This window comes from Candidatus Abyssobacteria bacterium SURF_5, assembly GCA_003598085.1.
GTDB lineage: Bacteria > Abyssobacteria > SURF-5 > SURF-5 > SURF-5 > SURF-5.
On record QZKU01000105.1, the window covers coordinates 1 to 46284 of the forward strand.

The 46284-nt window shown below is 55.7% G+C and carries 42 protein-coding genes, 1 other RNA gene and 1 pseudogene; 9 read left to right on the forward strand and 35 right to left on the reverse strand.

All coding sequences use genetic code 11. The features are described 5' to 3' along the window. Positions 1–566: 566 nt before the first annotated feature. Genes hflK (C4520_14815) through hflK (C4520_14825) form a run of 3 tightly spaced genes read left to right on the forward strand, consistent with a single transcriptional unit; the run spans position 567 to position 4383 of the window. Entirely contained in the window at positions 567–2486 is a 1920-nt protein-coding gene (gene hflK, locus C4520_14815) for an FtsH protease activity modulator HflK (GenBank protein RJP18119.1), read from the forward strand. Continuing rightward, positions 2483–3385: a protease modulator HflC gene (gene hflC / locus C4520_14820; protein ID RJP18120.1), complete on the forward strand. Its 903-nt coding sequence runs from the start codon at positions 2483–2485 to the stop codon at positions 3383–3385. The genes hflK (C4520_14815) and hflC overlap by 4 nt, the downstream gene beginning before the upstream one ends. Continuing rightward, a complete protein-coding gene (gene hflK / locus C4520_14825) occupies positions 3331–4383 on the forward strand; it encodes an FtsH protease activity modulator HflK (GenBank protein RJP18121.1) in 1053 nt (350 codons plus the stop codon). The genes hflC and hflK (C4520_14825) overlap by 55 nt, the downstream gene beginning before the upstream one ends. Positions 4384–4745: 362 nt before the next feature. Here the strand turns inward: hflK (C4520_14825) and C4520_14830 are convergent, their stop codons facing one another. The 3 genes from C4520_14830 to C4520_14840 form a co-directional block, all read right to left on the reverse strand. Beyond that, complete coding sequence (locus C4520_14830) at positions 4746–4955, reverse strand: hypothetical protein (protein RJP18122.1); 210 nt, start codon at positions 4953–4955, stop codon at positions 4746–4748. Between the two features lie 74 nt (positions 4956–5029). After that, positions 5030–5686, reverse strand: coding sequence for a TetR/AcrR family transcriptional regulator (locus tag C4520_14835; GenBank protein ID RJP18123.1), 657 nt, complete (start codon positions 5684–5686; stop codon positions 5030–5032). Between the two features lie 183 nt (positions 5687–5869). Beyond that, complete coding sequence (locus C4520_14840; protein ID RJP18124.1) at positions 5870–6130, reverse strand: hypothetical protein; 261 nt, start codon at positions 6128–6130, stop codon at positions 5870–5872. Positions 6131–6301: 171 nt separating this feature from the next. Between C4520_14840 and C4520_14845 the strand changes: the two genes are divergently transcribed. The 4 genes from C4520_14845 (at position 6302) to C4520_14860 (ending at position 9473) form a co-directional block, all read left to right on the forward strand. Then, on the forward strand, positions 6302–6805 hold the full coding sequence (locus C4520_14845; protein RJP18125.1) for a hypothetical protein: 504 nt from the start codon (positions 6302–6304) through the stop codon (positions 6803–6805). A 91-nt stretch (positions 6806–6896) separates the two neighbouring features. After that, positions 6897–7331 carry a hypothetical protein gene (locus C4520_14850; protein RJP18126.1) on the forward strand — a complete coding sequence of 145 codons (435 nt, stop codon included), beginning with the start codon at positions 6897–6899 and terminating at the stop codon, positions 7329–7331. A gap of 1 nt (position 7332) precedes the next feature. Then, positions 7333–8904: an AmmeMemoRadiSam system protein B gene (gene amrB, locus C4520_14855; protein RJP18127.1), complete on the forward strand. Its 1572-nt coding sequence runs from the start codon at positions 7333–7335 to the stop codon at positions 8902–8904. Positions 8905–9017: 113 nt separating this feature from the next. Further along, positions 9018–9473, forward strand: a complete 456-nt coding sequence (locus tag C4520_14860; protein RJP18128.1) for a response regulator — start codon at positions 9018–9020, stop codon at positions 9471–9473. Between the two features lie 18 nt (positions 9474–9491). On the opposite strand, the gene C4520_14865 is transcribed toward C4520_14860, so the two are convergent. From C4520_14865 to C4520_14955, 19 genes are all read right to left on the reverse strand, one after another. Beyond that, complete coding sequence (locus C4520_14865) at positions 9492–10148, reverse strand: hypothetical protein (GenBank protein RJP18129.1); 657 nt, start codon at positions 10146–10148, stop codon at positions 9492–9494. Further along, complete coding sequence (locus C4520_14870) at positions 10148–11959, reverse strand: FAD-binding protein (GenBank protein RJP18130.1); 1812 nt, start codon at positions 11957–11959, stop codon at positions 10148–10150. Before C4520_14870 ends, C4520_14865 begins: the two co-directional genes overlap by 1 nt. Positions 11960–12013: 54 nt before the next feature. Then, complete coding sequence (hypA, locus tag C4520_14875) at positions 12014–12565, reverse strand: hydrogenase maturation nickel metallochaperone HypA (protein RJP18131.1); 552 nt, start codon at positions 12563–12565, stop codon at positions 12014–12016. Beyond that, positions 12361–13455 carry a 4Fe-4S dicluster domain-containing protein gene (locus C4520_14880; GenBank protein RJP18132.1) on the reverse strand — a complete coding sequence of 365 codons (1095 nt, stop codon included), beginning with the start codon at positions 13453–13455 and terminating at the stop codon, positions 12361–12363. The genes hypA and C4520_14880 overlap by 205 nt, the downstream gene beginning before the upstream one ends. Before the next feature lie 4 nt (positions 13456–13459). Beyond that, positions 13460–14131 carry a hydrogenase accessory protein HypB gene (gene hypB, locus C4520_14885; GenBank protein ID RJP18133.1) on the reverse strand — a complete coding sequence of 224 codons (672 nt, stop codon included), beginning with the start codon at positions 14129–14131 and terminating at the stop codon, positions 13460–13462. 21 nt (positions 14132–14152) lie between these two features. Beyond that, positions 14153–15307, reverse strand: coding sequence for an acyl-CoA dehydrogenase (locus C4520_14890; protein ID RJP18134.1), 1155 nt, complete (start codon positions 15305–15307; stop codon positions 14153–14155). Then, entirely contained in the window at positions 15297–16103 is an 807-nt protein-coding gene (locus C4520_14895; protein RJP18135.1) for an epoxyqueuosine reductase, read from the reverse strand. The genes C4520_14890 and C4520_14895 overlap by 11 nt, the downstream gene beginning before the upstream one ends. A gap of 358 nt (positions 16104–16461) precedes the next feature. Next, positions 16462–17871 carry a VWA domain-containing protein gene (locus C4520_14900; GenBank protein ID RJP18136.1) on the reverse strand — a complete coding sequence of 470 codons (1410 nt, stop codon included), beginning with the start codon at positions 17869–17871 and terminating at the stop codon, positions 16462–16464. Between the two features lie 9 nt (positions 17872–17880). Beyond that, on the reverse strand, positions 17881–18807 hold the full coding sequence (locus tag C4520_14905) for a MoxR family ATPase (protein ID RJP18137.1): 927 nt from the start codon (positions 18805–18807) through the stop codon (positions 17881–17883). A 3-nt stretch (positions 18808–18810) separates the two neighbouring features. Continuing rightward, entirely contained in the window at positions 18811–19467 is a 657-nt protein-coding gene (locus C4520_14910) for a hypothetical protein (GenBank protein RJP18138.1), read from the reverse strand. A 343-nt stretch (positions 19468–19810) separates the two neighbouring features. Then, positions 19811–20539: a hypothetical protein gene (locus tag C4520_14915; GenBank protein ID RJP18139.1), complete on the reverse strand. Its 729-nt coding sequence runs from the start codon at positions 20537–20539 to the stop codon at positions 19811–19813. After that, positions 20520–20948: a hypothetical protein gene (locus C4520_14920; protein ID RJP18140.1), complete on the reverse strand. Its 429-nt coding sequence runs from the start codon at positions 20946–20948 to the stop codon at positions 20520–20522. Before C4520_14920 ends, C4520_14915 begins: the two co-directional genes overlap by 20 nt. Positions 20949–20958: 10 nt before the next feature. After that, positions 20959–21801: a TPM domain-containing protein gene (locus tag C4520_14925; GenBank protein RJP18141.1), complete on the reverse strand. Its 843-nt coding sequence runs from the start codon at positions 21799–21801 to the stop codon at positions 20959–20961. Further along, on the reverse strand, positions 21758–22207 hold the full coding sequence (locus C4520_14930) for a TPM domain-containing protein (protein ID RJP18142.1): 450 nt from the start codon (positions 22205–22207) through the stop codon (positions 21758–21760). Before C4520_14930 ends, C4520_14925 begins: the two co-directional genes overlap by 44 nt. Before the next feature lie 872 nt (positions 22208–23079). Then, entirely contained in the window at positions 23080–23937 is an 858-nt protein-coding gene (locus C4520_14935; protein ID RJP18143.1) for a M23 family metallopeptidase, read from the reverse strand. Positions 23938–24254: 317 nt separating this feature from the next. Beyond that, positions 24255–26456, reverse strand: a complete 2202-nt coding sequence (katG, locus tag C4520_14940) for a catalase/peroxidase HPI (GenBank protein RJP18144.1) — start codon at positions 26454–26456, stop codon at positions 24255–24257. An 80-nt stretch (positions 26457–26536) separates the two neighbouring features. Beyond that, the gene (locus tag C4520_14945; protein ID RJP18145.1) at positions 26537–26998 is read right to left on the reverse strand and encodes a transcriptional repressor; all 462 of its coding nucleotides are present in this window, start codon (positions 26996–26998) and stop codon (positions 26537–26539) included. Positions 26999–27253: 255 nt separating this feature from the next. Further along, on the reverse strand, positions 27254–28597 hold the full coding sequence (locus C4520_14950; protein ID RJP18146.1) for a divalent metal cation transporter: 1344 nt from the start codon (positions 28595–28597) through the stop codon (positions 27254–27256). Beyond that, positions 28555–30393 carry a hypothetical protein gene (locus C4520_14955; GenBank protein RJP18147.1) on the reverse strand — a complete coding sequence of 613 codons (1839 nt, stop codon included), beginning with the start codon at positions 30391–30393 and terminating at the stop codon, positions 28555–28557. Before C4520_14955 ends, C4520_14950 begins: the two co-directional genes overlap by 43 nt. 52 nt (positions 30394–30445) lie before the next feature. Here C4520_14955 and C4520_14960 point away from each other — a divergent pair, with 52 nt between their 5' ends. Then, positions 30446–30730 carry a hypothetical protein gene (locus C4520_14960; protein RJP18148.1) on the forward strand — a complete coding sequence of 95 codons (285 nt, stop codon included), beginning with the start codon at positions 30446–30448 and terminating at the stop codon, positions 30728–30730. A 38-nt stretch (positions 30731–30768) separates the two neighbouring features. Then, on the forward strand, positions 30769–31647 hold the full coding sequence (locus C4520_14965) for a BON domain-containing protein (GenBank protein ID RJP18149.1): 879 nt from the start codon (positions 30769–30771) through the stop codon (positions 31645–31647). Here C4520_14965 and lpxK read toward each other — a convergent pair. The 13 genes and pseudogenes from lpxK to ftsA all read right to left on the reverse strand — a co-directional run. Then, complete coding sequence (lpxK, locus tag C4520_14970) at positions 31626–32705, reverse strand: tetraacyldisaccharide 4'-kinase (protein RJP18150.1); 1080 nt, start codon at positions 32703–32705, stop codon at positions 31626–31628. The two genes, C4520_14965 and lpxK, sit on opposite strands and share 22 nt — an antisense overlap. A gap of 10 nt (positions 32706–32715) precedes the next feature. Next, entirely contained in the window at positions 32716–33852 is a 1137-nt protein-coding gene (gene dprA, locus C4520_14975; protein ID RJP18151.1) for a DNA-protecting protein DprA, read from the reverse strand. Further along, positions 33849–34916 carry a PilT/PilU family type 4a pilus ATPase gene (locus C4520_14980; GenBank protein RJP18152.1) on the reverse strand — a complete coding sequence of 356 codons (1068 nt, stop codon included), beginning with the start codon at positions 34914–34916 and terminating at the stop codon, positions 33849–33851. The genes dprA and C4520_14980 overlap by 4 nt, the downstream gene beginning before the upstream one ends. Positions 34917–34972: 56 nt before the next feature. Then, entirely contained in the window at positions 34973–35968 is a 996-nt protein-coding gene (gene dusB, locus C4520_14985) for a tRNA dihydrouridine synthase DusB (GenBank protein RJP18153.1), read from the reverse strand. Beyond that, positions 35944–38127, reverse strand: a pseudogene (gene tsaD, locus C4520_14990) (tRNA (adenosine(37)-N6)-threonylcarbamoyltransferase complex transferase subunit TsaD). Before tsaD ends, dusB begins: the two are co-directional and overlap by 25 nt. Before the next feature lie 225 nt (positions 38128–38352). Continuing rightward, positions 38353–39048: a hypothetical protein gene (locus C4520_14995; GenBank protein RJP18154.1), complete on the reverse strand. Its 696-nt coding sequence runs from the start codon at positions 39046–39048 to the stop codon at positions 38353–38355. Continuing rightward, positions 38958–40505 (reverse strand): hypothetical protein, encoded by a 1548-nt coding sequence (locus tag C4520_15000; protein RJP18155.1) that lies wholly within the window; start codon positions 40503–40505, stop codon positions 38958–38960. The genes C4520_14995 and C4520_15000 overlap by 91 nt, the downstream gene beginning before the upstream one ends. Before the next feature lie 62 nt (positions 40506–40567). Beyond that, positions 40568–40920: a transfer-messenger RNA gene (gene ssrA / locus C4520_15005) on the reverse strand. A 1-nt stretch (position 40921) separates the two neighbouring features. Beyond that, entirely contained in the window at positions 40922–41374 is a 453-nt protein-coding gene (gene smpB / locus C4520_15010; GenBank protein RJP18156.1) for an SsrA-binding protein SmpB, read from the reverse strand. 98 nt (positions 41375–41472) lie between these two features. Continuing rightward, a complete protein-coding gene (locus C4520_15015; protein ID RJP18157.1) occupies positions 41473–42282 on the reverse strand; it encodes a hypothetical protein in 810 nt (269 codons plus the stop codon). Beyond that, the gene (locus tag C4520_15020; protein ID RJP18158.1) at positions 42275–43918 is read right to left on the reverse strand and encodes a radical SAM protein; all 1644 of its coding nucleotides are present in this window, start codon (positions 43916–43918) and stop codon (positions 42275–42277) included. Before C4520_15020 ends, C4520_15015 begins: the two co-directional genes overlap by 8 nt. Positions 43919–43932: 14 nt before the next feature. Next, a complete protein-coding gene (gene ftsZ / locus C4520_15025; GenBank protein ID RJP18159.1) occupies positions 43933–45138 on the reverse strand; it encodes a cell division protein FtsZ in 1206 nt (401 codons plus the stop codon). 18 nt (positions 45139–45156) lie between these two features. Further along, positions 45157–46284 (reverse strand): cell division protein FtsA (gene ftsA / locus C4520_15030; GenBank protein RJP18160.1); only part of this gene is annotated, 1128 nt, incomplete at its 5' end.

Here is a 46284-nt window from a genome sequence, read left to right on the forward strand (position 1 = left end):
AATACCCTCTGCGACATTGCTCTATTCCTCTTTCACCATAAAAACCCTGTCTTTGTGCCCTTTCACTCACTTCCGAATGTCGGGTTGCGGAATCGCTGAACGGCACGGGTGTTTTTTGAGAAAGACGCCGCTCTCTGCTATAATTGTGTTTTGACAGGAACAAACGGTCAGCAAATGAGGAGCTTTATGCTCGACACAAGCAAGAGAGTGTTTGTTGCCCGCAGCGCGTTGGCAAATACAATCGCATTGGTTTTATTGGTAGCGTTTCTGTCAGCATCCTTCCTGGGAAGTTTTCATCTCGCCTTATGCCATTCCGACCACGCAGAAGAACTGTGTCCATATTGCAAGTACAGCCAATTGTCAGTGGATATCCCCGTTGCCGCCAATCTATGTGTCTTTGTCCCCGTGGCAGCGACATCGCCTCCGATCTGCTTCGCCGGCGGTGGATTCTTTGCCGTCCCTCCGTCAGAGCCTCGCGCCCCGCCGTCCGCCTGAATTTGACCGGGCGGTATCAGTCGTTTTTCTCTCATTGAAATATAAATCCGACGCCGGTCTCAGCCAATCCAATGAGACCGTCGGGCACTTCCTTAGAGGAACCCATGACAAAGCAGGAAAAAGCGGCGATAGTTTCCATAGCCGTTAACCTTGCGCTTACACTGATCAAATTTGTTCTCGCCTCTGTTACCGCCAGTATCGCACTTCTGGCCGAGTCATATCATTCCATGGCCGACATCCTGTCGTCTGTCATGGTCCTGCTGGCTGTTAGAGCTGACCGGTTAGATCACTCAAACTTCCTGGAGGCGCAAGAAGGGACGAAAGGCAAGCAGCCTCCGGCCAGGAACAAGCCTAAGATCTTCACCCCGGGTACATGGGGAAATAAAGCGGCAATGATAATAGGGGGTCTGCTCATCCTGGCCGCCGTCAACATTTTTGGCAGGGTCAGCCAGTCCGGAACTGCATCAGTTCGCTATCCGCTGAGCGCGGCGGCGATACTCGGTTTTCTTGCGCTGTGCTCCTATCTGCTTTACCGCTTCGAAAGCTCAGTGGGTGAAGACACCCGGTCAAACGCATTGATTGCTGATGGACGGCATGCGCAAACCGACATGCTGGCTTCGGTTCTTGTCGTGATTTCCCTGATTGCAGACAAGGTTGGATTGGGATTTGACAGAATCGCGGCGGGCATAATCGCCCTGTACATCCTCACGAGCGCCCTCTTTATCCTGGCCAAAGCCTTGCGTTCGTACGCCGCTACGTCCGGATTACAGGCTTTATCACGCGACGTCATCTATGAAGATATCCTTTTCCTCCTCGTCTATCGCGCTTATTCGAGAATTGACGAATCTCTGTGGGAAAGAGTGAGCCGGTTTCCAGGCCTGAAAGGTACAAATGAAACGGTAAAGAAGCGAGTCGCGTCCGTGTTGATTGTTCTGTTGTTCCTGATTGTATCGTGTGCCTACGCCGCGTCCGGAATTTACGTCCTGGGGCCGGGAGAAGAGGCGATCATAGAGCGGTTCGGAAAACCGCTGCATACAGACTCGCCGGTCGGCCCGGGACTCCATTATCATTGGCCATGGCCCGTCGAGCGCGTGAAGATGGCCGACGTAAAAAGCATCAGACGCTTGACGATCGGATATAAGACCGGCGATGAACAATTCCTGATATTGTGGACCAACAAGCATTATCTCCGTGAATATTCGTTAATCACGGGAGAGGGGCCTTTTCTCGATGTGGCGATGAATGTGCATTACCGAGTGCAGAATCTCTACAATTATCTGTTCAACAGCGCCGAACCGGACAGCGCCATCAAAAAGATTGGCTATAACGTCCTCCGAGAAACCCTTGGAATAAGGCCTTTCTTTTCCTCGATTACCGCAGACCGAGACGCGTTGGAGGATACCATTCTCGCTGAAATGCAGCGGCGGGTTGATGATCTGGGTCTCGGCCTTCTGGTACAGAACGTCTGTTTCCGAGATCTGCATCCTCCGACTCAGGTGGCATCGGCTTTCGAAGACGTGGTGAGCGCGCAGGAGGATTATGAGACATACATAGAAGAAGCCCATGGTTACCGCATGGACCTGTTACCGCGTGTCCGAGCTGCCGCCACAACAACACTCAACGATGCCGAGGCCTACCGCATTGCCCAGATAGCGCAGAGCCAAGGCAAAGCGCGCTTCTTCTTGCTGCAACAAGAGGTGTATCGGAACCGACAAGACGTTACCAAACTGCGGATGGTGCTCGAGACCATCGAGGAGGCTCTTTCCGGCACGCCCAAGTATGTCGTCAGCCGGAATGGGACCGGTGAAAATCCCGACTTGTGGTTCTCAGTGCCTCCGTTCGCCCAAATACCCCCTCTCAGCACTCAAACAGGAATGGAAGCACAGCCCAAGCAGATGAACGTCCAGAAGAAATTCGAAATCAATGGAGAAGAAGATTTGATTGATGCCATTACACGGTTTCATCAGGAAAGAGCGGGAGCAAAAAAATGAAGAGCATAATCGCCTTTGTATCAATTATTGTTGGCATCCTGATCGCCGCCACTTCCTTCTTCTTTACAGCGGACGAATCGGAATACGTGGTAATGACGCAGTTCGGGAATCCGATCAGAACGATCCGACAGGCCGGCCTGCACCGGAAGCTGCCCTGGCAATCCGTTAATCGGGTCGATCGCCGTATGCAGCTTTATGAAACACCCCTGATAGAATACCTCACCAGCGATAAGAAAAATGTCGTCCTTCAGGCGTTTGTCTGTTGGCATGTCGATGACCCACTCGAGTTTTTCCGCGCCATGAGGACGTTCGAGAGCGCGAATCAGAGGCTGGATGACCTGGTAACCGCTTCAATGGGAGCAAAGCTCGGTGATTACGAAATGTCCAATCTCATTTCAATCAACCCGGACGAGGTGAAGATTTCAGAAATGGAAAAGACCATCGCCTCGGAGATAAACGCAAAAACCAAGGCGGGATATGGCATTCACGTCAGCCGCGTCGGCGTTTCCAGACTCGCTCTGCCGGAGGATAATGCCCAGAGCGTTTACAAGAGAATGGAGGCCGAGCGCTCAGCCATCGCAAACGAGTATCGCGCTCTCGGACATGAGGAGGCGGATAAGATCAAGTCGGAGGCTGACAGAGAAAAAAGCGACATCATTGCCAAGGCCTATAGCGAAGCTCAGATAATTCGGGGTGAGGGAGACGCAAAGGCCGCCGAAATCTATGCAAAAGCATATTCACAGGCTCCCGACTTCTTCGAACTGATGAGAACTCTGGAGGTATACAAAAAAATCCTTAACAAAGAAACCATCATCGTCATGTCGGCCGACTCAGACCTCCTGAAATACCTGGACGGAACCCTGACTGCCGGAATGAAAGAAACTGGTGCAGCACAGTGAAATGGGCAGATAACAGATCGGAATTCTCTTCGGAGCTGCTGATCCTCAGGAGAATCAGCCGGCGTCTGCTCTTCTGGATTTTCATTCTCGCCGTCATTTGTTACCCCCTCAGCGGAATCTACATCGTCGGTGTAAACGAGACAGGTATCCTCAAGAAATTCGGCCGCGTCGTTAATCGCCGGGTTTCTTCCGGCCTGCATTACCGCATCCCATGGCCGGTGGACAAAGTGATAAAGGTCTCTACCAAAGAAATCCGCCGGTTCCAGGCCGGATTCGGAGCCGACCCCGAGGAAGTGAACCGGTATGAGCGCGATTTCGGGGCCTTGGACGGAAATCGGCTGGGATCGTTCGTTGTCCCCTACTGCATTACGGGCGACAAGAACATCATTCACATGAAAATAATCGCCCAATACCGCATTGATGATCCGAAGGCCTACTTGACCCGCTTCAAAGATGCCGAAGGCGTGGCTCTTCGTTGCATCCAGTCCGCAATCCTGAAAAGACTCAGCTATGCGGATGTCGATTCTGCGCTCACGGCAGGAAGGGTCGTGCTCCAGAAGGACATCCTTGCAGACGTCCAGAAACAGTTGTCCGATTTGAATACCGGCATAACTGTTTTCTCAGCAGAAATAAAGAACGCGCGGCCCCCCGCCAGCGTCGCCCAAGCTTTTAAAGATGTCATAAATGCCCGAGAAGAACTGCGGGCAATGGTCCATGACGCCCAGGCCTATCGAAATCAGATAATACCGGAAGGCAAAGCCGAAGCCGCACGAATCCTGAATGAGGCCCAAGCCTATAAAACCAAAAAGATAGCACATGCCCGGGGCGAGGCACAAAGATTTGAACTGCTGGCAAGTGAGTTTAACAAAGACAAGGAGCTCACTACCCGCCGCCTGCGCCTAGACACCCTCGCCGAGATACTCCCGTCAGTCCGAAAACTCATTGTCGGAACCGAGCAAGGTGAGGATATCGCAAACCTCAGATTCCTAACCAGGTAAAGCCCTCAGAATACCCGCATGATCGTCCCGTTTTCCTTGGCACGTTGTGATCCGCAGATTTGAACCAAACGCGGGTGTGCGCGATAGAGATTCGTCAAGCTGAACATTCAATAACAAGGAGAGAATTTTCCGGGGGATGCGGGTAGGGCATTGCCGGTGGGGGGGACTTGCCGGCAATGCCCTCTCTTTTATCTGGTTCGTGGCCGCACGACGGGCTTTACATCGTGCTCATACCCGCACGTCATATGGGCTCATCTGGGGAACCTTGGGGTCTTGAACTTTCTTTCCTCCCTCATTAGGCGTTCTAGGAGTCATCTATATTAACCCGCCTCTCGCTTCAAGCGATGCAAGCGGCGAAACACCTAAAGTTTTGGCCGTCCAAGAAAGAACTTCGATGAAGCTGCTCCGCCAAGTGTCTTCGCCTCATCAGAGCCGCTTTTCGAGCTCTTTTTCGCCGGGAACACGATTTCCTTTTTTAAACTGTCGATCAGCCGGTCCAATTCCTTAAGTTGATCAGTATCCAGCTTTATCGGTCGCAGCGCTTTTTCGTCTGCTTTTGTCTCTTTTGCCATTGCCTTACCTCTTCAAGCTTCCTGTTCAAGCGGTTGCCTCTAAACCGACCAGTCGGTATGTCATTATCAAATTTTTAAGAGGCCACTCCTTCAAGCACCAGCAACCGCAAATTCTTGAACAGCCACGATAGCTCGAGGCGGTCCGGGTCCAGATGCGCCATCATCGTCGTCCCCTGAAGCGCACCGATGATCAAAAGAGCCAAAGAATCCGGATTCACCCATTCCTTGAACAAACCCTCTTGCTTTCCCTGCTCGAGGATCTGGACAATGCTCTGCTTCCAATTCATGTAGATCTTCCGAAGGCGTTCGGAAAAATGCTGCTCGACCTCCATCATTTCCGCCGTCAGGACCGCCAGCAGGGCGCACCCATGGAAAACATTGCCCTCGTGCGTCTTGATCATGATATCAAACATCCGTTCAATCTTGGCGAGGGCCCCTTTTTCCCTGGCAACCTCATTCAGCACGTTTTTTACCCAAAAATCCTTCATATATTCAATAACTGCATCGCCAAGTTCTTCCTTGCTCTTGAAATGGAAGTAGAATCCGCCTTTGGTAATGCCCGAGGCGGTCAGTATCTGAGTCAACGAAGTGCTGTGGAAGCCGTTCTTTCTGAACAGTTCAGCCGCAACTTCCACGATCCGTTCGCGAGTGTGCTTCCCTTTTTCTAAGGTTGTAGTCATCATCATTCTCTTAAAAACCGACCAGTCGGTTTCTAACACAAATTTTACCACGCTCCCCCTGTCTTGTCAATACAAAATGACAAAAATTTCAAAATTTATTCCTTATCTTCGCGCATTTCAAGAGGCAGGTTGATCATGAAGTCGAAGTTTCCATGACCACAGCATGAGACAATCAGGGCTGGCCGAGACTGGGTGTGAGATTCGTATGTAACTGATTAATAATGAAGGATTTACTTAACCGATAATGTCAATCAGGTGGTCGGTATCGCCGGCAACGTTGGATGGCGCTTGAGACTCGTTTTCGGCTGTGGCGGCGGGCAACACTTCAAACTTTTTCAGCATCTGACCGGCGCTTCTTCTTACACCCTGATCCCGGATATCAACCGGCATCTTCCTGGCGGAACTTTGTTCCGGGACGTTTTTTTTAACCGCAGCCGCTTCTTGAATTTCGTTTAAATCAGGACGGCCCGGGTCAAGCGGAAATCGAACTCCCATCAGATTCCTCCATGCACCAAAAATTGTAGCATGTGCAAAACGTGGCGTCAATATAGGGAAGTTAGATGCTTTTGCCATAGTGTGGTATAATGCTGAAAAAATTCGGGCCGCCTGCATCGATTACGTAAGTTTTTCTGTTGAGGGATAAGAAGCTTGCTGGATCTCTGAACGATGGAATACAGACGAACACTTTTAAACTTCAGCTTCGTGGTGCCCGGGCTTTTAGCGGGGATGGCAAGGCCGGGAACGACCGGCTCGCTGGAGCAGGATTTGATTTTCCTTCAGATGCAGGGAATCAAGGCGCTGCTTTCGCTGTCGGAAGCGGAAGTGGATGAGCAGACGGTGCTTCAACGCGGCTTCGATTTTTTGCACATTCCAGTTGCCGATTTCACGGCTCCCACGCTCAAACAGGTGGAGCAAGCGATGGAATTCGTAGAGAGAAAGATCGATCTCGAAGGGAAACCGGTCGTCATCTTTTGCGGGGCCGGATGTGGAAGAACGGGGACGTTCCTTGCATGTTACTTCGTGAAAAAGGGAAAATTACCGGAAGAAGCGATCCACCATGTCCGCTCGATCAGGCCCTGCTCGATCGAGACAGGCAGCCAGCGCGAGTTGATATACAAGTATGCGGAACATTTGAGGGTCAGCGGCAGGGACGGCAAAGTGGAATCGTAGGCGAAGTCTACCTCCTATCCCTCACAGGTTTTTTCCTTTGAAAGATCTTTCCCGCGCACCTTCGACACGACCGGCTTTCCTTGCCGATGAGATGCTGGGCCGCCTTGCGAAATGGCTGAGGCTGCTGGGTTATGATACGGCATATGCAAAGAATGTCGACGACGCAGTCGTCCTCGATCTGGCAATACAAGAAGAGCGCATTATCCTGACGCGCGACACGCTGCTGATTCGCCGCAAGCGGTGTCGTAATTATATCTTCGTCAGAAGCGACCATTGGCGCGAGCAGTTGCAGCAAGTGTATGTCGAGGCGCATCTCTCGGTCGAATCGGCTCTCACTATTTGTCCGGTCTGCAATTATCCGCTCCGCCTTGAAAACAGGGAATCATTGCGGCCGGTGGTTCCACCGTACGTGTATCAGACACAGAAAACGTTTTCTCGCTGTGATCGTTGCGCCCGCATCTATTGGCAGGCATCTCATGTGCAGCGGATTATCGAGGAACTGAGGACATTGCCGAAGGAGTCCTAGTATGCGGAAATATTACATCGTCATCCTTTGGACAGCGATACTGCTTTTTGCTTTTTGCTGCGGGGAAAACCAGCCCCGCGCCGAAAATGCGCCGCTGCCGCAAGCGCTCGAAAAAATACCGCGAGAGGCATCCTCAATCATTCCTCCTTCAGTGGCGGGAGCCTTCTATCCCGCGGATGCGGCCCGGCTGAAGGCGGATATCGCTTCATGTGTCGAATCCGCGGAAATTCCGGAGATGGAGGGAGAGATCGTCGCCGCCATCGTGCCTCATGCCGGATACGCATATTCAGCGCCGGTCGCGGCATACGCTTACAAGGCAATCGCGGCCCGGCTGGAGCGGCAAAAATCTGAGAAACCGGAGGCCATCTTTATCCTCGCGTTCAGCCACAGGATTTCATATCCACATATCTCGGTTCTCCCCCGCGGCGCGATGGAAACTCCGCTCGGCCACGCTCAGGTCCACGAGACAAGCGCGGCGGAATTCATCAAGTCAAGCCCGCTCTTCTCTTTTGCGAAACAGCTTTTCATTGGAGAGCATTCGGCGGAAGTCCAGCTTCCCTTTCTGCAGGTGCTCCTGCCAGATGCTCCGATTGTTCCGGTTATTTTCGGTCAGCAAAGCGGTGCGAATATCCAAGCCGTCGTCGATGGACTCGAAAAGGCCGCCAAATCACATCGGATCCTGGTTATAGCCACTACCGATCTCTCTCACTACAATCCGTACGAAACCGCTAACGCGCTTGATAAAGAAACCATCGATGTCATGCTCGAAGGAAATCCGAGACGGGCGGCTGCATTTCTCAGTGAACACTACGACCGAATGTGCGGAAGAGCGCCCGTCGTGGCTGCACTTTCTTTTGCCGAGAGTCAGAATGCGGTTCCCGTTCTCCTGAAATACGCCAACTCGGGCGATACTGCGGGACGAAAAGACGCCGTCGTCGGATACGCAGCTCTTGTCTTTGTGAAAAAACACGATGCGCCGCCGGCCGCCGCCCCGGAAACAGCCGATCAAGTTTCCCATGATGAATATCTCACCGAGGACGAAAAGAACATCCTTCTGCGGATCGCAAGAAACTCCGTTGAGACATATGTCCGCGAGAAAAAACAATATTCCCTTGAAGTTCCTTCAAGTGAACGATTGCAGGAGAAAGGAGCGGCCTTCGTAACCCTTACCAAGAACGGTTCACTTCGCGGCTGCATCGGCCAGATGCAGGCCACTTTGCCCCTGTACCAAACGGTCGCTCAAATGGCGGTCGCCGCCGCCTCGCAGGATCCTCGCTTTCCTCCCGTTCGTCCCGATGAACTCGACAGCATCCATATCGAGATCTCAGTCAATACTCCGCTTGCGCCCGTCGCCGGCCCCGAGGAAATCATTCTGGGCAAACACGGAGTGGTCGTGGCGAAGGGATTGCGTCAGGGAGTGTTTTTACCGCAAGTGGCAACAGAGACGGGATGGACCAAAGAAGAATTCTTGCGGAACCTCTGCGTCCAGAAGGCCGGACTCTGGCCAGATTCCTACTTGAATGGAGCCCGCCTGTTCGTGTTTACCTCGATCGTATTCGAAGAGAAAAAATAGCATACGCTGTGCCAAATGCCCGCCTAAAAAAATTTTTTTTACCAGCTAAATTTTTTTGTTGACAAACCAAGATTTGGTGATATTATATCACTGCATCGGCGCTCTTTCCTCTGATGGCGGTCGGAGATTTCATGAAAGCAAGCTCAAAGAAGACCAAGCGTGTCTCGCATCCTTCCAAGCCGACAAAAACCAAAATACTTGTCATCGACGACGATTCCGCAGTCGCGGAAATGCTGAGGAACTATCTCGGCGGGAAAAGATGTTTTGTCGTCCTCTCGGCTTCGACCGGAGGCGAGGGAATTCAGCAGGCCATCGAGCAGATGCCGGACCTTATCCTGATTAATACCCGGCTCAGCGATATGAACGGACTCGATGTTCATGAGCACTTGAAGCAAAATTCGGGCACGCGAGCGATTCCCGTTATCTATATTTCGTCTTTCTCCTCACTCCGAATAATCGAACAGGCCACAAAGCAAGGTGCAAAAGGATTCTTCATGAAACCGTTTACCCTTTCGAATATCTACACCAAGATGGCCTCCGTCCTTCAAATGTCCCAGCCCGTCCACTAACAGTTCTAAGACACCCCGCTAACTCTCTTGCCCCAGCAACATCCCAATCGCATCCCTCCTGATCGCGATCCCCTTGACGCACCTGCACGCCGAGCAGCCGGCGCATTCATCCACCCCAAGCGCGCGCGCCTGCGCCCGCCTGTCTTCCTGGTCGCGAGGATCGAGATGCAGCAACGCGAGCCGCACAAAGACGTACGGGCCGCCGAAGCTTTCGTCTCTCCAGTCGAAGCGGGGACAGCTCGCCATACACCCATAGCATTCGAGACAGCCGATCAGCCGCCCGTATGCTTCCGGGACAGACAACTCCCCGAGCGCCGCCTGAATCGGTGGCATGACGTAAAGACGCTGCGACGAAATCCGGCGATCGACAGCAGAGCGATCAAAAATCAGATCGCGCAATGACGGAAGATTCTTTAAAGGGGAAAGCGTCATTCCGTCCCGCGCTCGCGTTGCGCACGCCAGCCGCGGCATCCCGTCCACCTGCAGCACGCATTGCCCGCACCTCGAGCCCCGGCAGCCATGCCGGAACGCCAGCGTAGAATCACGCTCTTCGTAAATGCGCAGAAGCGCCTGGAGAACGGTGTCATTTTCTTTCAGTTCGACCGAATATGTTTCGGTTCGACAGGCGCCGCTCTCCGGATCGTATCGTTCGATGTGCACGTTTGCGGTCTGCATCAGTCGCTGTCTCCGAGGTTCAGACGCGCGTTGAGTATCTTCTCCTGTGTCTTGCGCGGCAGGAGCCCGAGTATGATGAATTGGATGCGCTCGCGGATGGGGTTCGGACCTCCCTTTGTTTCAAGACCATATTTTTCAAGTTTGACGTCCTCCCTCTCGACCGAAAGAGAGTCTTCGCTTTTCTTCACAACAACGCTCTTCAGCCGGTTCTCATCGCGCCGCGGGAAATCCGTCCGGACGTGTCCGCCTCGTGTTTCGGTTCGCTCAAAAGCGCTCCGCGTGACCGCCTCGGCTGTCACAAGCATTTTCTCCAACTCGAGCGCGTCCAGCCATTCCGGATTGTAGTCTCTCCGGGCGGCAACTGAAACATCCTCACTCCGCAGCCGTATCTCTTCTATTTTTTTGAGAGCCGCCTCAAGACCGCTTGCGTTTCGCACCGGCCCGACGTTCTCCCACATCGCCGCTCCAAGCTCGCGCATCAACTGGACGGGGCGCACCGAACCCTTTTTATCCCGCCACCGCCCGGCCCGCTGCTGTACCTCGCGCGCGTGATCGAGATCTATCCGCGGGCGTTCCGTCTCATGAGCCGACTTCGCGGCGCACTCGCCCGCCAAAGAGCCGAAGATGAAAAGCTCGGCCAGCGACGTCGACCCGATGCGGTTCGCGCCGTACAGGCCGCCCATCACCTCGCCGGCCGCAAAAAGATTCGCCACCCCGCGCACGCGACACCGAGTATCCACCCGTACGCCGCCAAGTTGGTAATGCGCGGTCGGGAAAACATCCCACGGGATTTCCCCGCGCGCCGCCTCCTCGCCGTACGCATGCCGCACCGCATCGATCATCGAAGGAAACGTCCGCTTGATGAACGCGAACATCTTCTTTCCGATTGGCCGCCGCAGGTTTGGCGAAAGATCGAGCAGGAGCCCGCCGTGCCCGGTCGCTTCGCCGCGTTGTCTCGCGAGCGCCATCGCGGCCGAAATCTCGGCCCGCGTCTTTGTGCGGATTCCCTTGATTATCTCCTCGCCGCGCGCGTTCAGTAATCTCCCGTACGGTCCCGCTATTGCGGGCTCTCCGCAGACGATGCCCACACTCGATTCCGGATGCGTGATCGCGAACGGAATGAACTGCTGCTGCTCCATATCGACAAGCTCGGCGCCAGCGTCGAGCGCCAGCGCAAACCCGTCGCCCGTAACCGAGCTTGAGTTGCTCGTGTGCGGATAAAACAACCGGCACAAGCCGCCGGTCGCGAGGATCGTCTGCTTCGCTGAAATGCAAATGATTTCGCCGGTCGCCCACCGAAGACACACTGCGCCCGTAACTGATCCGTCTCTTTTCAGCAGGCTGAGGGCGAGGGTTTCATCGAGTACCGAGACGCCCGCTCCTGCCGCCGCAGCCCTGAGTGCAGTCCCGATCGGTATCCCCTCACAATAGCCGGTGAGCGTTCGCGGAAGGCTGTGGCCGCCCATTGCGGTGGGAAGAGGGGCCGGTTGACCCGATGAGTTGCGCGAGAAGATGATGCCGAATCGCTCCATCAGTTCCGCGGCGAGACCGGCGCGCTTGCAATATTCATGAACCAGCGCCTGATCGCTCAAGAACTCGCCGCCGACGATGATATCGCGCATCAAGGAATCGAGTGAGTCTTTCGGTGAGATGTTTGGCCGTAGCACCAACCCGCCGGAAATGCGGGTGTTGCCGCAGCCGTAAGGCATTTTCGAGATGACTATCGTTCGCGAGCCCGTCCCTGCGGCGGTCGCGGCGGCAACCAGGCCGGCGCCGCCGGCGCCAATGCACAGGACGTCGCATTCGAACATCGATGCAGGGTTTTCGCTTGTGATCGATTGCGTCTTTTCTTCCCCGTCTTTCCCCTATTCTATCTCGATCTCCTTCACCGCCAATTCCATTCCCTGTATCACGTCAACGTCTTTGGATTGGCACTGCGCGCAGACGAATTCGTAGTTCTGCACCATGAAGACATTCTCGCACGACTTGCATTTCCCCTTGATCGGAACGGTTTCGACCTCGAGGACCGCTCCTTCGGCGGGCGTATCTTTCGTGATGAATTGGAAGAAGAACGAAAGCTGGGTCGGCACAATCCCGCGCAGCTCGCCGGCCCGGATGCGAACCGTCTTCAGTTTTTTCGCGCCGTTCGTTTGCGCCGCGTTCAGCGCGATCTTCAATATGCTTTGCGCTATCGACATCTCGTGCATGATTATTACAGCTTCCCTTTTTCCTGCATGATGGTGAAGATCATCTCGCGCAGGTCGCGCGCCGGCTGGGTGATTTCCTCGCGCCTCTTCATCGAGAGCGATTCCGTCGGACACACCGTGTTGCACAGACCGCAGCCGAGACATTTCTCGGGATCGACCTCGGCGACCTCGTTCACCGTGATAGCGCCAAAATAGCATCTGTCGGCGCATGCCCCGCATGCGACGCAGGTCTCGGCGTCTATATTTAACGTGAAATGAGAAGTGGCGATCGCTTTGGGATTTTTAAGCCGCGTCACGCCGCCAAGCAACCCGCAGCAGCAACCGCAGCAGTTGCAGATGAAATTGATGCGCTTCTGGTTGTTGTCCGACAGGTGCACCAGGCCTTCCTCTTCGGATTTCTTAAGGGCCGCGTACGCCTCCTCTTTCGTTATCCGGCGCCCGAAACCGCGCTCGACGACGTAGCGCGCGAACGGCCCGAACTGCAGGCACACGTCTTTTGAGCGGCCGCACGATTTTCCGAGCAACTCCATCTCGTGCCGGCAATAACAGATTGCGAGCGCGAGATAATCGGCCTCGTCGATAAACTTGGACACGCACTCATAGGGGAATACCTCCACACCGCGCGGTATTTCCTGCTCGATCACGACCACGCGCGCCATCTGCGTCTTGGACGCGAACAAATCCTTCGCCCAGCCCGTCTCGTACAACTTGTGAAACATGCCAGCCAGTTTTTTCGTCCGCTCGTTCACTTCGCCCTTCATGAACTGCAGCTCAGCGATCCCCGGCATCAGCGGAAGCAGGCTGTAGTAGTCGATCCCCTCCTGCGTGCGATGGTACGCCAGCCCTTTGTCGGCCATCGACTCGAACAGCGGCCTGAGGTCGGCCGCGGAGCGACCGGCATCTTCGCAAATCGCCGGCAGCGGCGTCGGCAGGATCGGCATGATTACCGCCGCCCGCGCTTCGTCTTCCGTGAATAGTTCCTTCAATAGCTCGACAAAATTCTCCGTCCGCGGTGCGCCCGCAGGAAACTGGTTGAGCTTGTCGATGAGTTGATCGTAAACTGATTCAGCCATTTCGGCCTCCCGTGATTTCAACGGCAACTGCTTATCGCTTCTTTGCTTTCCGCTTCTTCTTCAGCTCCTTGCTCACCCATTCGACCCAGGCGCCCATTCCGTCCCCGGTCGTGCAGGAAAGCGGGAAAATCAGGAGTTTCGGGTTTATCTTGCTCGCGTTCGATTTCGCCTCCGTCATGTTGAAGTTCGTGTACTGCAGCAGGTCGATCTTGTTTATCAGCATCGCCGACGACTCGCGGAACATCAGCGGATACTTCAGCGGCTTTTCGTCGCCTTCGGTCACGCTCAGAAGCATCACCTTGTGGTCTTCGCCGATCTTGAATTCGGCCGGACAGACCAGATTGCCGACGTTCTCGACGAAGAGCACGTCGATCTTCGAGCAGTCGATGTTGTTGACCGCGTTGAGCGTCATATTTGCGTCGAGATGACACGCGCTGCCGGTATTGATCTGCACGATTGGAATGTTGAAGCGCCTGAGGCGATCCGCATCGCGCGTGGTTTCGATATCGCCCTCGATCACGCCGACCCTGATCTTTTTCGGCTGCAGCTTCTCGATGGTCCGCTCGAGCAAGGTCGTCTTGCCCGCTCCGGGCGAACTCATCAGATTGATCGCGAGCACCCGATGCTCGGCGAGGCGGCCGCGGATCTCGTCCGCGATAACGTCATTCGCTTCAAGGATGTTGTTGAGTACTTTGATCTTCATGTTCGTCAACTCCACGTTCAATCATGTAAACGCGCTGATATCGGTCGCATATCGTCCGATCAGCAATTTCAGTATCTGGCTCGTGCCTTCATACAGGCTGGCCACGCGCGCGTCGCGCATGTAGCGCTCGACCGGATACTCGTTCGAGTAGCCGTATCCGCCGAACACCTGGATCGCACGGTTCGAGCACCGAAGCGCCGCCTCCGAAGCATACAGCTTCGCAAGAGCCGTCTCGCGCGTGTTGCGGACGCCCTTGTTCTTCAGGTGGCCCGCCTGGAAAACGAGCAGGCGCGCCGCCTCGGTATCCACGACCATGTCGGCAATCAGTTCCTGGACAAGCTGGAATCCCGCAATCGGGCGGCCGAACGCCATTCGCTCCTGCGAGTATTTGACGCTCGCGTCGATGCAGGCCTGGCAGATGCCGACACAGCCGGCGGCCACGCTGTAGCGCCCGTTATCGAGCGCGCTCATCGCTATCTTAAAACCGTCTCCGACCTTGCCCAAAAGCGCGTCGTTGCTCACTTTCACGTCCTCGAGCGTGAGCGAGGAGGTATCGGCCGACTTCAGTCCCAGCTTCCCGTGAATCTGCCGCGAGGAAAACCCTTTTATATCGGTGTCCACGAGAAAGGCCGCCATTCCCTTATGCTTGAGGCTCTTGTCGGTCTGCGCGAAAATAATCGCCAGCTTCGACACGCCGCCATTCGAAATCCACATCTTATTGCCGTTCAGAATCCAACTATTGCCGTCCTCTTTCGCGGATGTCGAGATATTCGCCGCGTCGCTGCCGGCATCGGGTTCCGTCAATCCGAAGCACGCGATGATCTCGCCCGCGCACGTTTTCGGAAGATATTTCTTTTTCTGCTCCTCGGTTCCCCACTTCAAAATCGTGAGCGCGCACAGAGAACTGGTGACCGACAGAACGGTCCGCACCGATGAACACGCGCGGCCGATCTCCTCCGTGATCAGCGCGTAAGAAATGAAGTCCATGCCTGCGCCGCCGTATTCTTCCGGGATCGCCGCCCCGAGAAATCCGAGTTCGGCCATCTTCTGTACGATATCGGCGGGGAACTTCTGCTGTTCATCGTTCTCGCGGGCGACCGGTACGATCTCCTTTTCCGCAAACTCGCGCGCCGTTTGCCGGGCTGCCCGCTGCTCATCCGTCAACTCAAGATGCATAGCTCCTCCCTCTCTTTGGCTTTTCAGCGGCCCCGATCGGACAGGCCGCCTGGCATCTGAAACAAGTGTAATACATGCCAACCATGAAGTTCTGCCACAACTCGCGCAGCGAGCAGCTCTTCAGCAGTTCCATCTGCTCCGCTTGATTTGAGCCGGCCCAGCGAAGCCCGAACCGCATCAGCCCGCGCAGGCCGTGTTCGAAAACCACCTTCCCGCAGGCCGTCTTATCTGTTTTCCCCGGCTCATCCAGCGCGTGCACAGGACACGCCTCTACACAGGCGCGGCACTCAGTGCAGATTTTCTTCCTGGGACGCGGGTGGGCGGGTTTGATCTCGGCGGTCGTCAGAACCGTCGCGAGCCGCACGCGTGGCCCGAACTGTTCCGTTAGCAGAAGATTATTAAGCCCATACTCGCCGATGCCGGCGAGAACCGCCGCGCGCCGATGGTCCACTTCTCCGCGCATCCCTTTGAACTCGTCGCTCATGTCGATCGGCAAAAAACTCGGAACCGCGACCGCGTCGTGGCCGCCGTCCTCCAGAATGCGCACGAGCGCATGACTTACGGCATCAACCTGTGCGTATGCGTACGACGTGTCATGCTGCGCGATCTGGACCACATTCGAATTCAGCGCGGCAAAGCTCTGGCGCACGCCCAAAACAATGGCGCTTTTCGCGCCGTCGATCGGCTCGTTCAAGATAGCGCCTTCCTCCGCCAGTCGTTCCGCCCCGGCCACACCGGCAATATCCGCCCCCAGCCGCCTCGCGCGCGCAAGCAGTTTTCGTTTATCAACTCTCATTTCGGCAATAATTCTACCCTGTTTTCCGCCGAATGTCGACTCGCACCTACCGCTATATGTAGCATATGCGGTTGACTTATCGCCTCGCCTAATCTATCCACTCACCGGTAGGGCCGAATTCATTCGGCCAGCCCCCCGTGCGAATAAATTCGCACCTACCAAATGCTGATTGCCACGCATTTCTCCCCCTTTGAAAAAGGGGACTAAGGGGGATTCCCGCCAATCCACCAAGAAATATATTTAATTGATTCGGACTTTGTGCCTTGTGTCTTAGTGTCTTGGTGGTTCATTTCTTTCTTAACCTTGAATCTTGAATCCCGGATCAGAGTCCGGGGCATGCTTTGAATCTTGAACCTCTTCATTTGCTCACAATCTTGTCGATCACGCGCATGAGCTGGCGCGCATTCCGGCACTCGTGAGTTTCGTGGCAATACGGCATGTACTCATACATAACGCTGTCGCCCAGCCGCCAGCCGTTGCGCGACTCGGGATTCAGCCAGATCACGCGCTTCGCCTTCTCTGATATCTCCTTGAAGGTCCACACGCGCGGGTCGTTTCGATTGTTGCGTGCGTCACCCATCACGATGACCGTCGTCCGGGGTGTGACCGACTCAAGATACTCGTTGTGGAACCGGTGAAACGCATACCCGAAATTGCTGTGGCCGTTGTAATCCACGTAGCGTGAGCTGAGCGCCATGTTGATCGCGGTCTGGATTTCATGTTCGGAGAACAACTGCGTCACTTCCGCGATCTCGGTGACGAAGACGAACGTCCTCACCTTCGTGAACAATTCCTGCAGCGTGTACAGGAACTGCAGCATGAAACGCGAGGCGTACGCGACGGAATCGGAAATATCGCACAGCGCGAACACGTTCGGCCGCTCGCGGCGGCGATCCTTGAAATTCAGCTCGACCGGCACGCCGCCGTACTGCATGTTCTGCCGGATGACGCGCTTGACGTCGATCCGGCCGCGCTTCCTGTGCTTGGTGCGGATCACCAGCTTATCCTTCATCTTGCGCCCGAGCCGGGTCACCAGGTCGCGCATCATCTCCATCTCGCGCCGCGAAAGCTGATAAAAGCTCTTATCGAGAAGATCGTCTTCCCTCATCTTCTCCATCTCGAGCAGGTTCCTTCGCTCGAATTCGCGCCGAACAAACGCCTTGATCGTCTCGAACACCCGCTTCATGCGTCGCTCAATGAATTCCTTGAGTCTGCCGATCTCTTGAGGCGAATAGCCGGCGCCCGCAAGCTCTTCGGCCAATTTCTCAATCTCTTCCTGGAGCGCGTTCCAGCCGAGGCTGTCGCGGATTTTCTTCGAGAAGAAACCGACCTGCAGCGGATTGCTGATCTCGCCAAGTCCCATCTCGATGCCCTGCTGCATCATCACGATCTGGAAATCGCCATTGAGCTGCCAGCGAAGCAGTTGGACGAGCGCGGGAAACTGGTCGTCGTGCTCGTCAAGCAACTGATCGATGAATTCCTGCAGCGACATCGAGCCGAATGGGATATCATCGGTGGGTTCATCATCTTCATTGGTGGGCTGAAGCGGTTTCGCGAGCGACGTAAAATACCGCTCGAACAGTTTCTCGAACGTCGGCATATCGCTTCCGCGCTTGACGAGGGTCGAGCGGAGCACTGACTTGAACGTCTGCTTGTCCGCAAGGGAGAGAATGTCGAGCGCGCGGAAGCAGTCGATGCCTTCGGACAGCGTGATCTTGACTCGCGCCGCCCGCAGCGCCTCGATGAAGTCGAGTATCTTCTTCTCCATGACGCCGCCTCAGTTCATTTTTCCTTCGCCCGTCGTGATCAGCGTGTGCAGGTTCGCGCGCACCTTCTTGATGTCGCCCTCGTATTTGAGGAACAGGTTGAGCGTCGACTTGAGCAGGTCCTGATCGAGACTGTCCGCGTTCAGGATCGTGAGCGCGCGCGCCCAATCGAGCGTCTCGCTGATGCTCGGCAGTTTCTTCAGGTCGATCTTACGGACCTTCTGGATCACGTCGACGACCTGGCGCGCCAGCTTTTCGTCAATGTCCGGCACCTTCAGTCTCACGATCTCCATCTCCTGCTCGGACGGCGGAAAATCGATAAACAGGTGCAGGCACCGCCGCTTGAGCGCGTCGCTCATCTCGCGGCTGTTGTTGCTGGTGAGAACGACATTGGGAACATGTTTTGCCCGAAGCGTGCCCAGTTCCGGCACGCTCACCTGGAAATCGCTGAGCACCTCGAGCAAAAACGCCTCGAACTCGGGATCGGCCTTGTCGACCTCATCGATGAGCAGAACGACCTTCTTGTCCGACAGGATCGCGCGCAGCAGCGGGCGCGGCAGAATGAATTCCTTCGAAAAGAAAATGTCCTCGTGCCGGTTGATCCGGTCCACCGCCTCCCTGAGCCCGCGGCAATCGCTGATGACCTCGTTGATCTTTTCCTTCAATATCTGCGTGTACAGGAGCTGCTTTGCATACTCCCATTCATAGAGCGCCTTGCCCTCGTCGAGTCCCTCATAACACTGCATCCGGATCAGTTCCAGTCCAGCCGCCTCCGCCCATACGCCCGCCAGGCTCGTCTTGCCGACGCCGGCCGGACCCTCCACCAGCACCGGCTTCTGCATCTGTTCGGAAAGATAGACAACAGTCGATATCTCCGGCCCGCAAATGTATTTCTGTTTTCTGAAATTGTCGATGACGTCCTGCCGCGACAAAAACATGAATCAGCCCTTCCTCCGTGGCCGCCGCGAACGAGAGGCGACCGGTTGCATGAACTGCGCCGGCTCGTGTATCTCCGGCCCGACTTTCTTTTTGCGCGAAGCCTTCTCCCGAAGCTGCAGCTCGAGCAGATCGCGAATCCAGCGGATTTTGAGTTGCTGAAGCTCGATCCCGAAATCAACGATCTTGATCTTGTAGGCGCTCAGCCCGCGCTCGAGCATTTCCTCGCGCATCATTCGATACTCGGCTATCTTCTGTTCGAGGTTCTCGATCTGCCGCTTCAGTTTCGCCGCCTTCTCGCGCTTCGGGAGATGTTCGAAGAATATGCATTTGACCAGAAACGCGTACTGCATGAAAAAATCGCACCGGACCGGATCGAGTTCGTCGTCCGGCCCGCTCAGCCACTCGAAAAACTCGTCGCTTCCCTTCCGGGTGATATGGTACAGGTTCTTGTTCGGCGACTTCTGCTGGCGCACGATCTCCTTGCGCACCAGCTTTTCCTTCTCGAGCTGGTTGAGGATCGGATACAACTGGCCGTCGTTGATACCGTCCTTCGCGATGAACGGCGCAAACAGTTTCTTGATGCGATACCCATGTGCCGGCCCCTGCATCAGCACGCCGAGGATCGCATTCCGTATATTCAGCTTCGCTCTGCTCTTCATGGTCTGCCTATAAATGAGATACCTTAATTTTAGGTAATAGCATATCAAAAGAGAAACAGAAAAGCAAGAAGTCTCGATTCTGTCCCGATTCTGTCCCTCTAGCCTCCGGGCGAGATTGAGAAAGGCGTCTGGAGTCGGGAGTCCAGATGTTCGAGCGAAACCTAAACACCCCGAAGAGAATGAAAATTGGAGGAGCAAGAAACTAATGGTTTATGCTATCACCGATAAAATCTAATTACGGCTGTCAGTTGTTTGGGCTCATCCAATTCTTACAGATCGAGCATGAACGGTGAATGGGTGTTAGCGGAGGATTGCTTTTTTAAGATGGAGAGCGGAAGCCGGGCTAATCCAGCTCGGTCAGTATCTCTGCAGTCTTGTCTGCAAATTCCTCCTCGGTTATCAGTCCGATTTTCAGTTGTTCCTTTAATTCGGCTATGCGCAAAGACTGGTCCTGGCTCAGGGGCTTTATCACCTTACGATTTCTTCGCGCTCGCACACGGGCTTCTCTTCGCTTTCTCGATGGACTCATGAACATGCGTGCGAAACCGTCGATGGCCGCGGTTCGCGCTTTCTGTTTTTCCAGACTCTGGAGCCTTTCGCCGTAGCCCGATACGTCGGAGACCAGTTGCTTCACATAGCTCCGATGTTCGGCCTCATTCAAGAAATACTCCCGAATAAGCAAGAGCTCGCCCGCATCGAGAAAAAAACCTCCGCACGAGGCGCATTCATCGACATACACCTCTGGCGCCCGTTTGTACCTGTGAACATACATGGGGATGCCGCACTTGGGACAATTCAGTTTGCCCCTGCGCGTATCGTCGCTTCTAGGAGGCGCAGCCAGCGCCTCTTCCAGCAGATCTCCGAATCCTTCGGAATGCTCGTCGAGTTTGCCGAGTTCCGCCCAGTCGAACCACATGCTCTTGCAGCCGCTCTTGCATACGTCAACACGCACACGGCCGAAATCTTCCTCCACCATAGATGCGTGACAGGCAGGACAAATCATATCGCGCCTCCTTGTCGAGTGGAAATGAACTGCTGTAGCGGCCCGGCTCTTACCAGATTTCCAATTCATCAATCGCGGCGTCAATGAAGCGGAGCAGTCCCCCCTTGACCCCGCCGGGCAAAGCGTATTCTTCGAGCTTCCCGCGTTTTTCGAGGGATTTCCGAATCGTCTTGATTTCGGTAAATTCGCCGCCGTCAAGCCAGAGGCCGCGGCACTCTTTGCACATATCGACCCGTACCAGTGTTTGCGGATACTCGAAATGGAAGAGGCGAGAGAGACAGCGAGGACAGGAGAGCGTTTCCGATTCGCGCGCTTTCGAGGGGATATCGAGTTCCTTGGACGCGACGTCCATCACCGCCTCCAATTCCTGCGCGTCGAACCACACTCCCTTGCACCGCGGACAATGGTCGATCGTTGCGCCTGCGCTCCTGACTCTCACCTCTCGCAAATTCGTATCTCTGCATTTCGGACATCTCATGAAAAATTCCTCACCAACCGCCGGTTGCGCCGCCGCCGCCGGAGAAGCCGCCGCCGAAGCTGCCCAGTCCGCCGCTTCTCCTCGGCATGTGTCTCAGCGTCTGGCGGAGAATCCAGATGAGCGCAAGTATGAGCACGATCAACAGGCCGACGCTGATCCAGCCCCAGCCGCGTTTGCCATTGCGGAACAGACTGACAGCGATCAGACCAACCACCGGAATGGACAGAGCCACCCCGATGAGCGGCCAGTTGGGCCCGACGCGCAGCCCGCCAAACTCGCGTAGTATTCCCTTCACTCCATTCCGAATGCCGGCGGCATAGTCTTCCTGCCGGAAGGCCGGCAGGATGTCCTCATCCATTATCCGCTGGGCGTCGCGATTCCGTGCGTGGCCGTAACCGGCGCCAAGCTCTATCCGGGCCTTCCTGTCTTTGACGGCCACCAGCAAGAGCACACCATCATTCGCCGGCATGTTGCCGATGCCGTAGGTGTTAAAAAGCCCCCGCGCGAATATCTCGATCGAGGATGAGGGCGCGCCCGGATAATCCCTGATGGAACCGATGGTAACGACAACGACCTCCAGACCTGCCTTCTCCTCCGCCTGCCACAGCCACCGCTCGATCCGCTCTTCCTCTTCCCGCGTGAGCAGGTCCGCATTGTCGCTCACATAGCCGAGATCGGGTGCGGGGAAGGGGGTATAATCTTTCGTCTGATTTTCACTCGACTCCGCGGGAGCGCGCTCGGCGGAGAAACTCTCCTGCGCCCGCGACGTCGGCATCCACAGGGACACAGCGAGCAATGCAATGAACAGCCTATTCATGATGTGCAATGTGGTTCGATATCTCATCGGTGTCATCCGCCAGAGGGGGAAAGAACTGGGCGAGCTTCTCGCCGATAAGGCGGACTCCCTCGGCCAGACCGTCGCCGAACCGATCCTCTTTGAAGCAAACACTCATCCGGTCACGCACGTCGTCCCAGAATTCCTGCCCTACCCTTTCGTGGATTCCCTGATCGCCGTGGATATGAAACTCATGGTTGGTAAGCACCAGCAAAATCATGACGCAGTTGCGATGGCGGGTTCGGTCAAGATTAAGCTTATTGAACAGGCGCGACGCCTTGGACTCGATACTGATCCAGCAATGTCGGGCCAGCGTCACCTTGATTTCGCCGGAGGTAAACTTCTCGGCCTGTTCGACTGCCGCCGTAACCTGCCGCGATTCTGCCGGGGTGAGGAATTTGCTGGGATTTGTCGACCTTCTCATGGATCCCCCGCGTGTGTGTCCATGCAAAGCGGCATTTCCTCTGCAGGTGATTTCAGCTTCTTTTATCACGTTTTCGATGAGTTGTCAACGCAAAGCGCCATCACGCAAAGCGCCATCTGACGGTTGCTTGAGCCGTCCATTCCAACCAAGAGCAGCTGCGAGAACAAGATATTGGCTTGGGGCCTCGCTTTCAGGATAAGGAATAAAAATGAAGATTTGATAACGGAAATTTGATTTTCAATCGCTGATCAAGAAAAGGACGTTTTGGGCCGCGAATTCGAACGAACTAGGCGAATCAGAGAAGCGGACCACAGTCCATAATCCCAAAGTTCATGGAAAGACTCTTCATATCCGCAGACGCCGTCCTGGACTCGATCCGCATGGGAACCACAAGTGCCCACGGATGCACGCTGATTTTTCATGAGCCTGCGCCGGACCCCGATCCGGGGTCATTTCTGCGAAAGCAGGAATCCAGGATACGCGGCGCCAGCCGCGTCATATGAACCTTCCTCTTCACGTTGAGCGTAAGCGAAATACAGTTTCTTAACCCTGCTTCAGCAGGGCGCCTCGCGGGATGACTGTGGACTGTAGACTGTTACCTGCCTTTTTCTGTTCCAACCTTGAACTGTTCCTCAGACTCGCCGCTGAGGGTTGTTTCGGGAAAGCTCGGCAACAGCCGATTTATTCTGTTTGCCCTGGGCAACTGCGCGTGATTCGCGGGAACGTGCTCGAAATACAGCCGAAAAGAAAAAACGATCTTCACGGGAGCCAACAAACGAAACGGAGAATGCCTTCTTCTAACCTGAATTTGGATACTGAAACTTTTGAACCTGAAGCAGCAATTGATTGAAACTGATACGGATCATCACCGATTATCGTGAAACGGTGTATTCTTTGCCTTGTTCAAGTGCAATGCCGGCGCCTTCGCCGGTCTTAAATCGTATAGGAATCGATTCCGTCTCCAATCCGTCTTTCGGCTTGTATACATTGAAATGCAGGTGCGGCACGGTGGAAAAGCCCGTGTTGCCGGAGTATCCGATCAGACCGCCCTCGAGTATTCTCTCGCCAACACGCACGGCCACCCCGTCTTTCTCCAAATGCAGGTATTGCCCAAGAGTGCCGTCTTCATGCAATACGATGACGTAATTCGCCTTTTCTTTGAATTCAGGAGTCGGTCCGCCTTCCGAGTGCTGCGATTCCACCGCAACGACGGTTCCTTCCCTTGATGCATGTATGGGAGTACCCTCCGGCACCCTCCAGTCAATGGAATACCTTGATCCGCCGTGGTGACTGAATTTACCGCCAAATCCCTGCGTTACCACGACCCTTTTGCCTTCCTCGAAAGGCAATCTGTATATGAACGCGTCATCATGTCGCGCAGTCATATTTCCCAGCTTGTACCGCCATTCGAAGGAGTAGCGCCACGGCATGTTCCGGATTCTACTCGTGATCCGACAAACGCGAACCAGCTCGTTTGGTCGAACGACAAACGCGGCACAGTCTTGATCCACCTCTGCATTCTCCCATGTGAACTTGAAGCTGATGGTCACATCGACCGGGCGTCCGTTCCGAACGTATAATGTGGCTTCTCGCGCGTTCTCCTCCTTCACTACATGTACGAGTTCCTCAGCCGTTGCAAGAGCCGGCAAAGAGAGAACGGCAGAAAGGCAAAAAGCAAGTATCCATTTTCCTTTCATGACATGAATTCTATCATAGTCTTCCCTGCCCACAAAACTCTTCCCACCAAGAGTCGCAGACGCCAAGAATGATTTGGAACACGAAGTAAACGAATTTGACGAATTACGCGAACGCCTCTCCCCGAGCGGAGCGCCTAAGCTGACGCGGCGCCTCGCGGAATCGCTGTGGGTTGTAGACTGTAACCTGCCTTTTTCTCTTCCAACCCGGAACAATGAAACCTCGAACCTGAAACTTATCCTCGCCACGAGGATTAAGGAAGCACGGAGGAAGAAGAGAAGATCGGAAAGGACACTAACCTTTCTTGTCCCACAGACAATGGGAGTCGAGCGCCGGCACGAGTTCCTTGTTTTTACGCGTTCTTCTCTAAACAGGCGATGTCGAACCGGTCAAGGTTCATCACTTTGTTCCAAGCGGCTACAAAATCGTGCACGAACTTCTCCCGGGAGTCTTCGCACCCGTAAACTTCCGCCAACGCCCGGAGTTGGGAGTTCGAACCGAAGATGAGATCGACACGGGCGCCGGTCCACTTGAGCTCGCCCGTCGCGCGATCACGACCCTCGAACACGTCTTCATCTTCCGAGGTCGGCTTCCACATCGTGCTCATGTCGAGCAGATTCACGAAGAAATCATTGGTGAGCGTCTCCGGCCGCTTGGTGAAGACGCCGTGCCGGGACTGTCCGAAGTTGGCGTTCAAGACGCGCATGCCGCCAATAAGAACCGTCATCTCAGGAGCGGTCAGCGTCAGCAGTTGCGCTCGATCAACCAGCAGTTCCTCTGCCGATACGGCATACTTCGCTTTGAGGTAGTTGCGGAACCCGTCCGCAACCGGTTCGAGAACGGCGAATGCCTCCACGTCTGTTTGCTCCTGCGACGCATCCGTGCGTCCCGGCGTGAAGGGAACGGTCACATCGTAACCGGCATTCTTTGCAGCCTGCTCAACAGCGGCACATCCACCAAGGATGATCAAGTCGGCGAGAGAAATCTTTTTCTCGCCCGCCTGCTCGCTGTTGAACTTCTTTTGGATTCCCTCAAGGGTCTGCAGCACATTCTTCAGTTGGGCCGGCTGGTTGACTTGCCAATCCATTTGCGGCGCAAGGCGAATCCGTGCCCCATTGGCGCCGCCGCGCTTGTCGGAGCCGCGGAACGTGGATGCCGACGCCCAGGCGGTTGAAACCAGCTCCGAGATCGACAGGCCCGAGGCCAGAATTTTCTTCTTGAGGTCTGCGATGTCCCGCGCGTCGATCAGCTCATGATCGGCTGCGGGCACCGGGTCTTGCCAGATCAGTTCCTCTGCCGGGACCTCGGGACCGAGATAGCGCGAGCGTGGCCCCATGTCACGATGGGTCAGTTTGAACCACGCCCTGGCGAAGGCGTCCGCGAATTCCTCAGGGTTCTGCAGGTAGCGCCGCGCGATTGGCTCGTAGACCGGGTCGAAGCGCAGCGAGAGGTCCGCCGTGGTCATCATGGGCCGGTGCTTCTTCGACCGGTCGTGCGCGTTAACCACCATGTCCTCTTCGGCCACGTCCTTGGCCAGCCACTGATGCGCGCCTGCCGGGCTTTTGACCAATTCCCAGTCATATTTGAACAACATGTTCAGATAGCCCATGTCCCATTTGATCGGGTTCGGCTTCCACGCGCCCTCAATGCCGCTACCGATCGTATCGCCGCCCTTGCCACTGCCGAAACGGCTCTTCCAGCCGAGTCCCTGTTCCTCGATGGGAGCGGCTTCAGGTTCGGGACCGACAAGCGCCGCATCGCCGGCGCCGTGGCATTTGCCGAAGGTATGTCCTCCGGCGACGAGTGCGACGGTCTCTTCGTCATTCATGGCCATGCGTGCGAACGTCTCTCGAACATCACGGCCGGAGGCAACCGGGTCAGGATTGCCGCTGGGACCTTCCGGGTTCACGTAGATCAGGCCCATCTGCACGGCGGCGAGAGGATTCTCGAGTTCCCGATCACCGGAATAGCGCTTGTCACCAAGCCACTCGCTCTCGGTTCCCCAGTAGATGTCCTCTTCCGGCTCCCATATATCTTCGCGCCCGCCGCCGAAGCCGAAGGTTTTGAATCCCATAGACTCAAGCGCGCAGTTGCCGGCGAGAATCATCAGGTCCGCCCAGGAGATTTTCCTGCCGTATTTCCGCTTGATCGGCCAGAGCAGCCGGCGCGCCTTGTCGAGGTTCACGTTGTCGGGCCAACTGTTGAGGGGCGCAAAGCGCTGGCCGCCGGATCCTGCGCCCCCGCGGCCGTCGCCCATGCGGTATGTGCCTGCGCTGTGCCATGCCATCCGGATGAGGAGCGGCCCGTAATGACCATAATCGGCCGGCCACCAGTCCTGCGAGTCGGTCATCAGCGCATAGAGATCCTTCTTCACGGCCTGCAGATCGAGTTTCTTGAATTCCTCAGCGTAGTTGAACTCTTCGCCCATTGGATTGGACTTTGGAGAATGCTGGCGCAGAATGTTAAGATTCAACTGATTCGGCCACCAGTCCCGGGGCGACCTGCCACCGCGGCCAATGGGTTCCGTCACCCGACGCTTGCTATTTTTGTTCATCTCCGTTCTCCTTTTCTCTCTGGTTTACGCCGAGGCCACGCCGCCGGCGCTTCGTCTTTAACCTGATCTGAGGGGGATGTCTAACTGCTGTTCTTCACAAGGGATCGGCAGCCGGTGCACACGCCCCTTACCTCCACGTGCAGTGACACAGGTTCGCCAAATGCTTCTGCCTCTTCCGGACATGCAATGTTTTCCAGATGCCGAGAGTGGAAGTCGCGAATCAGCCCACACCGTACACAGACAAAATGGTGGTGCGGCTTGAGGTTGGCGTCAAACCGAACTCTCTCGTGAGATGCTCCGAGGCTGGTTACCAATCCCAGATCAAGAAGCACCCATAAGGTGCGGTAGACAGTATCCAGCGATATGGTTGGCACCCTCTCGCGTACTCCATTGAATACGGTTTCGGCGTCAGGATGTATGCCGGATTTTGCCACCTCGCGAAAGATCTCCAGCCGCTGATGTGTCGATTTCAGGCCGGACCGCTTCAGCCCGTCTTTTAGACGACTCATTCGTTCCTGCAGTTCTTTCGAGTCAATCTCCATGCCGTCTGATTCCTATTTCGGTTTCATTCTTATTTAAAAATATGCCATCAATGAGGACTTTTGGCAAGCGGGTCCCAGACGGCCACCTGACTGACAAGCTTCCATGATCATCCGCTGAGAAATTGAAAGAATTGTATGCGATTCGGCATCAGGGAAGAGAAGGGGTCGCGTCTATTCTTGACAAGTTGTAAAAATGAGGTCGCATTCTTGATTGCGCTGTCTAATCCATGAAGTCGGTGGCTTCCAAAAGACCTCTTAATTCCAAAGGCCGAAGACGCGGACCAGGAGGAGCAGCGTTACGCCGACAAGCGAATACGCGACTCCGCAGCAGGCGAGGGCGAGGTTGAGGCGCGACGGGCGGAACTCCGGCGGCACGAGTTTCGTGACGGCGTAGATGTTCATGAGATAGATCATCGGGTAAGCGATCAGGCCGGCGGAAACTGCCAGGATCACCAGGAAGACCGGGCGCTGGGCGAGAACGGCAAGAAGCAATCCGCCCCCCATTAACATAGCGGTGTAGACCATCCTGAGCGGACTCAGCTCCGCCGTCTGATTCTTTTTTTTTGCCGAGTTATACAGCGACTCGAACATGCGGGGAACACCGTCGGCATTGGTGTAGTAGCTGCCCCACAACGCGATGAAGGCGACGCCGATGAAGAGTGGGAACGTCCAGGCGCCCACCGATTCGGTGTAAATCCGCGACAGCTTGATTGCGACATCGACCCCCTCAAGGCTTATTCCGCGCGGGCGCAGGACCGTTGCCCCGAGCGACAGGAAAATGAAGGCGATCATCAGAGAGAAGACAAAGCCGACGCGCAGATCGAGCAGGCTCTTGCGCAACCCGGCCTGCAGGCCGTCGCCGCGAATCCACTCGTCCCGCTTCTTGACGGCCCAAACGGAATGCATGATCGAGGTCGCCGGATCGGTCGGCATGCGGATCAATGCGACAAGAGTCACCAGCGAGCCGGCCGGAATCGCCGGCAGCAGTCCGCCCGCCAGGAACTCCTGCGGCTGTGGAAACCGCAGGAAAAAGGCGAGCAGAGTTGTGACAACGAGCACGCCGGACATCGCGATACAGGTAATCTCGAGCCCCTTATAGCGTCCGGCGAAGATGAGGGCGGCGGTGGCAACGGTAATGATAACGCACCACGCGTTGAACGAGAGCTGTGGAAACGCCGCGAAGAGGACCGACGCGCTCACGCTGAGCAGCGACGCGACTCCGAGGAACGGGATCGTCAGCAGCAGCATTCCGAAGAAGACCATCATGAACATTCGCATTCGCCGGAACTGCATATACGCGCCGAGGAGAGAGTCGCCGGTCGCGACGGCGTAGCGCGGGCCGTACTCGAATACGGGATACGTGAACAGGTGCGCGAGCATGATCACCCACAGCAGCGAGAACCCGAATCGCGCTCCGGCATACGTTGAGAGGATGACGTGCGTTTGCCCGATGGCGACCATCGCCCAGATCAGGCCCGGCCCGAACTGCGCGAGAAACCGCCTCAGCCGGTTGGGTCTTTTTTCAGCAACGGATGGTTTTGTCAATGTCGCATTCATCAATCCTGCTCCTGTGATCGTGGCCGCTGGCCGGACTGCCATATCTGGCGCACGACGTGAGCGGCCAGCTTCGGCCTGCGGTCGCGCGTGAACAGCCCTTTCCGGTTGAAGACGGTTCGCGTGTAATTCTGCGGCGTCTTGAAGTCGGCGAAATTCCAGATGTGCTCGCCGGCGGTGAAGTTCTTGGAGCGGATCACGTCGATATAGGTCCGCAGCAGCGCCGCCTGATATTCTTCGGTGTAAACTTCGGGCGGGTCCGAATGGAGTCCGGCAATCGAGTCGGCGCCGAATTCGGACACGATGATCGGTTTCCTGTGTTTCGCATGGATCGCGTCAAGCTCGTCGCTGAGTTTTTGCGCGGCGACGTCGAGCCGGCCCGGCTCGGTGTACCAGCCATAGTAGCGATTGATGGAGATCACATCGACCACGTCAAACGTGTAGTCTTGCGGGCTGTGCACGGCGGCCAGCGTGACCGGCCGCGAAGGGTCGAGCCGTTTCGCGTGTGCGCGCAATTTTCCAAAGAACTCGCCCGCGCTCTCGGTGAAAGGATCGGGCTCATTGGCGATGCTCCACATGATGACGCTCGGGTGGTTGCAATCGCGCTCGATCAGCTCGGTCAGAATGCCGGTGCACTTGCTGAGGATAGCATCATTATACATGCCGTAATTCAGGCCGACAGCGGGCATCTCGTCGATCACGAGGAATCCCATGCGGTCCGCCAGCATGAGCTGTTCTTCGGCGTATGGATAATGCGAGGTCCTGAACGAATTGGCGCCCATCCATTTCATGAGCGAGAAATCTTTCACCATCACCGGCTCACTGACAGCCTTGCCCAATATGGGGAAATCCTCATGCTTGCAGGCGCCGTTCAGGTAGACGGGCTTGCCGTTGAGCAGAATCCGGTTTTCGGTCACCTCAATCGAGCGGATGCCGATCTCGGTGTGGTACTCATCGACGGCTTTCGTGCTTTTCAGCAGATCGAGGCTTAGCCGGTAAAGGTGAGGGCCGTCGGGATGCCAGAGGTCGGGGCGCGGAACGGTAAATTCGAGTGTCGCGCGGCCGTCCTTCAGAGCGGCTTCCGCTGTTAAAGATTTGTTTCCGCGGCTGAGCGATCCGCGGATGGAGGTTGCGCGTCCGGCCGTCTCTACTTCGCATGAGACAGTCGCCTTCGCACGCTTCAATTGTGTGCGCACCCGTATCCGTTCGATGCGGTCCTTAGACGTCGCATAGAGCTTGACCGGCCGATGGATACCGGCGAATGGCAGGAAATCGAACGGCACGTCCGGGTACTGGCGTCTCATCTCGAGCAGCAGCGGGAGCATTTGGATTTCGGGCACGATCAAGGCGAAGTTGGAGATGGCTTCGGTCATGAAGTCGGGCGCCTCGCCGCCCGAGACGTGCTCGATGCCGCCGGGCGGGATCGACTGCGAGCCAAGCCGGTTGTTGATCTTGACAACAAGCTTGTGCCGCGCGCCCGGCTTGGCCAGCGTGCTCAGGTCAAATTCGAATGGGAGCGAATTCCCCTCATGTTCTCCGAGTGTAACTCCATCGAGCCAGACGTCCGTTTTGTAGCCGGCCGCTCCGAACCGCAGCCGCACCAGGCGCCCGCGCCATTCTGCGGGAATATGGAAATCGGTCTGGTACCAGGCGCTGCCGTTGTAGAACATGGTATCCTCATACTGCTCGTTCCAACTGCCGGGCACCCCGATGGGCCTGCTCGACGGCAGTCCTTCGAACCAGCATTTTTCTTCTCCCTGTTCATCCCTATCGAGCGAGAACTGCCAGAGCCCGTCGAGCGCCACGAGATTTCTGTGGGCGTTCACCTGAGGATATAACATGCGCGCCTCCGTTTTGGGTGGTGCCGGTTAATGGACAGGTTTCGATTATATCATGCTCCGGGGACAGGCACCATTCTATGCCGGGAGGCGCGGGCTGTATGACGAGAAGCGGGCGGCCACGTGGGACCACCCCTACGGTTCAGGGGTGAGGGAAGAGAGAAAATCCCCCGTAGTCCCCCTTTTTCAAAGGAGGAATGCTTCGGTGGATTTAGTAATGGACAGTCGAAGGTTTAAAGGCTCAGGTTGGGCAGGCATCATCGCGGGGCCGAATGAATTCGGCCCTACCGGCGGTGGACACGATTTGGGTGTGGAGATTAGGAAATTCGAGAAGACATGAATTCCGTAAATGGAGCCAGTCCGCTACGGTTTCCGTGAATGGTGTCAGTCCCTTTGCCGTTGACTTTTTTCCGGTTGATGCGTTATGTTTGTCTTGTGAATGCGATGGTTCTGGTTGTTCCGGCGATCCGTATGATTCTTGGCGCCTCAAGAACAGGCGCAAGATTCAGGGCTTTCCTCTGCATTTGCTTTGTCTTCATCTGTTGCTCAACCGCGCTTGCAGACGACCCTCCTGCGGCATCGTCTTCATCGGCGTCGCCAGAGGAAACCATTATCACTCAGCAGCATGTGATCGAGTTGAAGGCGGGCGAGAAGAAGCGCGTCCGGGCGGAAGCGAATGTGCTCGAAGTGGCGGTGACGCGGCCGGAAATCGTCGAAGGCTTCCTTTCGGGGACACAGCATCTCGTTCTGGTCGCGAATTCTCCCGGCATCGGCAAAATCATTCTGCGGCTGGACAATGAAAAGACGGTCGCCTATACGGTTCAGGTTTACGTCAGCGATCCGGAAAAATTTGCGGCCGAATTGAGGGAACAGCTCAAGGATGTCCAGAACCTGAATATCGAGGTGGTGAAAGAGAAGATACTTGTCGAGGGGCGGGTATTGTATTTGAAGGATATGGATGCGATCGAGCGCGCGGTCGGCAACAACCCTTCGATCATCAACCTCACATCGCTCAGTTCGCGGAACGCGCGGATTCTGGCGCGCGAGATCGAGCGGGAATTGAGGGAGTCGGGCATCTATGGGGTCGAAGTCGAGGTAAGAAAAAACAAGGTGACGCTGGTGGGAACGCTGGCATCCGAGGTGCTGATAAAGAAAGCCAGGCAAATAGCTTCATCCTACACCCCCAATTACGACAGTCTCCTGACGACCGGGAAGCCAAAAGAAAAGGAGAAGCTTCAGGCCGCTCCGCCGGGATAACTCCCGATAATCTCCAACTCGATTCCCAGCAGAAAGATGTTGGCCGGCTTATCCACGAGCAGGTTGAGGCGAACGGCGTCTTTCTCGGTAGTGATAATCAGTTCCGCGCCGCATTTTTCCGCCGCCTTGCGGATCCGCTCCGCATCGGCAGCGACATACCAATGATGATCGGGGAAGCTGAGCGAGCCGACGACTTCCGCCTCGAGTCTTTTCAGAGTTCGCCCGAACGACTTCGGATTCCCGATGCTCGAAAGCGCGAGCGCTTTTTTCCTCTTGAGAAAATCAAGCGGAAACGGCTCGTTCTTCGAAAAAGAGACCAAGCTCGAGGGGTGGTGCCGGCTCAGGATCAGTTCCGCCGGCGGATTCAATCCCTTAAGCTTCTCGACGACATCGGCGTGTTTTCGTTCGTCCACTCGCGTCAACAGAAAACACGTCGCCCGTTTCAACGCGCTCATCGGCTCGCGCAGCAAGCCGCGCGGCAGCAGATGGCCGTACCCGAACGGCTCGCTGCAGTCGATAACCACGATGTCTTCGTCGCGCGCGATCGCGCGATGCTGGAATCCGTCATCAAGCAGAATGACATCGGGAGAGAAACGCTCGATCGCGAGCCGCGCCGCCCTGATCCTGTCTCCACAGACGATGACCGGCGTCCCAGGCAGTTTTTTTGCGAGCAGGTACGGCTCGTCGCCGGAGACGCAGGGCGTGACGAGGATTTTTCCTCCTGCATCGGACACAACGACAGGCTCGTCCGTTTGCGACAGGCGGCCGTAGCCGCGGCTGATAACGGCGACTCGTTTTCCTTCGCCGGTGAATCGCCTGGCGTAGTAGATGACGGCGGGGGGTTTACCGGCGCCGCCTGCCACTATGTTTCCGATGCTGACGACGCGGGCGCCGACTTTGCGAATCGGAAGAATGCCGAGACGATATCCCGCCTCACGCGCCGCCCATACCGAGTAGTAGAGGAGGGAGGCGCCGGCGAGAACGGCTCGAGATATGGCGGGAACAATTCCTTTGGCCTCACCGGAAATTACCCGCATATACCATTCGAGATTCGTCACGTGAATCGGTTTACATCCTTCGGATAAACATTTTGCCCGAGAGCTGCTGCGCCAATCCTTTGATCTCGAGCACCATGAGGGCGGCCGCCGTCTGAGAGGCGCTCAAGCCGCACTCTTCGCCGATCATGTCGATGTGGGCCGGCACCATGGACAGGAAATTGAATATCTTCTTCTCGTCAGGTTTAAGGGGAATCTCTTTCGGCGTCGCCGGCTCCTGATCGGGCGGCGCGTTTCCCTCGATGTTTCGCTCGACCTCAGCGATGATATCATACACGTTTTCCACGAGTTTCGCGCCGTCCTTCAGCAGTTTATGGCAACCTTCATTGTAAGGAGAGAAGATGCTGCCGGGCACGGCAAACACCTCTCGCCCGTGTTCGAGCGCGTACCGCGCGGTGATGAGGGCGCCGCTCTTTAAGGGAGCTTCAATAACGAGCGTGCCAAGCGAGATTCCGCTTACGATGCGGTTGCGCATGGGGAAGAATCCGGGATCGGGCTGAGTGCCCATCGGGAGCTCCGATATAACGGCGCCGGAGGCGGGAATCTGCTCGTACAATTTTTCATTGGAGCGTGGATAAACGACATCCACGCCGCATCCGAGAACCGCAAGTGTGCGTCCGCCGGCATCGAGTGCGCCTTTATGCGCGGCCGCATCTATTCCGTACGCAAGACCGCTTATTATGGTCACGCCGAGACGCGCCAGGTCGCCGGCAAGTTTTACGGCGGCCGTCTTGCCGTAATGGGTGGCGCGGCGGGTGCCGACGATGCTGATCGAATTCAGGTCTTCGGGCGCCAGACCCCCTTTCACGTAAAGGAGCGGCGGCGGATCGCAGATGTGGCGGAGCCGGTCGGGATAGGCCGGGTCGTTGAAGCACAGGAGTGAAACATTATGCTGTTCGATGGATTTGAGGGCTCGATCGAGGGGATCTTTTGCGCCTGCTCGAAGCGCACGGACGGCGTGGGCGGGCAGGTCCGGGATGTTTCTCAAGGCCGATTCAGACGCATCGAGCGCCTTCCGGGCACTCCCGAAAAAGTCGATCAGTTTGAAAAAAGACTTGGGCCCTATGCCTGGGACCAGACTCAGTTCCAGCCAATCGTGAACGTCTTCTGTTTTCGCAGGAGCTCCCGTAGCCTCTCTCCAAAGGGTCAGATCAGGCCGCGCAGTCTGAGCGAGAGGTCTTTTGGACTGGTGGCATACGCCAGCGCCGTCTCTTCAGATATCTCTTCAGCCTCCCAGAGTTCGTACAGATGTTGGTCAAACGTCTGCATTCCGTAGGTCTCCCGCCCTTCGCACATCAGGGAGATGATTTGCGAGGCGTCGGCCTGGATGCGGATTCTCTCTTTCACCAGTTGGGTCCCGATCAGGATTTCGACGGCAGCGATGCGGCCGGTGCCGGTTTTTCGGGGAACGAGTCTCTGCGAGACGATGGCTCGCAGACATATGGAAAATTGGTTTCTCACCTGCTGGTGCTGTTCGGCCGGGAAGAAATCGGTGATTCGGTTCACGGTATCAATCGCATCAGGCGTATGCAGAGTCGAGAGCACCAGGTGGCCGGTTTCAGCGGCCTGCATGGCGGAGAACACGGTTTCCGCGTCTCGCATTTCTCCCAGCATGATCACGTCGGGGTCCTGGCGAACGACTGCTCTCATCGATTGCACAAAGGAGTCTGTGTCAATGCCTACCTGTCGCTGGGTCACCATTCCCTGCCGGTCGGTGTGAACAAACTCGATAGGGTCTTCAATCGTGACGATGTGCCGCGGATAATTGGCATTGATATGCGATATCATAGCAGCTAACGTGGTCGATTTTCCACTTCCGGTCGGCCCGGTTACCAGAACCAGCCCGCGCGGGGTCTTGCAAATCTCCTCGAGGACGAGCGGGAGTTTCAGTTCCCGGATGGCTGGGATTTCGAAGGGAATCAATCGGAAGACGAGCCTGACGCTTCCCATTTCGCGGCAGATGTTCACGCGGAACCGGGACAGCTCCGAGACCGCATAGGAAACGTCGAGGTCGCGGCGTTCGCGAAACAATTCGAGTTCTTCTTCGGTCAGGATTTGATGCAGGACATCGTCAATGTCTTTCCTGCTCAAAGGCGAGTAATCGAGTCTCACCAAGCGGCCATCATAGCGAATAACAGGGGGATTTCCCGCTTTGAAATGGATGTCTGAGCCGCACTGTCCGACGACAGTGTGAAGCAAGGCGTGTAGATTCATAAAATGTCTCCTCGTGCTGCGTCCGCTTATCCAAAAACGGATAATTGGTCCGGACTTCAGGGGGAGCAAGACTCATGCCACTGATGCTCTAAGTCGCGACATATCAAGATGATCTCGCCGGTCGTCTGCGCTTTGTTTATCCGTTCTCGGGCACTTGCGGCGTTCTGGAGGCCTTTGATGTACCAGCCGGCATGTTTTCGCATTTTCAAGGCGGCGGTGCGCTCGCCCTCGTATTGCGCCAAAATTGTACAATGCCTGATCAGAGTTTGTACCCTCACATGGGGAGAGGGTTGCGGCAGTGTCTTTCCTTCTTGCAGGAAATAATTTCCTCTCTGAAATATCCAGGGATTGCCGCGGGCGGCGCGGGCGACCATTACCAGATCGCAGCCGGTTTGCTCGAGCATCCGTTTTGCATCTTCGGGCGAGGAAACGTCTCCGTTGCCGACAACGGGTATCCGGACCGCCTGTTTGACTTGCCGAATGATGTTCCAGTTCGCACGGCCGGTAAACCGCTGGGCTTTGGTTCTTGGATGAACGACAATCGCCGAAGCGCCCGCCTCCTGGAGCATCAGCGCAATTTCGACGGCGTTGGTCGAACGCTCGTCCCAGCCGGACCGGATTTTAGCGGTCACGGGTTTGCCCGCCGCCTGAACAGCGGCCCGGACGATCTCGGCGGCGAGACCGGGATCGCGCAGAAGCGAGGAGCCGCCCGCGTGACCGGCCACTTTGGGAGCGGGACATCCCATATTGATATCGACCAGATCAAAAGGATAGGGCTTCAGAATCTCGACTGCCCTGCCGATGACATCGGGCTCGCCGCCGAAGAGCTGTACAGCGACGGGTTTCTCGGCCGGGTCTGTCTCGAGAAGTTCAAACGTTTTGCGGCTGCCCAGGACGAGGGCCTTCGCGCTGACGAGGGGCACGTATCCGAGAGAACATCCGAAAGATTTTGAGACAAGGCGAAAGGCCAAGTCGGTGATTCCCGACATCGGCCCCAGCACGAGCTTTCCGATTATCCCGACGTTCCCTATGCGTGTTGCAGTTCCTTCCATAGATTCGAGTGAAGTCGCAGATTCGGCTCGGCATTGAGCGTCATATCTGCGCGGTAACCGGCGCGGAATCTCGCATAGCCGGCCGCAGCCGTCATTGCGCCGTTGTCGATGCACAAGTGCCGCGGCGGGACGAAGACTTCGCCCTCGACGCGCGAGAGCAGCATCTCCCTCACGCAGGTATTCGCGATGACTCCGCCGCCGAGCGCGAGCCGTTGCAGGCCGGTCTCGGTCAGTGCGCGGCGGCTTTTTTCCGCCAGCACCTCCGCAACCGCCAGTTGAAAGCTCGCCGCGATGTCCGGAGTTTTCTCCGCAACCGTCCCGGATTTTTTTAAATCATCCACCGTGTACAGAACCGCCGTCTTCAAGCCGCTGAAGCTGAAGTCGAAGCCGGCGTCGGCCAGCATGGGCCGCGGAAAAGGGAACGCGTGGGGATTTGCGGGGGCGGCCGAACGCTCGATGGCGGGTCCGCCCGGATATCCGAGCTCGAGCATTTTGGCCACTTTATCGAAGGCCTCGCCGGCGGCATCATCGCGCGTGCGTCCGAGAATCTTATACTGAAGCGGGGCGCGGCATTCGATCAGGTCGGTGTGTCCGCCTGATGCTATAAGGGCGACGAAGGGAAATTGGAGGTTGGCGCCCGCTGCGATATTCGCGAAAATATGACCTTCGAGGTGATGGACCGGCACGAGCGGTTTTTGTTTGACGTACGCCAATGATTTGGCGAAGCTGATGCCCACGAGCAACGAACCGACGAGGCCGGGGCCGGCGGTCACGGCGATGGCATCGATTTCGTCCAGAGAACACGCTGCGCTTTTGAGCGCCTCATGGAAGAGCGGGACAATCACTTTGAGGTGTTCGCGCGAGGCCAATTCCGGAACGACTCCCCCGAAGCGGCCATGGAGTTCGGTTTGGGATGCGACCTCGTTGGAAAGAATCCGGTTCCCGTCTTGGACGACGGCAATTGCGGTCTCGTCGCAGGAAGTTTCGATTCCCAGGATCAGCATCTTAAGTTACCTTACTATCTCCGAGACGTAGACGAGCTTAAAGCCCCGCTTTTCAATGAGGGGGAGCATTTCCCGAAGGACTTTCACGGTCACCGGATGAACGTGACAAATGCCGATAGCTTCTCCGTTTTCCTCGGCTTTTTCCATCAGAAGCTCGAAGCGCTCTTTTATATAATCGACGTCTTTTTCGTTATCCAGGAAGACGTCATTTTCCGCCGCTTTGAGGCCAAGCTGTTTCGCCACCTCGAAAGCAACGGATTCGCTCGTCGTGCGGCTGTCGACGAAGTACAGGTCCTTACGCCGGAGGTAGTCCATGACAAGCTCCATTGCTGCTTCGTCTCTTGTCATCTTCGAACCCTGGTGGTTATTGACTCCGCTAACATGCGGAATCGACTTGAGGTCGGTCTCCAACATCCATTGAAGCTGGTCGCGGTCCATATCCTGCAAGATAAGACCAGGGTTCCGTTTCCAGTTTTCGTCGGGCTCCATGGGGAGATGCATCATGATCTCGTGCCCCATCTTGTGGGCGGACTCCGCAATATGTCGAGAATACAATAGCTGAGGGAATATGGAAAAAGTCAAAGGCCGCCGCAGGTTGATAATTTCCATCGCCCGTTCTAGATCATATCCGATGTCGTCGACGATCAGAGCGATTTTGGGCATCTCATCTTCCTGCTCATCCACCGCAGCCGGCGCCGCCGCCATGGTGGACTCGACTGGGGGAACCTCCTGTTGAAACAGGACCTGATACAAGAGCAGTTCATGAAAAAATACCGACAGGTGCGATTTCCTGTAATCTTTGGACGAATTTTCGACTTTTTGAAGAGAGACACCCGGCAGGAGCAAAGCTTTCTTCAGTTCATCCTGAATGTGGCTCAGAGAATCCGTCTCCGTCAGTTGAACCACCAGTTCCACCTGATCCCAGGCTGCATCGTTCTTTTCCTTTCTCACGACATTTCTTTTTACGGACGATTGCGGGACCTGCGCTTCCGTCAAAACTTCGATGACGGTCTTGTCTATGGTGCTCGACAGAAAGAGGATGGTTTTATGGTCGTCAAAGAGCAGACGCGAGAAGACGTAGGCTCCTCCAAACAGCATGATAAGCGCCGAAAGGAGAATGACGACTTTAACTTTAATTTTTGATTTTGTACGCATCTTTTCTAGTATACATTATTGCCGCGAACGCGCCGGTTGGCTTGCGCGCGGGCGGATTGGAAATCCGCCCCTGCAGAGGTGGTGTCGACGAATTAACAATTCCTTCTTTTCGTTTAATTTTTCTGCTGCCTGGATAGTAACACAAATCTCGCCACAACAACTCATGATTCTGGAACCGAAGCGGCCCGGGGGCACGGTTATCTGGTTGCCGATGTAAGAGATCTTTCAAGATGTGGAATTGGTTCGCGGCAGCTTTTTCATCCATTTGACATCGGGGTGAAGCGGCCGGGAGAGATCGAGATGCCCCGCCAGGGTCTCTATTTCAAGCCCCTCGACCAGGATTTGGACCTTTTTGACGCCACGCAGATTTTCCGTCATCGAATTCACGATCGAGTAAATGGTTGTCAGTTCGCCCGCCGAGCCTCCCGTATGATTTTTCTGCAGTTCCTGCGAGAAATCAAGGACAAGCGTATCGCCGATGAAATATGCATTGATCAGGCGTGTGTCCGGCGGAATAGTGGGAGAGAGGTTTTCGAGCTGCGGCCCTCGAATGAGCTCGTTGGCGATGCCGGCTGCATCGGACTGGATGCCGGCGCCGAGACTGATCGACCTTTTTTCTTGCAGGAGCGAACTGGCATCGGCGTCGGAAAAATAGAGAATGACTTCTCGTTTTTCGGGTTTTGGGGGAGGCTGAATCACTGCGGGAGGGGCGGCCGCCTGCTCGGGAGTCGAAACGAAATCCTGCAATAATTTAATGGCAAAGCCGAGAAGCGTGATGACCAGCAAGGCCCATACAGACGCGAGCAGGATTTTGATCGTTCGCTTGCTGGTCAATGCTTCGCATCCTTCTTTAAGAGGCCGAGTCTGACATCGTGGCGCTCTTTGAAATTCAGCACGGCCGCCGAGACGGCTTCGGCGCATCTCTCTTTAAAATCGGGCGTTTTCATTTTCGCTTCTTCGACCCGATTTGAGATGAAGCCGACTTCTATGAGAACCGAGGGCATGGCCACACCTGAGAGAACAATAAACCGCGCCTGTCTCACGCCGCGGTTCCGCGTATTCAACCGGTTTGCCAGTTGCTCCTGCGCAATAAAGGCGAGTTCGCTGCTCTGAGAGATGAACTCCATGAATTGCAGGTCCCAGAGGATAGGAACGAGAGAATCGGGCGCCGGACCCTTTCCCTGTTTCTCGAAGGCAACAACGGCGTTTTCGAGCGCCGCCGTCGCCTCAGCGCCGGGATCAACTGCATCGGAGATGTAATAGGCTTCAAACCCGCCGATCTTCGGGCTCTTGTGCGAGTTGGTGTGAATACTGATAAAGAGATCAGCCGGAGCGCCCTCCTTGGCGCTGTTTGCGATCATCGTCCTTTCTTCGAGCGAAACAAAATAGTCGCTGTTCCGGGTAAGAACCACCTTCATTCCATCCTTCTGTTCGATAAGTTTTTTCAGGCGCAGTGCGATATCGAGGACGACCTCCTTTTCCATTAGCCCGCCGGCGCCGCGGGCGCCGACGTCCTTTCCGCCGTGCCCCGGGTCGATGACGACTGTAGTCAAGAGCAATCGCTCGCGTTGCGGCTCGGGCTCGATCTCAGTCAGTCCATTGGGCTGCGGCAATACGGTTCTCTGTCCGAGAGTCGTGACCAAAGGTTCATCCGGCAACACATCGACCACAATTCTTGGAGGATCGTTATATCGCTGCATCTCATAGGTTCTTCTCTTCGCTTGAGTCTTGATGAGCAATTTGCTCGAATGGTCCGCCTGCAAAAATTCGAGGCGCGCGATTACTCCATCGTTAATGTCAACCGGTGGTTCAAGTCGAGAAAAACGAGCATCGGAAAAGATAACCGACAGATCATGTTCATCCACACACTGAACCTTCACGGTCTCGACATCCGGCGCCCCTCGCAGATTTATGATGAAACGCGTGAACTCCGGATAAGAGATATAGTGCACGTCTTCGATAGTTATCCCCCGCCTCGCGGTCTCAGGCTGTGCCGCCAGCCCTGCGGCGAGGAGTTCCGACGCCGTTACTTCGCGCTGGAGCAAGCGGGAAAAGAGAGCCGCCGCGTCTTGAACCCCCACGCGCACCAGCCCGTCGCTGATATGAACGGGAGCGGATATGGTGAGGACGTAATCGCCGATAAGGATGCGGTTGCTTCCCAGCAGAATCTGCGCCTCGCTGCCGTTGAAAGCGAGGACGATTTTTCCCTCGGCCGGTTTCCAGGAGACGGTCGCTCCAAAAAAACGAGCCGCCTCGGATAGCGTGATGACGTCACCTCGAGGAACGGCTTCAATACGTTGTTCGGCGGGACTGTTTAGAGACAAGGCCAGGATGGCCAGGACTGCGAGGAATAATGCGCTGCTTCTTGATGCACCCAATGGACACTCCCGTCTTCTTCCCGCGCGCCTTCCCCTAAAATAAGGCCTTTCCCTTTGGTTCGTGGTGGAGGCGGGGGGAATTGAACCCCCGTCCAAAGATATCGCTCGTTGAGCGTCTACATGCTTATCTCATGTTTTGATCTTGCCGATAGCGCCTCCCATGAGAAGGATGCGCCACTGGCCAGCCCGTAAATTTCGCGCCGATAGGCCGGGCCGTTTACCGGCGCCATCCTGCTAATCGACGGCTCTTCCCGATCCGCAGGCTGATCGAGGGAGCCGGGCCACTTTGTTAAGCAGCCATTGCAAATTCGTGATCTGCAGTTACATTTTGTTTCCCGACCGTTTAACGAGTGGTACGGGGTGCTCGGCATGCAACCCAAGAAGCAGCTATCCCTGTCGAACCCTTTTCGCCCCCGTTATTGCTTGCTCTTCAGTTCTCTCCTGATTTCTCTTTCAGTGTCCCTTCTCTTTATTTGCTCCCGCTTGTCGTACTGTTTTCGACCGCGGGCAAGACCGAGTTCCACCTTGGCTTTTCCTCGGAGAAAGTATACTTTTAGAGGGATGAGCGTAAGCCCTTTTTCCTCGGTTTTTCCGGTTAATCGCTTTATTTCAGCTTTGTGCAGGAGCAGTTTCCTTTCCCGGAGCGGGTCGTGATTTTGAATGTTTCCGTGTGAATACGGGCTGATATGCGCATTCACAAGAAACACTTCTCCTTCCTGGACTTTGGCGAAACTGTCCTTTAGATTCATGCGGCCCTCACGAAGCGATTTCACCTCGGTCCCTTTGAGAGACATACCGGCCTCAAGAGATTCAAGAATTTCGTAATCGCTTCGTGCCTTGCGATTTATCGTCACAATTTTCTCACTCATAACTACATTATCATAGCATAAAAAGAAGGAGAACTCAAGGGTTACCGCGCGGGATAACAGCCGCACAAGTTATTGATATTAAAGTGTTTATCATAAATCTATCTGACAGAAAATATCTGGACTCCGTTTTCGGCGGGCCAGTTTACCAATGAGATAGCCTTTTTATTCAATTCTACATTCTGCGATTCGATCGTCACGACAAGAGAGCCGCTCCGGCCGATGGTCATCTGGTTGAGCACGCGTTTTTGACTGGCTAATATCTGAGCCAATTGGCTAGCCGCACCAGGATTTTTGCACCGGAAATAGAAAGCTACCAGCTTTGAATGGCCAGCGAGAAAATCCTGTGAAAGCGCCGCTTCGATAAGAGTCGATGCTGACAGTGAATTTTGAAGGCCGGCAAGTTCATTTTCTAGAAATATCCACTCCTGTTTCAGGCCCCAGTTTTGCGGAAGGCTGTTGAATTTCAGTTTCAGGAGAAACACAGGATCTGGATGAAGGGATTGCAGGATTTCGCGCTCCAGCTCTTTAGAAGGAGTGGCAATCTGCAGCAAGACGGAGTCGATGACGGAAATGCAACTCCTGTTTCCATCGATCTCAACAAGGTTGGAATACCCCTCGGCAAGCCATGCGGCATTCATAGTCAGAACGTAGTTGACCTGCGCCTGTTCGTTTTCAGTAGTGACGACTTGATTCAATAAAGCAGTGACAGGAATGCCCAAGCGCAGGCGCAGCCGGTTAAGTTGATCGGCCGAGCCCCAGACCTCTTTGACTATTCGAGCGTTTTTTGGAAGCGCATTCTCGTGGAGTTTCACTTTGGAAATCGACTCGACATCTTGCTGTCCGAGCGCACGGCGGACGGGCAAAACCATTAAGAACAACAGAGCGATCAGAAGAATCTTCTTATTCAATTGAAACCTTCCTTGCCGGCTTTTTTTGCGTGGAGGGCGGTGCGATCACGTGCCACGGGCACATAGCGTCCTCCGGTTGTGCGCCTGCGAACTCCTCAATTATCTTACCATAATCTCGTGACAGTTGGGCGACTGAGCGATCGCCGGCTGCAGACTCTATGAGAGCGCCAACCCTTCTGTCGCCTCGTGCGAAAGCGCACTGCAGCCTTGCTGTTCGAGGACTTTCGACCAGCAGAGAAGTATTACCGAGCCGGCCAATACCGATTCGGAGCAAGCGGATGCGACGCATGAGCGGCGCCTCATTAAGGAAGGGCTCGGCTTCCATCGGCGTGAAAGGTTTAGGGATGAAAGGATTAATGCTGATGGTCAGTTTACCGATCTTATGCGTCTCCTTCGCCGACTCCTGCATGGCTTTGAGAACTCGTGACGCCAGTTCGATGATGGCGTGGATATCGTCCTCATCCTCTTCGGGGAATCCGATCATAAAATACAGTTTAAAGCTCAATATTCCCTGTTGCAGGGCCCGCTGGACGGCCCCAAGCAAAACATCAGAAGAGATTCTTTTACCGGTGATTGACATCAGCTTTTCAGAGGCGACTTCAGGCGCGACCGTCAGAGTTCTCTGTCGACTCCTTCTCATGCCCGCCAAAATATCCTCGGTGATCGCATCCGCCCGTATAGATGAGACGGAAAACGCCAACTGTTTCTTCATGAGATAGTGGAGCAGCCTTTCCCTGTGCGGGTAATCGGAGAGATCGGATGTCACCAGTCCCACCCGATCAGTCAGCGTTTGTGCTTCCTCGATCTGCTGAATAATCGAGTCAGCCGACCGGTTTCGCCTGAAATAGGTATAGCAGGCGGAGCAGAATTTGCATCCTCGCCGGCACCCTCTCCCCAGTTCGATAAGGAACATATTGGCGAACTCCGTGTTCGGGGTCAGAATGACCGAGGCGCACGGGTGGCGATCCAGATCCTCCACGACGCGGGCCGATACAGGCAGAGCCGGCCCTTCATTCCGGTTCATCTTCTTAAGGAATCCGCCGGCGTCATAAACGGGCTGATAAAAGGAAGGGACATAAATTCCCGGGACTTCCGAGAGTTGCCGCAGCAACTCGTCTCGGCTGCGGGAGCGCCTGCCGGTGCGGGAATAAAGGTCAAGGATATCGCCGATCATCTCCTCCCCTTCGCCTACCGCAAGCAAATCGAAGAAATCGGCAATCGGCTCCGGATTGGAGAAGACACACGGACCACCTGCGATGATGAGCGGGTGGTCCGCGCTGCGCTGGTTCGAGCGCAGGGGAATGCGCGCCGCATTCAGGATTTTGAGGATCTTGGGATAATCAAGCTCGAATGAGACCGAAAAGGCGAGCACGTCGAAATCGGCGAGAGAGGAGGCCGTCTCCAGCGAATATCCGGTGAGCGGTTCCTCGAAAAAGCTTCGCTCACAGCAGGCATCCTTCCGCGAGTTTATTACGGCATACAGGCAATGAACAGCGAGATTGGACATTCCCACGTGATACGAATTTGGGAACACCAGGCACACTTTCAAGCGGGCATCGGCAGGCCTCACCCTTGCTTTTTCGGCGGAAAGCTTCGCGTTTCGATATTTCTCGAGTTGGCGAAAGCTCCTTCTCATTTTACGGAGTTTTCTTATTGTTTGTCCGGATCGATGGAGGCGGGCAATCGTTGCGCCGCCTTGCGCCGGATAAAAGTTGGTATCTCGAGGTTTTCCTTGAACAGTTTCTCATTGTTCTGAGTTGGAACGACACGCAGCCGTTTGCCGCCGGAATGGCGGACATAGGCCGGCGTGTTACCCAGTTCCTCGAAGGAAAAAAGCTCCATCGGCTTGCCGGGCTCATCGGAGACAGCCATAACGGCACGTTCCTCTTCTGTCTTGAATCCGGTAGCGATTACGGTTACCTTTATTTCCTCCTTGAGTTCCGGATCGATGACCGCGCCGAAAATAACGTTGGCTTCGCGATCAGCCGCCTTCGAGACAATGGTAGCGGCCTCGTTCACCTCATACAGGGCGAGATCGGTGCCGCCGACGATATTGATGATAACGCCTTTGGCGCCGCTCATATCCGAGCTTTCGAGCAGCGGCGAAGTGATCGCTCTTCTGGCGGCCGCACCCGCTCGTCCTTCACCGGACGCCGAGCCGACACCCATCAGGGCCGCTCCCTGATTGGACATTATTCTGCGCACGTCGTTGAGGTCGAGATTGATCAAACCGGTCATTGTAATCAAGCCTGAGATGCATTCGACTCCCTGTCGCAGGATATCGTCGGCCATCCGAAACGCCTCGACGATGGTGGTGTTCTTATCTATCATTTCCACCTCGAGCAGTTTCTGGTTCGGCACGACGATCAACGTGTCGGCGCATCCGCGCAGTTGTTCGACGCCCGCCTTCGCATTATCGTGGCGCGGCTTTCCTTCGAAACTGAACGGTTTGGTCACGATTGCGACGGTTAACGCGCCCATACTCTTTGCGATTTCCGCGATGACCGGGCCGGCGCCCGTCCCCGTTCCTCCGCCGAAACCGGCAGTAACAAACACCATTTCGGCGCCCCGCAGGGTCTCCCTGATGAGGTCAACGTCTTCGAGAGCTGCCTGCCGGCCCACTTCGGGATTGCCGCCGGACCCGCGCCCCTTAGTATAAACGGCGCCGACCTGCATCTTGATCGGGGCGCGTGAACGTTCGAGAGCCTGGGCGTCGGTATTTACTGCGATGAATTCCACTCCGGAAATCTTCGCCTCGATCATGTGATCGACGGCATTGCTTCCGCCGCCGCCGACACCGATGACCATTACCCGTCCCCCCACATGGGGTTCGTTAATAAATTCAAAAGCCACCATTTTCGATTCCCTCCCGGCCTACAAGGTGGTCCGCATCCAGCTTCCAACGCGACTGAAGAGTTTTCCCATGGCCCCGAACATTGCCGGCCCGAATTTTTCCTTCTTGTCTTGCTGGAGAAGGGCGTAGCGGGCGAGGCCGAACAGGGTTGCATATTTGGGTTGATCGAGTTCTTTGCGCTCCTCCAGATTTGCGATGAATCTCGGGGTGCCGATTCTCACGGGACACCCGAAGATTTCCTCGCTCATTTCGCACACCCCCGGCAAGAGAGAGGCGCCGCCGGTAAGGACTACGCCGCCGGCTATGAGGTCGCGGTAGCCGGTGAGTTGGATCTCCATCTGGATGAGTCGCATCAATTCGTCCATGCGGTATTCGATGATTTCGGCGAGGTCGCGGAGCGCGACTTCCCGATCGCGGCGGTCGCCCACGCTTGTCACAGCTATTGTCTGGCCGTTGCTGACCATGGAAACGAGCGCGCAGCCGTGCTCCAGCTTGACCAGCTCGGCCTTCTCGTGCGGCGTGCGAAGGCCCAGGGAGATGTCGCGGGTGACATGTTCTCCGCCGAGGCTGACGACCTCGCTGTGGCGCACCGAACCATTCAGATAGATGACGATGTCGGAGGTCCCGCCGCCGATGTCGATTAAGGCGACGCCGAGGTCTTTCTCGTCATCGGTGAGCGCGGCTTCGGCCGATGCCAGCGGTTCCAGCACGACTCCGTCGACGTCGAAGCCGGCTCGATTGACTGTTTTCACGAGGTTTTGAATAGAGGTGACGGCGCCGGTAACGATATGAACGTCGACCTCGAGGCGGACGCCCAGCATGCCTACCGGATCGCGAACGCCGTCCTGCCCGTCAATGATAAATCCGTAGGGAAGCACATGGACGACTTCGCGATCGATGGGAATTGCGACCGCCTTGGCGGCCTCGATCGCTCGTTGCACGTCGGCCTGCGTTATTTCGCGGTCATTGCGGGAGACGCCAGTCATCCCCCTGCTGTTCAGGCTCTTGATGTGCCCACCCGAGATGCCCGCCATCACGGAATCGACCTCGACACCTGCCTGGGTTTCCGCCTCTTCGACGGCTCGCTGGATGGCGGAAATGGTCCGTTCAATGTTTATGATGACTCCCTTTTTTAATCCATCGGACTT

Excerpts from the sequence above, each read along its gene's own strand:
- C4520_14840 (RJP18124.1), bottom strand. The coding sequence starts at position 6,130 with ATGGGAGTTCGATTTCCGCTTGACCCGGGCCGTCCTGATTTAAACGAA.
- hflK (RJP18119.1), top strand. The coding sequence starts at position 567 with ATGAGACCGTCGGGCACTTCCTTAGAGGAACCCATGACAAAGCAGGAA.
- C4520_14955 (RJP18147.1), bottom strand. The coding sequence starts at position 30,393 with ATGTTATATCCTCAGGTGAACGCCCACAGAAATCTCGTGGCGCTCGAC.
- hypA (RJP18131.1), bottom strand. The coding sequence starts at position 12,565 with ATGCGCCGACAGATGCTATTTTGGCGCTATCACGGTGAACGAGGTCGC.
- C4520_14900 (RJP18136.1), bottom strand. The coding sequence starts at position 17,871 with ATGGAGAAGAAGATACTCGACTTCATCGAGGCGCTGCGGGCGGCGCGA.
- C4520_14870 (RJP18130.1), bottom strand. The coding sequence starts at position 11,959 with ATGTTCGAATGCGACGTCCTGTGCATTGGCGCCGGCGGCGCCGGCCTG.
- C4520_14915 (RJP18139.1), bottom strand. The coding sequence starts at position 20,539 with ATGAATTGGAAATCTGGTAAGAGCCGGGCCGCTACAGCAGTTCATTTC.
- hflC (RJP18120.1), top strand. The coding sequence starts at position 2,483 with ATGAAGAGCATAATCGCCTTTGTATCAATTATTGTTGGCATCCTGATC.
- hypB (RJP18133.1), bottom strand. The coding sequence starts at position 14,131 with ATGAAGATCAAAGTACTCAACAACATCCTTGAAGCGAATGACGTTATC.
- C4520_14945 (RJP18145.1), bottom strand. The coding sequence starts at position 26,998 with ATGGAGATTGACTCGAAAGAACTGCAGGAACGAATGAGTCGTCTAAAA.
- C4520_14960 (RJP18148.1), top strand. The coding sequence starts at position 30,446 with ATGCTCCGGGGACAGGCACCATTCTATGCCGGGAGGCGCGGGCTGTAT.
- C4520_14995 (RJP18154.1), bottom strand. The coding sequence starts at position 39,048 with ATGCGCCGAAGCCGTCTCGGCGGCCGTGCTGAATTTCAAAGAGCGCCA.
- smpB (RJP18156.1), bottom strand. The coding sequence starts at position 41,374 with ATGAGTGAGAAAATTGTGACGATAAATCGCAAGGCACGAAGCGATTAC.
- katG (RJP18144.1), bottom strand. The coding sequence starts at position 26,456 with ATGAACAAAAATAGCAAGCGTCGGGTGACGGAACCCATTGGCCGCGGT.
- C4520_14965 (RJP18149.1), top strand. The coding sequence starts at position 30,769 with ATGGTGTCAGTCCCTTTGCCGTTGACTTTTTTCCGGTTGATGCGTTAT.
- C4520_14895 (RJP18135.1), bottom strand. The coding sequence starts at position 16,103 with ATGAGAGTTGATAAACGAAAACTGCTTGCGCGCGCGAGGCGGCTGGGG.
- dusB (RJP18153.1), bottom strand. The coding sequence starts at position 35,968 with ATGGAAGGAACTGCAACACGCATAGGGAACGTCGGGATAATCGGAAAG.
- C4520_14910 (RJP18138.1), bottom strand. The coding sequence starts at position 19,467 with ATGAAGAGCAGAGCGAAGCTGAATATACGGAATGCGATCCTCGGCGTG.
- ftsZ (RJP18159.1), bottom strand. The coding sequence starts at position 45,138 with ATGGTGGCTTTTGAATTTATTAACGAACCCCATGTGGGGGGACGGGTA.
- C4520_14890 (RJP18134.1), bottom strand. The coding sequence starts at position 15,307 with ATGCATCTTGAGTTGACGGATGAGCAGCGGGCAGCCCGGCAAACGGCG.
- C4520_14925 (RJP18141.1), bottom strand. The coding sequence starts at position 21,801 with ATGACACCGATGAGATATCGAACCACATTGCACATCATGAATAGGCTG.
- C4520_14930 (RJP18142.1), bottom strand. The coding sequence starts at position 22,207 with ATGAGAAGGTCGACAAATCCCAGCAAATTCCTCACCCCGGCAGAATCG.
- C4520_14860 (RJP18128.1), top strand. The coding sequence starts at position 9,018 with ATGGCGGTCGGAGATTTCATGAAAGCAAGCTCAAAGAAGACCAAGCGT.
- C4520_14865 (RJP18129.1), bottom strand. The coding sequence starts at position 10,148 with ATGCAGACCGCAAACGTGCACATCGAACGATACGATCCGGAGAGCGGC.
- C4520_15020 (RJP18158.1), bottom strand. The coding sequence starts at position 43,918 with ATGAGAAGGAGCTTTCGCCAACTCGAGAAATATCGAAACGCGAAGCTT.
- C4520_14850 (RJP18126.1), top strand. The coding sequence starts at position 6,897 with ATGCTGGGCCGCCTTGCGAAATGGCTGAGGCTGCTGGGTTATGATACG.
- C4520_14845 (RJP18125.1), top strand. The coding sequence starts at position 6,302 with ATGGAATACAGACGAACACTTTTAAACTTCAGCTTCGTGGTGCCCGGG.
- C4520_14830 (RJP18122.1), bottom strand. The coding sequence starts at position 4,955 with ATGGCAAAAGAGACAAAAGCAGACGAAAAAGCGCTGCGACCGATAAAG.
- C4520_14920 (RJP18140.1), bottom strand. The coding sequence starts at position 20,948 with ATGAGATGTCCGAAATGCAGAGATACGAATTTGCGAGAGGTGAGAGTC.
- C4520_14950 (RJP18146.1), bottom strand. The coding sequence starts at position 28,597 with ATGGCAGTCCGGCCAGCGGCCACGATCACAGGAGCAGGATTGATGAAT.
- C4520_14980 (RJP18152.1), bottom strand. The coding sequence starts at position 34,916 with ATGAATCTACACGCCTTGCTTCACACTGTCGTCGGACAGTGCGGCTCA.
- amrB (RJP18127.1), top strand. The coding sequence starts at position 7,333 with ATGCGGAAATATTACATCGTCATCCTTTGGACAGCGATACTGCTTTTT.
- C4520_14905 (RJP18137.1), bottom strand. The coding sequence starts at position 18,807 with ATGTTTTTGTCGCGGCAGGACGTCATCGACAATTTCAGAAAACAGAAA.